At 70.4% G+C, this 47,056-nt stretch carries 54 protein-coding genes and 1 tRNA gene (1 of these 55 only partly in view); 19 read left to right on the top strand and 36 right to left on the bottom strand.

What is annotated here, in order from left to right; genetic code table 11:
- The 4 genes from VGT80_RS04710 to VGT80_RS04695 form a co-directional block, all read right to left on the bottom strand.
- Positions 1 to 239, bottom strand: a 239-nt coding sequence (locus VGT80_RS04710; RefSeq protein WP_327453345.1) for a hypothetical protein, incomplete at its 3' end; no start/stop codon positions are given.
- Between the two features lie 39 nt (positions 240 to 278).
- A complete protein-coding gene (locus tag VGT80_RS04705) occupies positions 279 to 1,355 on the bottom strand; it encodes an aldose 1-epimerase (RefSeq protein WP_327453343.1) in 1,077 nt (358 codons plus the stop codon).
- On the bottom strand, positions 1,352 to 2,656 hold the full coding sequence (locus VGT80_RS04700) for a family 1 glycosylhydrolase (protein ID WP_327453341.1): 1,305 nt from the start codon (positions 2,654 to 2,656) through the stop codon (positions 1,352 to 1,354). Before VGT80_RS04700 ends, VGT80_RS04705 begins: the two co-directional genes overlap by 4 nt.
- Positions 2,657 to 2,772: 116 nt before the next feature.
- Entirely contained in the window at positions 2,773 to 3,003 is a 231-nt protein-coding gene (locus VGT80_RS04695) for a hypothetical protein (RefSeq protein WP_327453339.1), read from the bottom strand.
- 151 nt (positions 3,004 to 3,154) lie between these two features.
- Between VGT80_RS04695 and VGT80_RS04690 the strand changes: the two genes are divergently transcribed.
- Positions 3,155 to 4,015 (top strand): SMP-30/gluconolactonase/LRE family protein, encoded by an 861-nt coding sequence (locus VGT80_RS04690; protein WP_327453337.1) that lies wholly within the window; start codon positions 3,155 to 3,157, stop codon positions 4,013 to 4,015.
- Positions 4,016 to 4,025: 10 nt separating this feature from the next.
- Here the strand turns inward: VGT80_RS04690 and VGT80_RS04685 are convergent, their stop codons facing one another.
- The 3 genes from VGT80_RS04685 to VGT80_RS04675 are packed head-to-tail and all read right to left on the bottom strand — an operon-like array spanning position 4,026 to position 6,702.
- Positions 4,026 to 4,442, bottom strand: coding sequence for a hypothetical protein (locus VGT80_RS04685; protein ID WP_327453335.1), 417 nt, complete (start codon positions 4,440 to 4,442; stop codon positions 4,026 to 4,028).
- Positions 4,439 to 5,233 carry a DUF1080 domain-containing protein gene (locus VGT80_RS04680; RefSeq protein WP_327453333.1) on the bottom strand — a complete coding sequence of 265 codons (795 nt, stop codon included), beginning with the start codon at positions 5,231 to 5,233 and terminating at the stop codon, positions 4,439 to 4,441. The genes VGT80_RS04685 and VGT80_RS04680 overlap by 4 nt, the downstream gene beginning before the upstream one ends.
- Positions 5,230 to 6,702, bottom strand: coding sequence for a Gfo/Idh/MocA family oxidoreductase (locus VGT80_RS04675; RefSeq protein WP_327453331.1), 1,473 nt, complete (start codon positions 6,700 to 6,702; stop codon positions 5,230 to 5,232). Before VGT80_RS04675 ends, VGT80_RS04680 begins: the two co-directional genes overlap by 4 nt.
- Before the next feature lie 172 nt (positions 6,703 to 6,874).
- Here VGT80_RS04675 and VGT80_RS04670 point away from each other — a divergent pair, with 172 nt between their 5' ends.
- Genes VGT80_RS04670 through VGT80_RS04650 form a run of 5 tightly spaced genes read left to right on the top strand, consistent with a single transcriptional unit; the run spans position 6,875 to position 11,132 of the window.
- The gene (locus tag VGT80_RS04670; RefSeq protein ID WP_327453329.1) at positions 6,875 to 8,599 is read left to right on the top strand and encodes an IlvD/Edd family dehydratase; all 1,725 of its coding nucleotides are present in this window, start codon (positions 6,875 to 6,877) and stop codon (positions 8,597 to 8,599) included.
- Complete coding sequence (locus VGT80_RS04665; RefSeq protein WP_327453327.1) at positions 8,599 to 9,351, top strand: SDR family oxidoreductase; 753 nt, start codon at positions 8,599 to 8,601, stop codon at positions 9,349 to 9,351. Before VGT80_RS04670 ends, VGT80_RS04665 begins: the two co-directional genes overlap by 1 nt.
- A complete protein-coding gene (locus VGT80_RS04660) occupies positions 9,352 to 10,257 on the top strand; it encodes a 2-dehydro-3-deoxygalactonokinase (protein WP_327453324.1) in 906 nt (301 codons plus the stop codon).
- Positions 10,254 to 10,877: a 2-dehydro-3-deoxy-6-phosphogalactonate aldolase gene (locus VGT80_RS04655; protein ID WP_327453320.1), complete on the top strand. Its 624-nt coding sequence runs from the start codon at positions 10,254 to 10,256 to the stop codon at positions 10,875 to 10,877. Before VGT80_RS04660 ends, VGT80_RS04655 begins: the two co-directional genes overlap by 4 nt.
- Positions 10,878 to 10,928: 51 nt before the next feature.
- A complete protein-coding gene (locus VGT80_RS04650) occupies positions 10,929 to 11,132 on the top strand; it encodes a hypothetical protein (RefSeq protein ID WP_327453318.1) in 204 nt (67 codons plus the stop codon).
- A 9-nt stretch (positions 11,133 to 11,141) separates the two neighbouring features.
- On the opposite strand, the gene VGT80_RS04645 is transcribed toward VGT80_RS04650, so the two are convergent.
- Entirely contained in the window at positions 11,142 to 13,400 is a 2,259-nt protein-coding gene (locus VGT80_RS04645; RefSeq protein ID WP_327453316.1) for a family 1 glycosylhydrolase, read from the bottom strand.
- 118 nt (positions 13,401 to 13,518) lie between these two features.
- On the opposite strand from VGT80_RS04645, the gene galE reads away from it, so the two are divergent.
- The 4 genes from galE to VGT80_RS04625 all read left to right on the top strand — a co-directional run bounded on the left by galE (position 13,519) and on the right by VGT80_RS04625 (position 17,909).
- Complete coding sequence (galE, locus tag VGT80_RS04640; RefSeq protein ID WP_327453314.1) at positions 13,519 to 14,589, top strand: UDP-glucose 4-epimerase GalE; 1,071 nt, start codon at positions 13,519 to 13,521, stop codon at positions 14,587 to 14,589.
- A gap of 162 nt (positions 14,590 to 14,751) precedes the next feature.
- Positions 14,752 to 17,160: a UDP-galactopyranose mutase gene (gene glf, locus VGT80_RS04635; RefSeq protein WP_327453312.1), complete on the top strand. Its 2,409-nt coding sequence runs from the start codon at positions 14,752 to 14,754 to the stop codon at positions 17,158 to 17,160.
- A gap of 51 nt (positions 17,161 to 17,211) precedes the next feature.
- A complete protein-coding gene (locus VGT80_RS04630; RefSeq protein ID WP_327453310.1) occupies positions 17,212 to 17,451 on the top strand; it encodes a hypothetical protein in 240 nt (79 codons plus the stop codon).
- 2 nt (positions 17,452 to 17,453) lie between these two features.
- Positions 17,454 to 17,909, top strand: a complete 456-nt coding sequence (locus tag VGT80_RS04625) for a helix-turn-helix domain-containing protein (RefSeq protein WP_327453308.1) — start codon at positions 17,454 to 17,456, stop codon at positions 17,907 to 17,909.
- On the opposite strand, the gene VGT80_RS04620 is transcribed toward VGT80_RS04625, so the two are convergent.
- Positions 17,869 to 19,503 carry an acyl-CoA synthetase gene (locus tag VGT80_RS04620; protein ID WP_327453306.1) on the bottom strand — a complete coding sequence of 545 codons (1,635 nt, stop codon included), beginning with the start codon at positions 19,501 to 19,503 and terminating at the stop codon, positions 17,869 to 17,871. The two genes, VGT80_RS04625 and VGT80_RS04620, sit on opposite strands and share 41 nt — an antisense overlap.
- Before the next feature lie 98 nt (positions 19,504 to 19,601).
- Positions 19,602 to 20,063, bottom strand: a complete 462-nt coding sequence (locus VGT80_RS04615; RefSeq protein ID WP_327453304.1) for an Lrp/AsnC family transcriptional regulator — start codon at positions 20,061 to 20,063, stop codon at positions 19,602 to 19,604.
- 115 nt (positions 20,064 to 20,178) lie between these two features.
- Here VGT80_RS04615 and VGT80_RS04610 point away from each other — a divergent pair, with 115 nt between their 5' ends.
- The 7 genes from VGT80_RS04610 (at position 20,179) to VGT80_RS04580 (ending at position 25,653) form a co-directional block, all read left to right on the top strand.
- Positions 20,179 to 20,394: a DUF6356 family protein gene (locus tag VGT80_RS04610; protein WP_327453302.1), complete on the top strand. Its 216-nt coding sequence runs from the start codon at positions 20,179 to 20,181 to the stop codon at positions 20,392 to 20,394.
- 76 nt (positions 20,395 to 20,470) lie between these two features.
- Positions 20,471 to 20,839: a hypothetical protein gene (locus tag VGT80_RS04605; protein ID WP_327453300.1), complete on the top strand. Its 369-nt coding sequence runs from the start codon at positions 20,471 to 20,473 to the stop codon at positions 20,837 to 20,839.
- 187 nt (positions 20,840 to 21,026) lie between these two features.
- Positions 21,027 to 21,248, top strand: coding sequence for an SWIB/MDM2 domain-containing protein (locus VGT80_RS04600; protein ID WP_327453299.1), 222 nt, complete (start codon positions 21,027 to 21,029; stop codon positions 21,246 to 21,248).
- 280 nt (positions 21,249 to 21,528) lie between these two features.
- Positions 21,529 to 22,722, top strand: a complete 1,194-nt coding sequence (locus VGT80_RS04595; RefSeq protein WP_327453298.1) for a hypothetical protein — start codon at positions 21,529 to 21,531, stop codon at positions 22,720 to 22,722.
- 98 nt (positions 22,723 to 22,820) lie between these two features.
- Positions 22,821 to 23,489, top strand: coding sequence for a glycerol-3-phosphate 1-O-acyltransferase PlsY (plsY, locus tag VGT80_RS04590; RefSeq protein ID WP_327453297.1), 669 nt, complete (start codon positions 22,821 to 22,823; stop codon positions 23,487 to 23,489).
- Positions 23,490 to 23,625: 136 nt separating this feature from the next.
- Positions 23,626 to 25,431 carry a sodium:solute symporter family protein gene (locus tag VGT80_RS04585; protein ID WP_327453295.1) on the top strand — a complete coding sequence of 602 codons (1,806 nt, stop codon included), beginning with the start codon at positions 23,626 to 23,628 and terminating at the stop codon, positions 25,429 to 25,431.
- 12 nt (positions 25,432 to 25,443) lie between these two features.
- Positions 25,444 to 25,653 carry a hypothetical protein gene (locus VGT80_RS04580; RefSeq protein ID WP_327453293.1) on the top strand — a complete coding sequence of 70 codons (210 nt, stop codon included), beginning with the start codon at positions 25,444 to 25,446 and terminating at the stop codon, positions 25,651 to 25,653.
- Between the two features lie 8 nt (positions 25,654 to 25,661).
- On the opposite strand, the gene VGT80_RS04575 is transcribed toward VGT80_RS04580, so the two are convergent.
- Complete coding sequence (locus tag VGT80_RS04575) at positions 25,662 to 26,834, bottom strand: glycoside hydrolase family 27 protein (protein ID WP_327453291.1); 1,173 nt, start codon at positions 26,832 to 26,834, stop codon at positions 25,662 to 25,664.
- 117 nt (positions 26,835 to 26,951) lie between these two features.
- Here VGT80_RS04575 and VGT80_RS04570 point away from each other — a divergent pair, with 117 nt between their 5' ends.
- On the top strand, positions 26,952 to 27,974 hold the full coding sequence (locus tag VGT80_RS04570) for an alpha/beta hydrolase (RefSeq protein ID WP_327453289.1): 1,023 nt from the start codon (positions 26,952 to 26,954) through the stop codon (positions 27,972 to 27,974).
- A gap of 4 nt (positions 27,975 to 27,978) precedes the next feature.
- Here VGT80_RS04570 and VGT80_RS04565 read toward each other — a convergent pair whose 3' ends face one another.
- From VGT80_RS04565 to VGT80_RS04450, 24 genes are all read right to left on the bottom strand, one after another.
- The gene (locus VGT80_RS04565; protein WP_327453288.1) at positions 27,979 to 29,253 is read right to left on the bottom strand and encodes a pilus assembly protein TadG-related protein; all 1,275 of its coding nucleotides are present in this window, start codon (positions 29,251 to 29,253) and stop codon (positions 27,979 to 27,981) included.
- A complete protein-coding gene (locus tag VGT80_RS04560; RefSeq protein WP_327453287.1) occupies positions 29,250 to 29,648 on the bottom strand; it encodes a TadE family protein in 399 nt (132 codons plus the stop codon). Before VGT80_RS04560 ends, VGT80_RS04565 begins: the two co-directional genes overlap by 4 nt.
- Entirely contained in the window at positions 29,645 to 30,079 is a 435-nt protein-coding gene (locus VGT80_RS04555; protein WP_327453286.1) for a TadE/TadG family type IV pilus assembly protein, read from the bottom strand. The genes VGT80_RS04560 and VGT80_RS04555 overlap by 4 nt, the downstream gene beginning before the upstream one ends.
- Positions 30,076 to 30,528: a prepilin peptidase gene (locus tag VGT80_RS04550; protein WP_327453285.1), complete on the bottom strand. Its 453-nt coding sequence runs from the start codon at positions 30,526 to 30,528 to the stop codon at positions 30,076 to 30,078. Before VGT80_RS04550 ends, VGT80_RS04555 begins: the two co-directional genes overlap by 4 nt.
- 3 nt (positions 30,529 to 30,531) lie before the next feature.
- Positions 30,532 to 31,452 carry a type II secretion system F family protein gene (locus VGT80_RS04545; RefSeq protein ID WP_327453284.1) on the bottom strand — a complete coding sequence of 307 codons (921 nt, stop codon included), beginning with the start codon at positions 31,450 to 31,452 and terminating at the stop codon, positions 30,532 to 30,534.
- 4 nt (positions 31,453 to 31,456) lie between these two features.
- A complete protein-coding gene (locus VGT80_RS04540) occupies positions 31,457 to 32,407 on the bottom strand; it encodes a type II secretion system F family protein (RefSeq protein ID WP_327453283.1) in 951 nt (316 codons plus the stop codon).
- Complete coding sequence (locus tag VGT80_RS04535; protein ID WP_327453282.1) at positions 32,404 to 33,762, bottom strand: CpaF family protein; 1,359 nt, start codon at positions 33,760 to 33,762, stop codon at positions 32,404 to 32,406. Before VGT80_RS04535 ends, VGT80_RS04540 begins: the two co-directional genes overlap by 4 nt.
- Positions 33,759 to 34,940, bottom strand: a complete 1,182-nt coding sequence (locus VGT80_RS04530; protein ID WP_327453281.1) for a hypothetical protein — start codon at positions 34,938 to 34,940, stop codon at positions 33,759 to 33,761. The genes VGT80_RS04535 and VGT80_RS04530 overlap by 4 nt, the downstream gene beginning before the upstream one ends.
- A gap of 19 nt (positions 34,941 to 34,959) precedes the next feature.
- Positions 34,960 to 35,241 carry a hypothetical protein gene (locus VGT80_RS04525; protein ID WP_327453280.1) on the bottom strand — a complete coding sequence of 94 codons (282 nt, stop codon included), beginning with the start codon at positions 35,239 to 35,241 and terminating at the stop codon, positions 34,960 to 34,962.
- Positions 35,238 to 36,638: a type II and III secretion system protein family protein gene (locus VGT80_RS04520; RefSeq protein WP_327453279.1), complete on the bottom strand. Its 1,401-nt coding sequence runs from the start codon at positions 36,636 to 36,638 to the stop codon at positions 35,238 to 35,240. The genes VGT80_RS04525 and VGT80_RS04520 overlap by 4 nt, the downstream gene beginning before the upstream one ends.
- Positions 36,639 to 36,680: 42 nt before the next feature.
- Positions 36,681 to 37,544 (bottom strand): Flp pilus assembly protein CpaB, encoded by an 864-nt coding sequence (cpaB, locus tag VGT80_RS04515; protein WP_327453278.1) that lies wholly within the window; start codon positions 37,542 to 37,544, stop codon positions 36,681 to 36,683.
- Positions 37,545 to 37,563: 19 nt separating this feature from the next.
- Positions 37,564 to 37,779: a Flp family type IVb pilin gene (locus tag VGT80_RS04510; RefSeq protein WP_327453277.1), complete on the bottom strand. Its 216-nt coding sequence runs from the start codon at positions 37,777 to 37,779 to the stop codon at positions 37,564 to 37,566.
- A gap of 314 nt (positions 37,780 to 38,093) precedes the next feature.
- Positions 38,094 to 38,169, bottom strand: a tRNA-Lys gene (locus VGT80_RS04505).
- Between the two features lie 115 nt (positions 38,170 to 38,284).
- Entirely contained in the window at positions 38,285 to 38,635 is a 351-nt protein-coding gene (locus VGT80_RS04500; RefSeq protein ID WP_327453276.1) for a hypothetical protein, read from the bottom strand.
- A gap of 48 nt (positions 38,636 to 38,683) precedes the next feature.
- The gene (locus VGT80_RS04495; RefSeq protein ID WP_327453275.1) at positions 38,684 to 38,989 is read right to left on the bottom strand and encodes a hypothetical protein; all 306 of its coding nucleotides are present in this window, start codon (positions 38,987 to 38,989) and stop codon (positions 38,684 to 38,686) included.
- 104 nt (positions 38,990 to 39,093) lie between these two features.
- Positions 39,094 to 39,342 carry a hypothetical protein gene (locus tag VGT80_RS04490; RefSeq protein ID WP_327453274.1) on the bottom strand — a complete coding sequence of 83 codons (249 nt, stop codon included), beginning with the start codon at positions 39,340 to 39,342 and terminating at the stop codon, positions 39,094 to 39,096.
- Positions 39,339 to 39,494, bottom strand: a complete 156-nt coding sequence (locus VGT80_RS04485) for a hypothetical protein (protein WP_327453273.1) — start codon at positions 39,492 to 39,494, stop codon at positions 39,339 to 39,341. Before VGT80_RS04485 ends, VGT80_RS04490 begins: the two co-directional genes overlap by 4 nt.
- A 105-nt stretch (positions 39,495 to 39,599) precedes the next feature.
- Positions 39,600 to 39,830 (bottom strand): hypothetical protein, encoded by a 231-nt coding sequence (locus VGT80_RS04480; protein ID WP_327453272.1) that lies wholly within the window; start codon positions 39,828 to 39,830, stop codon positions 39,600 to 39,602.
- Position 39,831: 1 nt separating this feature from the next.
- Positions 39,832 to 40,062 (bottom strand): hypothetical protein, encoded by a 231-nt coding sequence (locus VGT80_RS04475; RefSeq protein ID WP_327453271.1) that lies wholly within the window; start codon positions 40,060 to 40,062, stop codon positions 39,832 to 39,834.
- Positions 40,063 to 40,065: 3 nt separating this feature from the next.
- A complete protein-coding gene (locus VGT80_RS04470; protein WP_327453270.1) occupies positions 40,066 to 40,497 on the bottom strand; it encodes a D-Ala-D-Ala carboxypeptidase family metallohydrolase in 432 nt (143 codons plus the stop codon).
- Positions 40,498 to 40,552: 55 nt separating this feature from the next.
- Positions 40,553 to 40,882: a hypothetical protein gene (locus tag VGT80_RS04465; RefSeq protein ID WP_327453269.1), complete on the bottom strand. Its 330-nt coding sequence runs from the start codon at positions 40,880 to 40,882 to the stop codon at positions 40,553 to 40,555.
- Complete coding sequence (locus VGT80_RS04460; protein WP_327453268.1) at positions 40,879 to 41,856, bottom strand: tail fiber domain-containing protein; 978 nt, start codon at positions 41,854 to 41,856, stop codon at positions 40,879 to 40,881. The genes VGT80_RS04465 and VGT80_RS04460 overlap by 4 nt, the downstream gene beginning before the upstream one ends.
- A gap of 74 nt (positions 41,857 to 41,930) precedes the next feature.
- On the bottom strand, positions 41,931 to 44,591 hold the full coding sequence (locus tag VGT80_RS04455) for a hypothetical protein (RefSeq protein WP_327453267.1): 2,661 nt from the start codon (positions 44,589 to 44,591) through the stop codon (positions 41,931 to 41,933).
- Positions 44,588 to 44,938 carry an HNH endonuclease gene (locus VGT80_RS04450; protein ID WP_327453266.1) on the bottom strand — a complete coding sequence of 117 codons (351 nt, stop codon included), beginning with the start codon at positions 44,936 to 44,938 and terminating at the stop codon, positions 44,588 to 44,590. The genes VGT80_RS04455 and VGT80_RS04450 overlap by 4 nt, the downstream gene beginning before the upstream one ends.
- An 809-nt stretch (positions 44,939 to 45,747) precedes the next feature.
- On the opposite strand from VGT80_RS04450, the gene VGT80_RS04445 reads away from it, so the two are divergent.
- Positions 45,748 to 46,137: a hypothetical protein gene (locus tag VGT80_RS04445; protein WP_327453265.1), complete on the top strand. Its 390-nt coding sequence runs from the start codon at positions 45,748 to 45,750 to the stop codon at positions 46,135 to 46,137.
- Here the strand turns inward: VGT80_RS04445 and VGT80_RS04440 are convergent.
- On the bottom strand, positions 46,120 to 47,056 hold the 3' portion of the coding sequence (locus VGT80_RS04440; RefSeq protein ID WP_327453264.1) for a hypothetical protein. The gene runs 1,631 nt beyond the window's last position; only the last 937 of its 2,568 coding nucleotides appear in the window; its start codon lies off the right edge, out of view; its stop codon occupies positions 46,120 to 46,122. The genes VGT80_RS04445 and VGT80_RS04440 overlap by 18 nt on opposite strands.

The following is a 47,056-nucleotide window of genomic DNA, read 5'->3' as shown; positions in this document are numbered from 1 at the left end:
GCGAGGCGGCGGGCGTGCTTGCGGTCCATGTCGCGGTCGCGGGCCCCGCTGGACAGCGCGCGGGCCATGGATTCCAGCTCGTCGGCGGCGGCGCCGGGCGCGAAGGCGCGGGCCAGCAGGCCGGCCTCGGCGAGCGCGTTGGCGCGGGCTTCGGGGGTGAGGGCGTCGAGCATCGCTTCGTCGAAATCGACGATCTCGCCGGTCGGGTCCTCGGGCGTGGTCTTGCGAGCGCGATGCATGTGCGGCCTCGTCTGGAGCCCCAAAACCCCCCGCCGCCGTCAGGGGTTCCCTAGGCCAAAGGCGCGTACGGAGACGTCGTAGGCGACCGCCTCCCCCGGTTCGACCGTGGCCATGCCGGTGTCCAGGCCGCCCGGCCACTCGGGTCCGAAGGGATCGGCGAGGTTGAACTGGGGCTCGACCACGACGAAGGCCTGATCGGGCGGCGCATAGACCTGGATGGCCTTCACCGCGGGGCTGGGCGAGGCGATGCGCAGGCCGACGCCGGCGGCCGGGTCGAGGATCTCGGCTGCGGCCTCGTCGCCGTCGCGGACCAGGCCGGTGAAGCAGTCGTCGAGGTAGAGGTCGCCCAGCGGCGCGCCGGCGGTGAAGTCGTAGGGGGAGCCGGCGACCGGCGACAGGCGGCCGGTGGGCAGCACCGCGTCGTAGTCGCCCACCTCCACGCGGGTGGTGGCGGGGAGACGCAGGCGGGCCTGGCGGCGATCGCCGCTGGGCAGGGCGAAGTAGGGATGCCAGCCCAGCCCGATGGGCCAGGCGGCCTCGCCGGCATTGCGCGCCTCGACCCGCAGCCTGAGGGCGCCCGCCTGCAGCCGCCATTCGAAGGTCAGCTTCCACAGCCCCGGCCAGCGGCCGCCGAAGTCACCGGCGTCGATCAGGCCCACCACGCGGTCGGGGGAAGGCTGCTCGAAGGCCGCCGAGGCGTCGAGGATCAGGCCGTGCATGGCGTACTGCTCGGCGCCGGGCGCCTTGCCGCCCCAGTTGCGCGGCAGCCGCACCGTCTCGCCCGCGACGATGGTCTCGATCTCGCGCGCGCCGGGCAGGGCGCGGCCGCGGATGCGGTTGGCGAAGGGCGCCAGGATCGCCCCGCCGAAACTGAACGAGGCATTGCCGTTGAAGTCGTCCGGGCCGCCGTCCAGGGCGCAGGCGGCGGCCTCCACAGGCGGCGCGTGGATCGCCTCGACCACCTCGCCGGAGGGCAGCCGCAGGCGGGCCTGCAGCAGCATCATGCCCCGGCCGGGCAGCACCTGGGCCTGCAGGAAGGCCGGGCCGTCGGCCGGCGCGTCCAGCGCGGTGAGCGTGACGACGGGCGCGCCGCCGATGCGCGCGGCGGCGGTCATCGGCTGGACGAGGCCTGGCCCTTCTCGTCGTCGCTGAGCTCGACCGCCCGCAGGTGGCGGGCCCGCGCCCGCTGGCGCTGGGCGGCGGGCTCCTCGTGCTCGGAGGGTGGCACGATGGGAACGCTGAGGCAGATGCTCTGGGTGGGCAGCACCGCGTTCCAGTCGGCGATCAGCTGCTTGTAGCTGCGCCCCACCGGCCGGATCTCGCGATTGAGGTCGTAGAGGCCGACGGGGTGGACGTGGTTGTTCTTCTCGCGAAGGGCGATGTCCCAGTCCATCTGGTCGGTGAGCGAGTACCAGGTGAAGCCCACGGTCGGCACGCCGTCGTTGCGTACGCGCAGTACGTTGGCCCATTCCTTCCAGAGCCAGTTCACCGCCTCGTCGCCGTTGGGGCCCTCGGCGATGTTGGTCTCGGTGTGCATCACCGGCAGGCGGTAGCGGTGGTAGTACTGCCGGGTGATCTCGGAATAGCCGAAGATCTCGCCCGAGGCGCGGCTGACGCCGTCGGCGGAGACCCGGTGCTCGTTGGTCCAGTAGTAGTCGTTGCCCAGGATGCAGTGGTGGTGCAGCGAGTTGCCCAGGAAGAAATGGTACTCGTCCCGGGTCATGCCGTTGTCCATCAGGTACTCGTACATCTCCGAGTCGACCCGGTGGCCGTAGTTGAGGTCCAGCGACAGGAAGCGCTTGGAGTTCTCGATCTCCGCCGGCTTGATCGCGGCGGGGTTCTCGGCGTGGAAGTACTCGGAGGATTCCGACTGGATGAAGATCGCGTCGGCGCGGACCTTCAGGATCTCCTGCATGGCCAGCACATTGGCCTTCACGATGTGCTTGAGCGCGGTGACGAAGGTCAGGTCCGTCGTGCCCTCCTCGTTCCACCAGCCGAACTTGGCCGAGAACAGGGCGCAGATGAACATTTCGTTGACCGGGGTGTAGAGCTGCACCCACGGGAAGCGCCTGGCGAAGGCCGCGGCGTAGCGGGCGAACAGCTCCGGGAAGTCCGGGTTCTGGAAATTGCCCATCCAGTCGGGCACGCCGAAGTGGCAGAGGTCGACGATCGGGATGATGTCGCGGCGGCGGAGCTCGGCGAACGCAGCGTCGGCGAACTCCCAGTCGAACTTGTCCGGGCCGATCAGGGTGGTGTGCAGCGGGGGGCCATAGCGGAGGAACTGCAGGCCCATCTCCTGCACCAGCTCGAAATCCTTGCGCCAATAGCGGTAGTGGCCACAGGCCTCCATCTGGTCCACGCGCTCGCGGCCACCCTTGATGGTGGGGATGGAATTCTCGATCCCCGTGGCGAACATGAATGCCGAGATGGCGCGTCCTCCGAATTGCGCGCAGCGACGCGCCCCGAAGCCTTAAACTCCGCGGGCGAGGCGCCGGTTCACTGGTTGGGTCGGTTGTACGACAGCCAGGGCGATCAGTCGCCCGCCGGCTGTCCGTTGATCTTGCGGCAGCGCGACAGCATCGCCAGGTGGTCGGTTCCGTTCTGGACGTTGCGCACCCAGGCCTTGTCGCCGTGCACCGCAACCACCTCGAAGTGCGGGTGGAGGTTCGGCCCCGTGCGGACGAGATCGCCTACGTGGATATCCTCCTCGTAGTCGCGCTCGTGGCTGATCGAGAACACGTCTGAATAGCTCGACAGTGTCATCTCTTGGGATCCCCTCCCGATTCGTCGAATTCAATAGTAGCCCCGAGACCCTGAACGGTATCCAAACGCCCCGAGTCAGGTTGTCGCAGGCCTCGGCGCGGCCCAGCTTGGCGCGAGTCGCGCGGCGGGCCAGCCCGACCCGGAGGGAACGATGTCCGAAGTCCGCTGCGTCGTTGAATCGGCTGACAAGTTGGGCGAGGGGCCGTGCTGGTCGCCGCGCGACGGGCGGCTCTACTGGTTCGACATCAAGGGATTTCGGCTGTCCTGGCACGAGCCCGATGGGGGCCGCACGGGCCACTATGAGCTGCCGATGCGCGCAAGCGCCGCAGCGCCGGTGCGGGGCGGCGGCCTGCTCCTGGCCACCGAACGCGGACTGGCGGTCTTCGACCCGCGCTCCGGCGAGGTCGAGCTGCGCCAGCCGATCGACCTGGGCGCGGGCTTCCGCAGCAACGACGGGGTGATGCTGGGCGACGGCTGCTTCTGGTGGTCGAGCATGGACGACGACGGCGGCAAGCGGCCGGGCGCAGTCTTCCGCAGCTGTCCGGACGGGTCCACCGCGCCGGTGATCGAGGGCATTCACATCGCCAACAGCCTGGCCATGAGCCCCGATGGGCGGCGGCTCTATCTGGCCGACAGCGCCAAGCAGACGATCTGGGCGCACGACACCGCCGATCTGGCGCGGCGCGAGGTGTTCGCCACCGTGGCCAAGGGCGGGCCGGACGGCTCCTGCATCGACGCCGAAGGCTGTCTGTGGAACGCCGAATGGGGCGCCTGGCGCGTGGTCCGCTACACGCCGGACGGCCAGGTCGACCGGGTCGTCGAGACGCCGGTGAGCCAGCCCAGCGCCTGCATGTTCGGCGGGCCGGAGCTTGCGACCCTCTACATCACCAGCGCCTGGGAGGACCTGTCGGATGCGGCGCGGGCCAAGCAGCCGCTGGCCGGCGGGCTGTTCGCCATCGAGCCGGGGGTGACGGGTCTGGCGCTGCCGCTGTTCGAGCTGGAGCCCCGCTAGGCCGGCCGTCTCAGAAGAAGGCGCCCAGGAAGGCCGCCGCGGCGTCGGAGAGGCCGACGATCTTGTTGGTGGCCTGGCGGTAGAACTTGAAATTGAGCTCGGCGGCGGGGTCGTCGCCGGCCCAGTCGGTGCGGGGCTTGAGCTCGGCGCGGCCGAGGGGGCGACGGGCCAGGGCGGTGCGGCGGATGGCGACACTCACGCGCGGGGTCTGGCGGGCGAGGCCGGGCTTGCGCGGCACCGCCTGCGCCGAGGTGACGACGCCGCGGGCGATCAGGCCGGCGCCGCCCTCGTTCTCGCTGGCGAAGATGAACACCGTGTCGCCCTGGGCGATGTGCTTGCCGCCGTACATGGTCTTCTGGGCGGTGAAGGCGAAGGTCTCGGCGCCCGGATCGGCGACCTCGGCCTTGATGGCGTAGGCGGCCGTCACGGGGCGGCGAGTTCGCGCACCCAGATATTGCGGAAGCTGAGCGGCGGGCTCGGGTCGCCATGGGCCTGCAGCTTGATGGGGGCGTCCGCGTAGGGCCGGTAGACCGGCTTGCCGATGTAGAGGGTCTCGCCGGCCAGCACCGCGTCGTTCTGGACCAGCACGCCGTTGTGGAAGGCGGTCACGCGGGCCGGGGATTTGAGGGCGCCATCCGAGGCGAAGACCGGCGCGGTCCAGACCACGTCGTAGGTCTGCCATTCGCCCGGCGGCCGCATGGCGTTCACCAGGGGCGGATACTGCTTGTAGAGGCTGGCGGCCTGGCCGTTGACGTAGGTGGCGTTGTTGTAGCTGTCGAGGATCTGCAGCTCGTAGCCCGCGTCGCCGGGACCGGTGGAGGCCAGGAAGACGCCGGAGTTGCCGCGCGCCTGGCCCGAGCCGGTGACATTCCTCGGCACCCGCCATTCCAGATGGAGCTGGTAGTTCCTGAACCGCCGCTTCGTCTCGATGTTGCCGGCCGTCTTGCTGACCACGAGAACGCCGCCCGCCACCACCCACCTGGCCGGCGACTTGTCCCGGGTCGTGACCCACTGGTCGAGGCTCCTGCCGTCGAACAGCACGATGGCGTCCGAGGGTGGCGCATCGGGCTTGTCGGAGGCGCGCGGGCCCGGCGTCACGATGGGCGGGACCGGCGTCCACTGCTCGGTGTCCTCGGGCTTCGGCGTTGCCTGGGCGAACGCCGCGCCGGCGACGAGCGTCAGGGCGGCGGCCCCGGCTGCGACGGCGGCCGCCCTCACAGCTCCCATCCCGGCCGATAGGCGCGCGTCAGGTACTGGTTGGCGTCGGGCGCATTGGTGACCCGGCCCGCGGCGCCGTCCCAGTCGATCGGCTGGTCGGCCTTCAGGGCGACGATGCCCAGGATCATGGTCTCGTTGAGCCGCACGCCATATTCGAAGGGGCAGGAGATCTTCTCCTCGCCGCGGATGGCGCGGATCCAGTTCATCTCGTGGGAGGCCATGCCGCCGGCGATGCGCGGCAGGCTCTGCGGGACCTTGGCCGCCCGCTCGGCCACGCCCTCGCCGATCAGGGTGGTGTTCTCCCCATAGGTCTCGTGCATCAGCATGCCGTGCGAGCCCACGAACAGCACGCCGCCCTCGGGGTTCATCTTCAGCAAGGGCGGAAATCCCGGAACCGTGGGCGGCAGGAAGCCGCCGTCGTACCAGGTCAGGCGCAGGGGGCCGCCGCCGGTCGTGTGTTTGGGCGTCTTGGCGAACTCGTAGCGGGTCATGCTGGCCAGCGGGAAGCCGGTCAGCTCGGCGGGCCGCGCGGTGCTCCAGAGATCGGAATTGCCCGGCCAGCGGGAATGGCGCGCCTCGATCCGGGTCGGCAGGCCCGGCTCCAGCGCCCAGAACGGGAAGTCGATCAGATGGGCGCCCATGTCGCCCAGGGCGCCGCAGCCGAACGGCACCCAGCCGCGCCAGTTGAAGTGGGCGTACTCGGGCGCGTAGTCCCAGTCGACATTGGCCGGGCCGAGCCAGGTCGGCCAGTCGAGGGCCTTGGGGGTGGGCTGCGGCGGCGGCTTGGGCACGCCCTGCGGCCACACCGGCCGGTTGGTCCAGACGTGGACCTCGTGGACCTTGCCGATCACCCCGCCGCGGATCAGCTCGACGTTGCGCCGGCCATTGTCGCCGGAGTGGCCCTGGCAGCCCATCTGGGTGACCAGCTTCGGATTGGCCTGCGCCAGGGAGAGCAGCTTGCGCCCTTCCTCGACCGTGTAGGTGAGCGGTTTCTGCACATAGACGTGGATGCCGCGCTCCATGGCCATGCGCGCGGCGACCGCGTGGTGGTGGTCCGGCGTGGCGATGAGGACGGCGTCGATGTCCTTCCGCTGATCGAACATCTTGCGGTAATCGCCGAACCGCTGGGCCTTGTCGTAGGCCTCCTTCAAGGGCGCCCGGGTGGGGATCATCTCGAAGTGGCTGTCGAGCAGCGAGCGGTGGACGTGGTCGTAGTCGACGTCGGCGGTGGCGACGATGTTCTGGCCCACGAGCTTGGCCATGTTGGCCGCGCCCTGGCCGCCCGCCCCGATCACCGCCAGATTGACCTTGTCGCTGGGGGCCAGGGACCGCGCGGCCCCCAGCGCCGGACCGCCGAGCGCCGCCAGCCCCGCGCCCGCCGCGCCCAGGACGCCGCGCCGTGTGAGCGGGCCAGGACCCGCCCAGCGCCCGTCCGCTTCACTGTCGACTGTCGCTTGCCGCTTTTCCATGTCCCACCCAGCGTATTGCTCGCCCTGATGCTTGCGTAACACGGATCGCCCGTCGGCCGGCAACGGGTCGTCGGCGGATAGTCCCGCCGCTCAGGCGCCTCGCCTGAACCGAGGCCCTGGCTTAAGGGTTCTGGCTGCAGGGCGGCATCGTCGAGCATCGAGGGACCAGCGGATGGCGGACAAACCGCGGCGCAGCCAGAAGAGCTATGGCAAGATCGACCGCGACGGCTTCATCCATCGCAGCTGGATCAAGGCCACGGGCCTGCCCGAGCACGTGTTCGACGGCCGCCCGATCATCGGCATCGCCAACACCTGGAGCGAGCTGGTCACCTGCCAGGTGCACCTGCGCGAGCTGGCCGGCTTCGTGAAGCGCGGGGTCTGGGAGGCCGGCGGGGTGCCGATCGAGTTCCCGGCCATGAGCCTGCCCGAGACCCAGATGCGGCCGACCGCCATGCTGTTCCGCAACCTCCTGGCCATGGAGGTCGAGGAGTCGATCCGCGCCAATCCCATCGACGGGGTGGTGCTGCTGGGCGGCTGCGACAAGACCACGCCGGGATTGCTGATGGGAGCGGCGAGCGTCGACCTGCCGGCGATCTTCGTGTCCTCCGGGCCGATGCTGAACGGCAAGTTCCGGGGGCAGGACATCGGCTCGGGCACCGACGTCTGGCGGTTCTCGGAAGAGGTGCGGGCCGGCGACATGAGCCTGGCCGACTTCATGGCCGCCGAGAGCGGGATGAGCCGCTCGGCCGGGACCTGCAACACCATGGGCACGGCCTCGACCATGTCGGCGATCGTCGAGGCGCTGGGCATGAGCCTGCCGCACAACTCGGCCCTGCCGGCGGTGGACGCGCGGCGGCGCGTGCTGGCCCACGTGACCGGCAACCGCATCGTGCAGATGGTCAAGGACGACGTGAAGCCGTCTGACATCCTGACCCGTGCGGCCTTCGAGAATGCGATCCTGATGCACGCGGCGATCGGCGGCTCGACCAATGCGGTGGTGCACCTGCTGGCCCTGGCCGGCCGGGTCGGCGTGGCCCTCGACCTGCACGACTTCGACGAGATCGCCCGCGAGGTCCCGCTGCTGGTCAATCTGATGCCGTCGGGCAAGTACCTGATGGAAGACCTCTGTTATGCGGGCGGGATTCCGGCGGTGATGGCCGAGATGGGCGAGCTGTTCCGGCGCGAGGCGGTGACGGTGTCGGGCAAGACGCAAGGCGAGCTTTGCGCCGACGCCAAGGTCTGGAACCGCGAGGTGATCGGCACCGTGGCGGCGCCGGTGGGACCCTCGTCGGGGGTCTGGGTGCTGAAAGGCAACCTCTGTCCGGACGGGGCGATCCTGAAGCCCAGCGCCGCGACGCCGGAACTCCTGACCCATCGCGGCAAGGCGGTGGTGTTCGAGGACATCGAGGACTACCACGCCCGCATCGACGATCCGGACCTGCCGGCCGACGCCACCTCGATCCTGGTGCTCAAGGGCTGCGGGCCGAAGGGCTATCCGGGGATGCCCGAGGTCGGGAACATGGCGCTGCCGAGGAAGCTGCTGGAGGCGGGCGTGCGCGACATGGTGCGCATCTCCGACGCGCGGATGAGCGGCACGGCCTATGGCACGGTGATCCTCCACGTGGCGCCGGAGAGCGAGGCCGGCGGCCCGCTGGCCCTGGTGCAGACCGGCGACGAGATCGAATTCGACGGCCCGAACCGGAAGCTGGAGCTGCTGGTCGACGCGGCCGAGCTGGGGCGCCGGCGCACGGCCTGGGAGGCCGCCCGCCAGCCCTCGAAATACGACCGCGGCTGGTACCGGCTCTACATCGACACCGTCATGCAGGCCGACAAGGGCGTCGACCTCGACTTCCTGGTCGGCAAGTCCACCGCAGACGTGACCCGGGAGTCCCACTGATGGCGTTCGCGACCTATCCCAGCCTGAAAGACAGGGTGGTGTTCATCACCGGCGGCGCCTCGGGGATCGGGGCGAGCTTCGTGACCGAATTCCACGCCCAGGGCGCGAAGACAGCCTTCGTCGACCTGAAGCCGGAGGACGGCGAGGCCCTGATGGCCAAGCTGGGCGGCAAGGCCTGGTTCAAGACCTGTGACGTGACCGACGCGGCGGCGCTGCAGGCGGCGATCGGCGAGGCCGGTCAGGCGTTGGGGCCGGTCACGGTGCTGATCAACAATGTCGCCAACGACACCCGCCACAAGGCGACCGAGCTGACCCCGGAGGACTGGCGCAAGAACCTGGCGGTGAACCTCGACCCGGTGTTCATCGCCGCCACCGCCGTCTATCCGATGATGAAGGCCGCGGGCGGCGGGGCGATCGTCAACATCTCCTCGATCAACGCCCTCCTGGGACCGGCGGAGCTGGCCGGCTATGTGGCGGCCAAGGGGGCGATCAATTCGCTGTCCAAGACGCTGGCCCGCGAGTGGGGCGTGGACAGGATCCGGGTCAATGCGCTGTCGCCCGGCTGGGTGATCACGCCCAGGCAGCTTGAACTGTGGCTGACGCCGCAGGCCGAGGCCGACTGGATGAAGCTGACCGCCCTGAAGGACCGGATCATGCCGGCGGACATCGCCCGCACCGCCCTGTTCCTGGCCTCCGACGACAGCAAGATGATCACCGGCCAGAACATCGTCGTCGATGGCGGACGCACCTGAATGGGGCCGGGCCTGCTCGCCTGCGACTGGGGGACGACGAACCTGCGCGCCTGGACGCTGGACGGGGCCGGCCAGGTTGTGGCGCACAAGGAGTTCGACCTCGGGGTCTCGAAGCTGCAGCCCGGCCAGGCGGCGAAGCGGTTCCGCGACGAGGTGCGCCCGGCGCTGGGCGCCGAGCGGACGCCGGCCATGCTGTGCGGCATGGTGGGCTCGACCCTGGGCTGGACCGTCGCGCCCTATGCCGATTGCCCGGCGGGCCTGCCGGAGCTGGCGGCGCGGCTGACCGAGGTCGAGCCCGGCGTGCGGATCGTGCCGGGCCTGCGCTGCGAGGGGATCGCCGGGGCGCCGGACGTGATGCGCGGCGAGGAGACGCAGTTGATGGGTTGGGTCGCGCAGCGGCCCGAGCGCGCCCGGGGCCGCCAGGTGGTCTGCCATCCCGGGACCCACGCCAAGTGGGTGCTGATCGAGGACGGGCGGATCGTGCGCTTCGTCACCGCCATGACCGGCGAGCTCTATGCGGTGCTGTCGCGCCATAGCGTGCTGAAGGGCGAGGGACCGGCCGACGATATGGACGCCTTCGACGAGGGCCTGGCGGCGGCGGGCGGCGGCGAGGCGCTGGCGGCGCGGCTGTTCACGGCCCGCGCCCGGGTGGTGGGCGGGGACAAGCCGGCGCAAAGCACGCCGAGCTACCTCTCGGGCCTGCTGATCGGGGCGGAGGTCGCCGCGACGCCGCGGCTGCTGGGCGTGGCCGGCGGCGAGCCGGTGGCCCTGCTGGGCGATGCGGCGCTGTGCGGGTTCTACAAGCGGGCGCTGGACCGGCTGGGCGTGGCGAACCAGATCTTCGACGGCGAGGCCGCGGCGCTCGCCGGCCTCTTCGCCCTCAATCGCATGGGAGCCGACGCATGACCCTCGACGAAGCCCTGGCGCAATGCCCGGTGGTCGCCATCGTGCGCGGCGTCAGGCCCGAGGAGATCCTCGACCACGCCCAGGCGCTGTTCGAGGCGGGCGTGCGCGGCGTCGAGGTCCCGCTGAACTCGCCCGAGCCGATCGAAAGCCTCCGCCGGCTGAGCGAAGCCTTCGGCGACCGGCTGGTGACCGGGGCGGGTACGGTCCTGCACGCCGACCGCGTCGATGAGGTCGCCAAGGCCGGCGGCCGGATTATCGTGGCGCCCAACACCTCACGCGAGGTGATCGCCCGCGCGGTGGCGCTGAAGCTCGATCCCGCGCCGGGCTTCGCGACGGCGACCGAGGCCTTCGTGGCCATCGAGGCCGGCGCCCGGCACCTGAAGCTGTTCCCGGCGGTGACCTATGGGCCGGCGCACCTGAAGCAGTTGAAGGCGGTGCTGCCGCCGGAGATCGTGGTCTGGGCGGTGGGCGGCGTCGGCGCGCCGGACTTCGCCGACTGGTGGGCGGCCGGCGCGCGGGCCTTCGGCCTGGGCGGCGAGCTGTACAAGGCCGGCCAGTCGGTGGCGGAGACGGCGGACAAGGCGCGGCGCGTGGTCGAGGCGATCCGCAATCTTCACTGAACCAATGGCCGGCTGCGCAGTTACCGCAACCGTAGCTTTGGGAAGTCAGCGATGAGACAGCTTTCGCGTTTCGCCATCACCGTTCGAGGCGACGACTTCGTCCTCCACATCGAGGACGAGGCCGGCGAGAAGATGGAATTCTGCGCGACGCCGGATCAGCTCGACGCGGTGATCGACGCCCTCGACGAGGTGCTCTCGGGAAGCGAGGACGACTTCTTCGGCGGCCAGGGCCCAGGCGCGCAGCGCGCGCATTGATCCGGGGCGTCAGCTGACCTGGACGCCGTCGCGCACCGCGCGGGTCTCCAGGGCGCCTTCCACCAGGGCGTCGGCCTCGGCCACGAACTCCACTTCGGCCAGGTGCGTCGTGAAGCGGGCGATCGCCTGATCCAGCGCCGGCATGACCTGGCCCCGCTCCGAGCCCAGCGCCGCATAGGCCGGCCGCGCCGCGGGCCAGCGGAAGCTGGGCGAGGGGACGGGGCGCACCAGATCGGGATCGAAGCCGGAGGCTGCGGCCACGCGACGGCCGAACTCGGCCCAGGAGACGGCGCCGTCATTGGCGAGGTGGCGCAGGCCCGTCTCGCCGTCGAGCATCAGGTCGAGGACGGCTTCCACCAGGTCGGGGACGTAGGTGGGCGAGACCACCAGGTCGGCAGCGGCCGGGAACTGCAGGCCGTTGGACAGGGCGCGCACCAGCCGGACGGCGAAGTTGTGCGGATCGTAGGGAGAGAAGAAGGCGGCGGTGCGGACCATCAGGGCCCGGCCGCCGAGCGCCAGCACCTCGCGCTCGGCCTGCGCCTTGCTGGCGCCGTAGGCGTTGAGCGGAACCGTCGCGTCGCTCTCGATGTAGGGCGTGCGCTTGGCGCCGTCGAAGACCAGGTCGCTGGAGAAGCCGACGAAGGGCAGGTCGCGGGCGGCGCAGGCGGCGGCCAGGCGCACCGCGCCCTCGGTATTGGCCGCCCGGCATTTTTCCGGCTCGGCCTCGGCCTCGTCGACCCGCACCCAGCCGGCGGCGTTGATCACCCCCCAGGCGCCGGTCTCATCCAGCACGCGCTCGATGGCGCGGGCGTCGTCCAGCGGCAGTTCGCGCCGCGAGGTCAGGCGATAGTCGACGCCGCGCCATTCGCAGGCGCGCGCCAGGGCCTGGCCCAGCGCGCCGGTGGCGCCGGCGATCAACAGCGGGCGCGCCGCGGCGGTGTCGGTGGTCCAGGCGCGGCGGGGCTCCGGCGTCTCGACAGTGCGGAACACCGGCTGGAAGGACAGGCGGATATCGCGCCGCCACCAGCCGGGGCCTTGCGTCGCCGGATGCGGCGGTGCGGCCTCGCCGCGGCCGATGCGGGCGAGCTCGCGGGCGATGGCGGTGGGTCGCGGCGTTGGGCTGCGCACGTCGAAGGCGCCCGGCTCATAGTGGCCGACGTGGCGGGTGAGCAGGCTGTTCCAGTCGTAGGCGCCCAGCAAGGCCCAGGCGGTCAGCGCCTGGACCTCGACGCCGCGGGTCCGCAGGCGGCCGGCGGTCTCCCAGCCCTCGCGGATCCAGCGCACCTGTTCCTCGCGGGTGCAGCCGTTGTGGCTCTCGGTCACCGCCAGCGGCAGGCCGTAGCGGTCCCAGGCCTCCTCCAGCACGCCCTCCAGGCCGCCGGGCGCCGGCAGGGTCACGCGGATGGCCTCCACGTCGGCAAAGGCCATGAGGTCGTTGCCGCCGATCCGCTCGGGCGGATAGTTGCCGATGTTGTGGTCCAGGAAGCGGTCGCTGGTCAGATAGTGGTTCACGCCGACCACGTCGGGCGGGCACGGCGCGTCGGCCAGCCGTCGCAGGCGGTCGCCGAGGCCGAAGCTCTCCAGCCGCGCCCATAGCGGGTGGCCGCGCACCACGCGGCCGCAGAGCAGGTCCCAGGTCATCCAGCGTCGGGCGTTGTCGAACTCGGCCTGGAAGGCGACCGGGCGGGTGGCGTAGGTGCGGCCGAGGTCCTCGGTCTGGATCAGCCGGGCGTCGGGACGCACGGCGCGGATCTCGGCCATGGCCGCGGCGGTGGCCTCGATCTGGTTGAGCAGGGCCGCCCAGAACAGCGGCTCGTCGGTCAGGTGCGGGTACCAGTGGCCATAGAGGGCCGAGAAGCGGGCGGTGGTCAGCGGCTCGTTGACCGGCGTCCAGTCGGCGATCCAGGGATAGCGCTCGGCGCAGGCGCGGGCGTGGGCGGCGAGGCCGGGCGCGAAGCCGTCGTCCACCAGGCTGGTGTAGCGCGGGCCCGAGCCGTGGTGCACGAGGCCGGCGATCGGGCGCATGCCCAGCTCGCGGATGCGGCCCAGGCGCTCGTCGGTCCAGCGCCAGTCCGGCTGATCGAGGCGGTTGGGCGCGATGCGTTCCCAGAGCAGCGGATAGCGCAGCGCCTTGAGGCCCAGCTCGGCGAAGCGGTCGAGGTCCTCGATGCGCCGCTCGTGGCCCGAGCGGACCGTCTGGTCGTGGAAGACGCCGCCGACGCGGTTCACGGTTTGCTCGTGACCGCCCCACAGCTCCAACTGACGCATCTATCCCCTGGCTTTCCCGTCACATCCCAAAGACTTAAGCCGCCCTGCGGGCGAGTTGTTCCAGGCGCCGATCCTTTGTAGCTGGAACCGGCGGCCGCGGCGGTGAATTATCGGAGCCATGGAACGGGGCACACGACCCGCCGTGCTGGTCACGGGCGGCGCAGGGTATATCGGCGCACATACGGCCAAGGCTCTGTACGAGCAGGGCTATTTTCCGGTGGTCTTCGACGACCTGTCGCTCGGCTACCGCGAGGCGGTGCGCTGGGGCGCCTTCGTGCACGGCGACATCCGCGACGCCGGGGCCGTGGCCGAGGCGATCGAGGCCCATGGCGTCAAGACGGTGATCCATTTCGCCGGCCTGATCGAGGTCGGCCGCTCGGTGGTCCGCCCGGACCTGTTCTGGGACGTCAATGTGGCCGGGACCGTCAGCCTGCTGGCCGGCCTGCGCGGCCGCGGCGTCGACCGGCTGGTGTTCTCCTCGAGCGCGGCGGTCTATGGCCAGGGCGGGGCCCAAGGCAAAAGAGGTCCCCTGGAGACCATTCCGGAGGACGCGCCCAAGGCGCCGGCCAGCCCCTACGGCGACACCAAGCTGGCCTGCGAATGGATGATCCGGGCGGAGTGCCAGGCCTATGGGCTGAGCGCGGTGGCGCTACGCTACTTCAACGCCGCGGGCGCCGATCCGTCGGGCCAGATCGGCGAGGCGCACGATCCGGAGACCCACCTGATCCCGCTGGCCATCGCCGCGGGGCTCGGCCGGGGCAAGCCGCTGACGGTGTTCGGCGACGACTTCGACACCCCGGACGGCGCCTGCCTGCGCGACTATATCCACGTCAGCGACCTGGCGGCGGCCCATGTGGCGGCGGTGAAGGTCGAGCTGGGCGCGGGCGCCTTCGAGCCGGTCAATGTGGGGACCGGGCAGGGCCGCTCGGTGTTCGAGGTGGTCGACGCGGTGGGCCGCGCGCTCGGCAAGCCGGTGCCCTTTTCGGTGGGCGCGCGCCGGGCCGGCGACCCGCCGAGCCTCGTGGCCGACCCGAGCCGGGCGCAGGCGCTGCTGGGCTGGAGCGCCCGGTGCTCGGGCCTCGACCAGATCGTCGCCGACGCTGTCCGGTGGGAAACCAGCCCAGCCTATGGTAGTGGTATCCGCGCGAGCGTGGCCGACCGCTCCTCCTCGACGACACCTGCACAATAGTCGGCTGGCCGACAGACTGGGATCGGGCGGATCAACATACCGTCTGATCTTTTGATTACTCAATAAAAACAGCATTGGACGCGCGTCCGGAAGGAACCTTCCGGGGCTCTGCGGATTATTCCGACGGGCTTCGTGTGTCGATTTTCAAAAAGGAATGCGCCCTTGGACTCTGAGCAGATCCCGAGCGACGCTGGTGCTGCGTCATTCGCCAATTCGTTCGGGCCGCGTTCGCGGGGTCGACAGACCCTGATCTGCTTCTCGCATCTGCGCTGGAATTTCGTCTTCCAGCGCCCGCAGCACCTGATGACCCGCTTCGCCAAGACGCGCCGCGTCATCGTCTGGGAAGAGCCCACCTTCGGACCGCCGGAGCGCACGCCGCGCCTGGACAGCAACGTCTGCGCCGAGAGCGGCGTGGTGGTGCTGACCCCCGTCCTGCCGCAAGGCTCGGCCGGCGAGGACCACGCGGGGATGCTGCGCAGCCTGCTGGACACCGTCGTCGCCAGCATCGAGGGCGACATCATCCGCTGGTACTACACGCCCATGATGCTGCCGTTCTCGCGGCACATCGAGGCGGTCTGCACCGTCTATGACTGCATGGACGAGCTGGCCAACTTCAAGTTCGCCCCGCCCGAGCTGACGCTCCTGGAACGCGAACTGATGGGCGCCGCCGACGTGGTGTTCACCGGCGGCTACAGCCTGTGGGAAGCCAAGCGCGACCGGCACCCGAACATCCATCCCTTCCCCTCGAGCGTCGACCGGGCGCACTTCGCCAAGGCGCGGACCCTGCGCGGCGAGCCGGACGACCAAGCCCGCCTGCCCTGGCCGCGGCTCGGCTTCTACGGCGTGGTCGATGAGCGCATGGACCTCGGCCTCCTGGATGCGCTGGCCAAGGCGCGGCCGGACTGGTCGATCGTCATCCTGGGCCCGGTGGTGAAGATCAGCCCCGAGGACCTGCCCAGGCGGCCGAACCTGCACTACCTGGGCGGCAAGGATTACGAGGCGCTGCCGAAGTATCTGGCCGGCTGGGACGTGGCCCTGATGCCCTTCGCCATCAATGAGTCGACCCGCTTCATCAGCCCCACCAAGACGCCGGAATACCTGGCCGGCGGCCGCCCGGTGGTCTCGACGCCGATCGTCGACGTGGCCCGCCACTATGGCGAGCTGGAGGCGGTGAAGATCGCCGCCACGGCCGAGGCGTTCATCGCGGCCTGCGACCAGGCCCTGGCGCTTTCGCGGATCAAGGGCGACTGGCTGCGCGCGGTGGACACCGCGCTCTCGGCGCTCTCGTGGGACGAGACCTTCGAGCGGATGAACCTGGAGATCACCCGCGCCGCGGCCCGGCACGCCAAGCCGGCGAGCGCCACCACCACCTCGATGATGCCGTCGCCGGCGATCCGGCCGTCGTCGCGGAAGAAGCCCTTCGACTATCTGATCGTCGGCGCGGGCTACGCCGGCTCGGTGCTGGCGGAACGGCTCACCAGCCAGCTCGGCAAGCGGGTGATGGTGGTCGACAAGCGGCCGCACATCGGCGGCAACGCCTATGACGAGAAGGATGCGGCCGGCGTGCTGATGCACCGCTATGGACCGCACATCTTCCACACCAATTCCGACGAGGTGGCGAACTACCTCTCGCAGTTCACCAAGTGGCGGCCCTATGAGCACCGCGTGCTGGCCAGCGTCCGCGGCGGGCTGCACGTGCCGATCCCGATCAACCGCACGACGCTGAACACCCTCTATGGGCTGGACCTGACCAGCGACGAGGCGGCCCAGGCCTATCTCGCCCGCCGCGCCGAGCCGGTGGAGAAGATCCGCACGTCGGAGGATGTGGTGATTTCGGCCGTGGGCCGCGAGCTCTACGAGACCTTCTTCCGCGGCTATACCCGCAAGCAGTGGGGCATGGATCCCTCCGAGCTCGACAAGTCGGTGACCGCCCGGGTGCCGACGCGCACCAATGTCGACGACCGCTATTTCACCGACAAGTTCCAGAACATGCCGGCCGGCGGCTACACCGCCATGTTCGAGAACATGCTCGACCAGCCGGGCATCACCCTGGAGCTGGGCGTGGAATTCGAGGAGGTGCGCGAGGAGGCCGACTACGACCGGCTGATCTTCACCGGCCCGATCGACGAATATTTCGACCACCGCTACGGCAAGCTGCCCTACCGCAGCCTGGCCTTCCGGCACGAGACCCTGGACCAGGAGTGGTTCCAGCCGGTGGGCACGGTGAACTATCCGGACGAGGCCACGCCCTACACCCGGATCAGCGAATACAAGCACATGACCGGCCAGCAGAACCGCAGGACCACGATCACCTACGAATTCCCGCGCGCCGACGGCGATCCCTACTATCCGGTGCCGCGGCCGGAGAACCAGGCGCTGTACAAGAAGTACGAGGCTCTGGCGCTGGAGGCGTCCGACGTGCAGTTCGTCGGCCGGCTGGCCACCTACCGCTACTACAACATGGACCAGGTGGTGGGTCAGGCGCTGGCGACCTTCCGCCGGATCGCCGAGCGCGAGGGCCGTGCGGTCATCGCGGCCCAGTCGGCGGCGCGCGCCGTCGCGGCCAACTGATCGACGGGGCGCAGGCTTGCAATCGCCGCGGCAATGCTCAAGGTTGCCCGCGTGGGACTAGACCTTAGTCAGACGGACGCCGAACGGGCGCGGGACGCGGCGCGCAGCCTGGTCGAGGTGCTCGCGGCCTATGAGGAAGAACTCATGGTGCTGGAGCGCGCGAGCCCCAGCGTCGGCCCCCTGCGCCGCGCCGTGGGCATGGCCATCGCCGAGGCCTGCTACCTGATCTCCGACCGCATGGCCCAGCCGGAGCCCGGCTGGCGTCCGCCGCCGCGCGGCTGGGACGACTGAGCGTGAGCCCGCGTTCCGACACCGTGGCCGATCCCGTCGACGTGGCCGTCGGCGCGCGCATCCGGCTGTTCCGCAAGATGCGCGGAATGTCCCAGCAAGCGCTGGCCGACGAGGCCAGGGTGACCTTCCAGCAGATCCAGAAGTACGAGCGCGGCGCCAACCGGGTCAGCGCCTCCATGCTGGCGCGCATCGCCGGCGCCCTGCGCACGCCGGTGGCCGAGCTGTTCGGCGAGGGCGGCGAGGGGATCAGCGCCATCGACGAGGTCGCCGCCCTGCTGGCCCAGCCCGGCGCGATCGAACTGCTCAGGGCCTTCTCCGACCTGCCGCGCGGACCGCCGCGCGCGGCCCTGGTGGACTTCGTCCGCTCGCTCGGCCTGCCGCTGGCGCCGCAACCCCAAGCCGACCTGGGCGATCAGCTCACGCCGGAACGTTCAGGGCCTTCAGCGCCCGGTCCTTGACGGCCTTGTAGTCGACCTTGCCGTTGGGGGCCCGGCCGATGCTCTCCACCACCACGAGCTCGCGCGGCGCCTTGTAGCCCGCCAGGCTGGCGCGCACGTGCTCGGCCATGGCCGCCAGGGTCAGCTCCGCCGCACCGGCCGGCTCGACCACCGCGCAGATCCGCTCGCCGAAGCGGGCGTCGGGAATGCCGACCACGACGGCGTCGCGCACCTCGGGATGGGTCTTCAAGGCCTCCTCGACCTCCTCCGGGAAGACCTTCTCGCCGCCGGTGTTGATGCAGACCGAGCCGCGGCCGAGCAGCTTCAGGGTGCCGTCGGCGTTCACCTCGGCCCAGTCGCCGGGCACGCTCCAGCGCTGGCCTTCGAGGGTCTTGAAGGTCTTGTCGCTCTTCTCGGCGTCCTTGTAGTAGCCGGTGGGCAGGAAGCCCGAGACCGCCACCAAGCCGCGCTCGCCGGAGCCGGGGGCGATGCGCCGGCCGTCCTCGGCGAACACCGCGCAATTGGGTCCGAGCGCGAAGGCGGCGGTCTGCACCTCGGCGCCGGGCGCGGAGGCGGAGATGCCCATGCCGACCGCCTCGGACGAGCCGAAGCTGTCCATGATGATGGCGTTCTTGCAGTGGCTCAGCAGGCCGCGCTTGTTCTCCTGGCTCCACATGGAGCCCGACGAGCTCATCGCCTTGACCGCCGACAGGTCCCAGCGGCCCGGATGGGCCTCCAGGGCCTCCAGCATGGGGGTGGAGAAGGCCAGGCCGACGATGACGATGCCGGTGGCCTGCAGCCGCTCGGCCTCGTTCCACAGCTCGATGGGATTGAACTTGCGCGAGGGCAAGGTGGCGACCGCCCCGCCCTGGTTGAAGGTGATGAAGGAGGAGAACTGGCCGGTGCCGTGCATCTGCGGGCAGGCGATCAGGCTCATCGGGCGCAGGTGGTCGGGCGCGCCGATGCGGGCGATCAGCGCCTCGACGGACTCCGCCGGCGGGACGCCCAGCGCGGCGTTGCCGCCGGCCCCGATGACATTGAACAGGTCGTCCTGGCGCCACATGACGCCCTTGGGCATGCCGGTGGTGCCGCCGGTGTAGAGCAGCAGCAGGTCGTCGCCCGAGCGGCCCCAGGGCGCCTTGACCGGCCGCTGGGCCGGGACGCGGGCGACGATGGCGTCATAGTCGTCCGCCCAGGCGGGGACGGGATGGCCCGGCTCGGCCACGGCGATCCAGGCCTTCACCTTCGGCAGCCGGGCGCGCAGGCCGGCCACGATATCGGCGAAGCCGGCGTGGAAGACCACGGCCTCCGCATCGGCGTTGTCGAACAGGTAGGTCAGTTCCTCGGGGCCGTAGCGGTAGTTGGTGTTGACCGGGGCGTAGCCGGCCTTGAAGGCCGCGAAGTAGGTCTCGAGGTATTCGGGCCCGTTGTAGAGGTAGGCCGCGATCTTCGCCTGATGACCGAGCCCGGCTGAGATCAGGTGGGCGGCCAGCGCGTCGGCGCGGGCGTCGAACTCGCCCCAGCTGAGCACCCGCTCGCCCTGGATATTGGCCGGGCGGTCCGGTTGGCTGGCCGCGATGGCTTCCCAGACATCCGCGAAGGTCCAAGACCTCATCGCCGTGCTCCCCAAGGTTATTGTTGTTCAGGTGGATTTGGCGTCGCCGCCGCCGCGGAAGTCAACCGCCCGGGAGCGGGAGGGGCAGACGGTCAAGGTCAGACCGGCAGGGCGGTGGTGTATTTGATCTGCTCCATGGCGAAGGACGAGGACACGTCGGTGAGCGGGGCGGCGGCGATCAGCCGTTTGTAGAAGCCGTCGTAGGCGGCGATGTCGCGCACCACGACCTTCAGCAGGTAGTCGGTCTCGCCGGACAGCCGGTAGAACTCCAGCACCTCCGGCAGGGCGGCGGCGGCGCGGGCGAAGGCGTCGAGCCAGTCCTGGTCGTGGCGGCTGGTGCGGATGGCGACGAAGACCACCAGGCCGAGGTCCAGCTTGTCGCGATCCAGCAGGGCCACGCGCTTCTCGATCACTCCAGCGTCGGTCAGCCGCTTCACCCGCTTCCAGCACGGCGTCTGGGAGAGGCCGATGCGCTCGGCGATCTCGGCCAAAGGAATCGTGGCGTCGGCCTGCAGCTCGCGGAGGATGCGGCGGTCGATCGCGTCTAGATCAGAATTCATGTGATATGGCTTTCATAGAGAATATTCTTCTCCATATTAACCAGTACAGTAACCAATTCGACAATGAAACCTCTGTCCGGCCGGTGGCATGGTTCCTCCAGTCCGGAGGAAGGCCATGATCCAGCGCTTCGTCGCCCATCCCCACGCGGTCGGCGAGACCTATGGCGAGCATGCGGCGGCCGCGGCCGGGTTCGGCGGCCTGCTGATCGCCGCGGGGCTGGCCTGCCTGGTGCACGCCATCCTGCCGTGGATGTTCGAGACCACGGCGAGCGGCCTGGTGGTGCGGCTGCACAATCGGATGGCCGCGCGCCGGGCGATGCTCGCCGCCTGAAGGGGAACGCGACCCCCCGCCTCGGGGTTGGTCGGCGAACGCCGCGCTGCGGCCAAGCAGACCCCTTCGAGGCCCCATGAGCACCTACGACACCCCCGAATCCGCCCGCTACGACACCGCAAGCCGCGTCGAGGTCGTCCAGCGGCGCAGCGCGCGCGACGTGGGCGCGCAGATTTTCCTGTGGCTGGCCTGGGCCCTGGCGTTCGGCTTCTGGGCCATGACCATGAGCAGCTTCTTCGGCATCATGCGGACCATCGGCTCCGGCGGCGGGATCCTTCTGATCGCCCTCGTCGGGGGCGTGGCGCTGCTGGCGGCCGCGATCTGGGGCGCGGCGCGCCGGTCGAGCCGCGACGGACGGCGCGATCCCGCCACCGAGGCCTCCACCGCGGCGCTCTACAATGGCGCGCAACGGCCTTCCGAGCGGGAGTCCTACCGGCCTGCCTAGAGGGGCGCCGGCGCCCGTTTTTCGGGAGTTTACCGTCTCCGTACTGGAAAAGTGGCGCTGAGCGCGCTCCGCACCTAGGATACCTGCAAGCGACTCAGTCACGCGCTCTCGCGTGGCGGGCCGCCCGAATTCTAGCTGGGGGAGCCCAATGGCTGAAGTTAAGAAGAATAACGCGCTGCAAAAGCCCATGACCCCGTCGTCTGAGTTGGCGGCCGTGGTCGGTTCGGGACAACTGTCCCGCGGCGAGGTGGTCTCCAAGATCTGGGACTACATCAAGAAGAACAATCTGCAGAACCCGCAGAACAAGCGTGAGATCGTCGCCGACGCCAAGCTGAAGCCGATCTTCCACGGCAAGGACCGCGTCAGCATGTTCGAGATGAACAAGCACCTCGCGCAACACCTGAAATAGCGCCAGGTCCGCCGGGGCTTCATGTCCCGGCGGCGTCCTGACGATCGAAGGGCCTCGCCGGCGTGATTCGCCGCGCGAGGCTTCTTTGTGCCGCATTGCGGGGCTCAGCGACGAAGTTTCGCGACGGTGGAAGGCCGGTTAACCCTTTGGCCGCACATTGCAATCTCCCGACCTGTGCGGGTGGTGTGCAAGAGGTTCGTGCGTGCGGTCGAGCGGCGCCATAGCTGCACGTCCGAAAGTTGCTCCGGCCGCAGACGGCGGCGCGGCGGCGATTGCGCGCATGATCGACGCCGGCGTCGAGGCCTCGCTCGAGCGGTTCAACGACCGCACCCTGCTGGCGGCCGGCAAGGTCAATCTCATCTCCCTGCAGGCGGTGGAGCAGCGGTTCGGGACGCGCTGGTCCATGCGCCAGGACCAGGTGCACGGCTTCGCCGAGCGCATCCTGCAGCGGGGCGTGGGCCCACGCGGCCTGTTCCTGCGGGTCTCCGCGACCGATTTCCTGATCGTGCAGCCGGATCTGAGCCGGCTGGCCGGCCAGGCGGCCTGCGTGCGCTATCTGCGCGAGATGCTGATGCACTTCCTGGGCGACGCCCAGCTGGCCGACACCGGTGTGCTGCAGGTCACCCGCATCGCCAGCGGCGCCATCGACGCCCAGGTGGTGGATGTCCGCGCCGCCGAGCAGGGGGCCGCCGCGCCGCCTACGGAGACTGAGAACGCCCCGAGCAAGGGCTCGTCCGCGGCCGCCACCGCCGAGCCGCAGCCCCGGCCCAGCGTCGACCGCTGGTCGCCCTTTGTCTCCGCCGATGGCCGCCAGCTGCGGGTCAGCGCGACGCTGGAGCCGGTCTATGAGCTGAAGGGCTTCAACCGCATCGGCTTTCGGATGATCCGCCGAGTGATCGACACCCGCAGCAAGGAGCATCTCACGCCCGCCGCCGTGGCCGAGCTGTCCGCGGCCGACCGGCTGCGCATCGACCTGGCCACCATCGCCCGCGGCATCGACCGGGTGCTGGCCGACGGCGGCGGGGAACGCCAGCTGAGCCTGATCGTGCCGCTGTCCTACACCAGCCTCGCGAGCGTCCGCGGCCGCAGCGAACTGGTGGCGCCGCTGCGCGAGGCGGAGCGGCACGTGACCTGCGGCGTCATCTGCGAAATCTGCGACATCGAGGGCGTGCCGGCCGGCGGGCTGCACGCGGCCGTGGCGCTGATCAAGCCCTTCACCCTCCTGGTCGTGGGCCGGCTGGCGGGCCTGGCCACGGCGACGCTCGGCCGGCTGAAGGGCACGGGCGTACGGGCGCTCTCCATCGAATGCCCGCCGGGCCTGGGCGATCACGAGTTCACCGTCTGGGCGGCCAAGACCATCCGCCAGGCCAAGCGGGTGGCGGCCTCGGTGATGGTCTATGGCGTCGAATCCGGCCGACGCGCCGGCGAGCTCGGCCTGCTGGGTGCGACGCATGTGAGCCTGCGGACGGCGTAGGGCGCCGTCGCCGATCGGGACCCATGGCGGTCAAAGACCTGGACCCAGGCCGAGAAGACCAGATGATGGCGGCCTGAAACGAGAGCGTCGAGGTGCCCATGGTCTTCTGGATCGCCAGCGTGGCCGGACTGGCGGTCGCCTATCTCCTCGGCTCCGCGCCCACGGGCTATCTGGCCGGGAAGCTGCTCAAGGGCATCGATATCCGCCAGCATGGCTCCAGGTCCATCGGGGCGACGAACGTGTTGCGGACCGTGGGGAAATGGCCGGCCCTGGCGGTGCTGCTGGTCGATGTGCTGAAAGGCGTGGCGGCCATCGTCTTCGCCCGCTGGTTCTGGCCCTGGCTCTATGGATGGCCGTCCGTCACGCCGCCGGCAGGGCTCGATCTGCAGACCTGGGCGCCTTGGGCTGTCGGCCTGGCCGGATTCGCCGTGGTGTTGGGCCATAGCCGTTCGATCTGGCTGAAGTTTGCAGGCGGCAAATCGGCCGCCACGGGGTTGGGCGTGCTGCTGGCGATGTCCTGGCCGGTCGGTCTGGGCGCCGCGGCGGTCTTCGGCGCCGCGCTGGCGATTTCCCGGATCGTGTCCCTGAGTTCGATGCTGGCGGCGCTGGCCGCGATCGCCCTCGTCTGCGGCCTCGGCCAGCCGACGCCCTACCGGCTGCTGGTGATCGGCGGCGGTCTCTACGTGATCGTGCGCCACCGCGCCAACATCCAGCGGCTGCTGGCCAGGACGGAGCCGCGCCTGGGGCAGAGCCGCCCAGCAGAGTAGCCGGGCATCGAAAACGGACTCGCAGGTCCATGGCGGGCGCTCCAGGACTCTGATCTTCACGGCTTGACTGTCGGGCCGCGACACCCGCCACTTCCCGGTCAAGCGCCACCATCGGCGCAGGGGAGGGGATGCGCGGATGAGCCTGGGCGGCGTCGATTGGGGAGTCCTGGCCCTCTACCTCGTGTTCGTGCTGGGCATCGGCGTGGTCGCCTCGCGACGCGCCAAGAGCGGCGTCGACTTCTTCCTGGCGGGCCGGGCGATCCCGGCCTGGGTCTGCGGCCTGGCCTTCATCTCGGCGAACCTGGGCGCCCAGGAGGTGATCGGCATGGGCGCCTCGGGCGCCAAGTACGGCATCTCGACGGCGCACTTCTATTGGATCGGCGCCATCCCGGCGATGGTGTTCATCGGCGTCTTCATGATGCCCTTCTATTACGGCTCGAAGGCGCGGTCGGGGCCGGAATACCTGCGGCTGCGGTTCGACGAGAAGACCCGCGCGCTGAACGCCGTCAGCTTCGCGGTGATGACCATCATCTCCTCGGGCGTCTCGATGTATGCGCTGGCCAAGCTGATCCAGGCGCTGCACGTGTTCGACGCGCCGTTCGCCCACCTGGGCCTGCCGCAGACCTGGATCTTCCACGGCGCCATCCTGACCTCGGCCCTGGTGGTGCTGATCTATATCTACGCCGGCGGCCTGCGCGGCGCGATCTACAACGAGGTGCTGCAGTTCTTCCTGATCGTGGCGGGCTTTGCGCCGCTGGTCTGGCTGGGCCTCAAGCAAGTCGGCGGCTGGCACGGCCTGCAGGCGAGCCTCGGCCCCAGCTATACCCACGCCTGGGCGGGCATGGCGCACGCCACCACCAACCGGCTGGGGGTCGACTGGTTCGGCCTTTCGATGGGCTTGGGCTTCGTGTTGTCGTTTGGGTATTGGTGCACCGACTTCCTGGTGGTGCAGCGGGCCATGGCGGCCAACTCCATGTCGGCGGCCCGGCGCACGCCGCTGATCGCGGCCGGGGTGAAGATGTTCATCCCCTTCCTGGTGATCCTGCCCGGCCTGATCGCCATCGCGCTCACCTCGGCGCCCGACAAGAACGGCGCGACCGTCGCCGGCCCGCCCGCCGCGGTCGGGGCCGTCGTCCAGCACGCGCCCGGCGTGATCCCGATCAAGATCGACGCGGAGAGCGGCAAGCCGATGCTCGACGCGCGCGGCCGGCCGCAGCTCGACTACGACCTGGCGACGCCGAACCTTTTGCTGCGCTACTTCCCGACCGGCATGCTGGGGGTGGGCCTGACCGCGCTCCTGGCCAGCTTCATGTCGGGCATGGCCGGAAACGTCACCGCGTTCAACACGGTCTTCACCTACGACATCTATCAGGCCTACATCCGCCCCGGCGCCGAGGACCGCCACTACCTCTCGGTCGGGCGCCTGGCGACGGCGTTCGGCATCGCCGCCTCGGTGGCGACGGCCTATATGGCCAGCCAGTTCAACAACATCATGGACCTGATGCAGCTGGTGCTGGCGTTCGTGAACGCGCCGGTGTTCGCCACCTTCCTGCTGGGCATGTTCTGGAAGCGGACCACGGGCCACGGCGCCTTCGCGGGGCTGGCCACCGGCATCACCGTGGCGGCCCTGCACCACGGCCTGACCCTGCCGGCGGACAATCTGGTGGGGATCAAGGGCGGCTGGATCGCGGTGACCCACAGCTATCCCAGCGAGATGGCGCAGAACTTCTGGACCGCCATCTGGGCCTGGAGCGCGTGCTTCACCGTGACCATAGCGGTCAGCCTGATGACCCGGCCGAAGCCCGAGGCGGAACTCGCGGGTCTGGTCTATTCGCTGACGCCGAAGATCACCGACGAACGCGGCGCGTGGTACATGCGCCCGGTGGTGCTGGGCGTCATCATGATGATCGGCGTGATCATCCTGAACGTCGTGTTCCGCTAGGAGGCCCCGGCCATGAGCTTCGACGTCCGCCTGCCCATCGGCCTGCTGTTCCTGGCCATCGGGGCGCTGGTGGCGGTGTTCGGCCTCGTGGGCGCGCCGCCGGCGCCGTCGGGCGAGAACATCGACCTCATCTGGGGCGTCGTGATGGCCGGGTTCGGCGCGGTGATGCTGGCGCTGGCCGGGCTGGCCCGGAAAGGCGACCTGCCGCCGCCGCCGGAGTAACCGCCGCCTCAGCCCAGTCTGAGCAGCACCACGCCATGGGCCGGGGCGAGCACGCGGTAGCTCTTGAGCTTGCCGAGGTCCTTCGCGGCCCAGACGTCGCGCGTCCGCACGGGCGCCTTGAAGCCGAGCTTTGCGAAGTCCACCGCCACATAGGCCGGAAGGTCCGAGGTGTTGAACAGGCCCACGGCCTTGGCCCCGCCGGCCAGCGGCTTGGCCCAGACCTCCAGAGGGCCTTCGACCTGCACCCGGTCGCCCTGGCGGCCCGCCGGGTCCTGATCGATGGCGACCACCTCGCGGTTGGTGAGGATCGCCAGCGTCTCGGGCGTCATCCTGGTGAGGTCGTTGCCGGCCAGGAGCGGCGCGGCCAGGAGCGCCCACAGGCTCATGTGGGTGCGGTACTCGATGGCGTTCATGCCGCCGTTGCCGACCTCCAGCATGTCGGGGTCGTTCCAATTGCCGGGCTTGGCGTATTTCGAGAGCCCGGCCTGGCTGAGCCCGATCTGCAGCATGCGGGGATATTTGTCGGTGATGTCGCCGGTGGTGCGCCAGAGGTTGCCGCCCACCGAGCCGCCCCAGCGCCAGACCTGGTCGAAGCCGTATTGGCAGAGGCTGTAGACGATCGGCCGGCCGGCGGCGCGCAGCGCGTCGCGCATCTTTTCGTAGGCCGCCAGCTCGATGGCCTGAGCCTTCTCGACGGAGCCGGCCGCCTGCATGGACGGGCCGAGGCTGCAGAGGTCGTATTTCAGATAGTCGACGCCCCAGGCGGCGTAGGTGCGGGCGTCCTGCGCCTCATGGCCGAAGCTGCCCTCGTAGCCGGCGCAGGTCTTGGGCCCGGGCGAGGAATAGATGCCGAGCTTGAGGCCCTTGGCATGGACGTAGTCGGCGAGCGCCTTCATGTCCGGGAACTTGGCGTTGGGGTGGATGACGCCCGCCGCGTCGCGCTGGCCCTCCCAGGTGTCGTCGATGTTGATGTAGCGGTAGCCGGCCTCGCGCATGCCATTGGCCGCCATGGCGTCGGCCTGGGCCCGCACGGTGGCGTCGTCGATCTTGTCGGCGAAGTGGTTCCAGCTGTTCCAGCCCATGGGCGGCGTGGCGGCGAGGCCGGCCGGCGCGGCCGAGGCGGCGGGCGCCAGCAGGGCCGCGGAGGCCAGGGCGGCAAGCCCCCTTCGGATGCCGGTCATGTGCAGTCCCCTCCCCAGAGTTTGCACGAGCCTAGGGCCGGCGCTGCGATGGCGCAAAGTTAAGGTGACGGCGCGCCGCGCGGGCGGGTAGCCTCAGCCGAGGCGGGAGCGTGCGACATGCAGCGGTTTGGGATCCCGGCGGCCTTGGCCGCCCTGGCTCTGGCGGGCGGCGCGACCGCGCAGCCGGCGCCGAAGCCGGAGATCGGCGCCTGGTGGCGAGCCTATGAGGTCGCACGCTTCGTGAAGACCCCCGACGGGCGCAAGCTGCGGGTGTTCTGCCAGGGCTCGGGCGGGCCGGTGGCGATCCTGGAATCAGGCCTCGGCGACGGCGCCTGGAGCTGGCGCCAGGTGCAGCCGCAGATCGCCCGGCAGACGCGGGTCTGCAGCTATGATCGCGCCGGGCTGGGCCTCTCCGACGAAGCGCATGGCCCGAGGGACGTGGACGCCATGGCCGCCGACCTCGCCGCGGTGGTGGAGGGCGTCGGGCGCGGCAAGCCGGTGGTGCTGGTCGCCCACTCGCTGGGCGGGCCGATCGTCAGGCAATTCGCCTATCGCCATCCCGACAGCGTCGCGGGCTTCGTGCTGGTGGACCCTTCAGCGGACCATCAGAACGAGCGCTTCCGGGCCATCATCCCGGACTTCGACAAGATGAACCGGATCAACTACGCCCCCATGGAGCGTTGCCGGATGCTGCTCGAAAAGGGCCCGATCGCCGAAGGCGCCCCGGAGTATCGCCTGTGCATCAGCAAGCCGCCCGCCGACATGCCGGCCGATCTCGTCCACTTCCACTATCAATACAACCAGAGCCCGATCCACTACCGCGAGGTCGCCGCCGAGCTCGACGGCGCGACGGGCGAGGCCAACGCCCGCGAAGCCGACGCGGCCCGCCGGCCGTTGGGCGACAAGCCGCTGCTGGTGCTGACCGCCGGGGTGACGCCGAAGATCCCGGGCGCGACGCCCGAGCAGCTCAACCGCTTCGGCCAGGCCTGGTACGAGATGCACAACGAGATCGCCGCCCTGTCGACGCGCGGCCGCCAGCGGATCGTGCCCGGCGCCAGCCACTATATCCAGGGCGACAATCCCGAGGCGGTGGTCGAAGCGGTCTCGGAGGTGCTGAGCGAAGTGCGCGGCGGCCACTAGGGGCCTATTCCACCAGCCCCGGCGCCTGGCCGCCGATCGGCTTGACGCCGACGCCCGCGCAGTTGGCGGCAAGGTTGACCCCGCCATTGATGATCATCGAGGCCGCGATGAGCTGCGTGCAGCCGCCGTTGGTCACCTGGGTGGTGCCGTTCAGCGTCATGGCCGCCGTGGGGGCGTAGACCGCGCCCTTGAAGGTCTGGGTCGAGCCGCCGTTCAGGATGATCGCATTGGTGTCCTTGGGGTCCTGGAAGACCGCCAGGCCCGAGTAGGTCCCGCTGTTCGGCGCCTCGAAGTTGATGTTGGAATTGCCATTGATGATCAGGCTTGCGCCGTTGGTCAGGATGAAGACGGCCTTGGTGCTGGTCACGGTGTCGCCGCCGTTGATGAGGAATGTCCCGCCGTTGAACACATAGACGCCCGGGCCGAAGGTGGCGGTCGCATTGCCGTTCAAGGTCAGGCCGCTGCCGCAGAACACAAAAGGCGTGGAGCCGCTCGCCGCGAAGCTGCGCGAGGTCCCGCTGTTGATCACGGGCTCGTTGGTGCGGGTGCAGCTGGCGCCCGTCGGCACGGGCGTGCCCTGGTAGGGATCGGGGGTCGCCGCGACGCCTGTGTGCACGCCGTCGACGGTGTTGAAGGTCACGGTCCCGTTCTTGAGGATGCCGCCCGTCACGTTCACGGACCAGGCGTTGATCGTCACGCCGCCGTTCGCCAGCATGGCGTTGGGGTCGCTCGAGTTGTCGTAGATCGAGCAGTTGACGAGGTTCACCGTCGGGACCCCGTTGTAGAGTTGGGCCTGGGCCATCTTGGGGTCCAGGGTCATCAAGCAGCCGCCGGCCTGACCCGCGACGCCGACGGCGCGCGCGGCGATGTTCTGGGGGTGGGCCACGAACAGGGTCGAGAAGAAGCCCATCGGCGGCCGGGTGATGATCACCTCGACCGCCTTGTCGTTGCTGGTGTGCGTCCCTGAGGTCGGGGGGGTGTTGACCACCACGGTGACGCCGCCGACGCCGTCGGCCAGGCCATATTGAGCGGCGACCGCCTGGGCCTCGGCGGCGATGTTCTTGGCGCCGCTGGTGGCGGCGACGGCGGCGCTCAGCGCGGCGCTGTCGGCGGCGTTCTGGGCCGAGCGACGGGCGGTGTAGGCGACCCCGAGGTCGAGGCCGAGGCCGAGGAATCCGAGCAGCACCATCAACAGCAGCGCCGTGGTCACCAGCGTCGCGCCGCGCTCGTCCCCGCCCAGCCGCCGGAGCCGGCGCCCCAGGGTGCGCGCCGGCCTCACGAGCGGCAGACCTCGGCCGAGATCGTGGGCGCAGGGCCCGCGTAGGGCGAGACGATGAAGTTGTACGTGTAATCGGCCCGCACGTCGGTCCCGCAGGCCGGATTGGTGACCGTGAAGGCGCTGGCGGGCACGCTGAGGCCGGTGGTCTGCGAGGCGGCGTAGGCCTGGATCTGGGCGGCGTTGCCGCAGAGGTCCGGCCGCACGATGGCGCAGCGGGCGGCCTCCTGCACGGCATAGTTCAGCGCCGCCTTGGTCCAGGCCATGCCGCCAAGCTGCATCAGGCCGAACACCATCAGCAGGAGAACCGGCAGCACGAAGGCGTACTCCACGAGCACGGCGCCGTCGTCGCGGCGCGCCAGACGGCGCAGGGCTCGCAGGATGGCCGCGGGGATCATGAAATCCGCACCATGGCCTGGGCGGTCAGCGCGTTTGGCCACAGCAGGCCGGGCCAGGGCGCGAGCGGGGTGAACGAGGCCTGGGCGGTGACCGTCACATAGGAGCCGAGCGGATTGTCGCCCGTGCACTTGTCGCCCTGGCCGATCGGCTTGCCGACGAGACAGCCGACAAACTCCGTCGGCGCGGGGGTGGCCTGGGCGCCGAGCGGCGTCGCCTGGGCGACCGCGGTCTGGATCCCGGCTGAGTCGAAGCCGTGGATCGCGGCGTAGGCGGCGCCGGCCTGGGCGGAGGCCTGGACCTGCAGGCTGGTGTTGATCAGGCGCGCGCCATCGAACAGACCGGCCATCATCACCAGGAACATCGGCAGGACGAAGGCGAACTCGACCATCGCCGCGCCGTCCTCGCTTCGGAGCAGCCGGCGCAGGCTCATGCGGCGCTCCATTGCAGCAGCGCCCAGACGAAACCGGCGGCGGCGATGCTCACGCCATAGGGCATGCGCGCGCCGCGGCGCGGCAGGTCCGGACCGGCAGCCGCGCGGGCGGCCAGCACCACGCCGGCCTGCACGCCGCCGGCGACGGCCAGCGCCGTCAGGAAGGCCGGCAGACTCTGCACGGGCATCCACAGGGCCGCGGCCATCAGCAGCTTGGCGTCGCCGCCGCCGAGCAGGCCCCCGAGGTAGAGTCCCAGCGCCGCCCCGCCGATGAGCAGCAGCGAGGCGCCGCGCGAGAGTCCCTCGGACAGATCATGCGGAAACGCCAGGATCAGGGCGCCCACGGCGAGCGCCACGCAGAGCGGATTGGGGATGCGGTAGCGGGCGATGTCGCTGGCCGCGGCGAGCGCGAGCAGCAGGCAGAAGGCGGCGAGGGCGAGCGGCGACATGGCTCACCCGTGCAGCAAGGTGCGGAAGATGCGGATCACCACCGGGGTGAACAGCACGCCCGACATGGCCGGGAAGATGCAGAACACCAGCGGGAAGGCGATCTTCACTGGCAGCTCGGCCGCCCGGCGCTCGGCGTCCAGGTGGCGGGTCTTGCGCAGCTCCTCGGAGAAGGCCCGGAGCGCGCCACCGAGGCTGGCGCCCACCGCCTCGGACTGGATGATCATGCTGGTGAGCGCGCCCACCTCGTCGGAGGGGGTGCGGGCGGCGAGCCGTGCCAGGGCCTCGGCGCGGCTGGCGCCGGCCTGCATCTCCATCAGCATCAGGCCGAACTGCTCGCTGACGATCGGGTGGAGGTCGTCGAACTCGCGGGCGACCCTCTGCAGGGCCGCGCTGAGGGCGGCGCCGGCCTCGACGCTGACGATCATCAGGTCGATGGCGTCCGGCAGGGCCACCCGCATGGCGCGGCGCCGCTCGGCGATCCGCCGCTCCAGGAGCAGGTTCGGCAGGAACAGCCCGAGGTTCGCGCCGGTCACGACGATGACGATCGCCATCAATCCGGTCTGGTGGGTGACGAGCGCCAAGCCGAAGCCCGCCGCGGCGAGGCCTGCGGCCGCGGCGACGCGCAGGCCGAAAAAGATCTCCACGGCCCGGTCGGAATAGAAGCCGGCGCGGACCAGCCGGGTGCGCAGCGCCGTGCGCTTGTCCTGCTCGACGGCCCCGCGGCCGGCCCGCGCGCCCCAGCGGCTGAGCAGTTGCGTCACCGCGGGCTGCAGATCGCGCGGCCGGGCGCGCTCGGTCGGCGCCTGAAGGCGGGCGCCGAGGCGCGTGTCGAAGCGGTTGTCCACCAGGGCGATCAGCCCCAGCCCGGCGGCGAGCGAGGCCAGGGCGAGGAAACCGGCGATGAAGGCGAACCAGGACAGCATGGCCTCAGACCCGGAAATTGATCATGCGCCAGATGATGAAGCCGCCCAGGCACAGCAGCAGGGGCGGCGCGCTCATCATCGGCCAGAACAGCGGATCGGAGGCCACGTCGTGGTAGTAGGCCGGCCGCAGCGCCAGGATCGCCCCGCCCGCCAGCAGCGGCAGGGCGGAGACCACCCAGAAGGACAGTTTGCCCTCGGCGGAGAGCGCCTCGATCTTCTTGCGCAGCTGCGCCTGCTGGCGAAGCCGATCGGCGAGGCCCAACAGCACCTCGGAGACATTGCCGCCGGTCTCGCGGGTGATCTCCAGGGAGGCCGCGAACATGCGCAGCTCGGGGGCGGGGAAGCGCTTCACGAGGTTGCGCAGGGCGGTATCGCGGTCGAGGCCGAAGTTCATCTCGGCGATGACGATCTTCAGCTCCGGCCCGAACGGATCGGTCATCTGCTGGGCGGCGACGGACATGGCGGTGGCCACGGGGTGGCCGGCCTGAAGGCTGCGGGCGATCAGGTCGACCGCCTGCGGCATCTGATGGACGAAGCGCTTGCGGCGCCGCTCGGCGAGCGAGGCCAGGATCATCAGCGGGCCGCCGAAGCCCAGGGCGCAGGCGAGCAGCACGGCTGCCCCCGAAGGAACGCCAGCCAGGTCGAACAGCAGCAGGGAGATGGCCCCCAGCGCCACCTGGCTCAGCACCACCTGCGAGGGTGTGAAGGGGACATTGGCCGAGGCGAGGCGCCGCGCGATCCACGGCAGGTGGTGATCGATCCAGAGGAACAACGGCTCGTCGTCCGCCTCCGCCGGCTCGGCGCCCGGGGTGGCGGGCGTGGCGCGCGCGAGGCGCCGGGCGACGCTGCGGCTCGGGCCGCCGAAACTCTTGGCCAGCAGCCAGCCGCCGTATCCCGCGGTGGCCAGCGCCGCCGCCAGGATCAGCCACGCCAGGTGCAGAGCCGCGCCGCTCATCCGACCAGGCCCTCCGGAATGGCGGCGCCATGGGCCCGGAACGCGTCGAGGAAGGTGGGCCGAAGTCCCGTCCAGGTGAACCGGCCGCGCACCCGCTGGCGCTCGTCGGTCTCGATGGGCTCGAAGCGGAAGATCTCCTGCAGGGTGATGACGTCGCCCTCCATGCCCTGCACTTCCTGGATGCTCACCAGCCGCCGCGCCCCGTCGGAGAAGCGGCGGAGCTGGACGACCACATTGATGGCGCTGGCGATCTGGGCGCGCATGGTGCGCGGCGCGAGATCGAGGCCGGACATGCTGATCATCTGTTCGAGGCGCGAGAGGGCGTCGCGCGGGGTGTTGGCGTGGATGGTGGTCATGGAGCCGTCGTGGCCGGTGTTCATGGCCTGCAGCATGTCGAAGGCTTCGCCCGCGCGGACCTCGCCCACCACGATGCGATCGGGGCGCATGCGCAGGGCGTTGCGGACCAGCTCGCGCTGGGTGACCTCGCCGCGGCCCTCGATGTTGGACGGACGAGTCTCGAGCCGCACCACGTGGCGCTGCTGCAGCTGCAGCTCGGCGGCGTCCTCGATGGTGATGATCCGCTCCGTGCCCCCGATGCTCTGGGACATGGCGTTGAGCAGGGTCGTCTTGCCGGTGCCCGTGCCGCCGGAGATCAGGATGTTGAAGCGGCTGGCGACGAGGCCGCGCAGCAGGGTGGCGCAGGGCTCGTCCATGGCGCCGCTCGCCACCAGCCGGTCGAGGTCGAAGGGCGTGCGCGAAAACCGGCGGATCGACAGGATCGCCCCATCGACGGCGATGGGCGGCACCACGGCGTTGACGCGGCTGCCGTCGGGCAGGCGGGCGTCGACCATGGGCTGGCTCTCGTCGATGCGGCGGCCGATCTTGTCGACGATGCGCTCGATCACGCGCAGCAGGTGCTGTTCGTCGGCGAAGCGGACGGAGGTCAGCTCGATCCGGCCGAAGCGTTCCACATAGACCTCGCGGGCGGTGTTCACGAGGATGTCGGAGACATCGGGATCCTGCAGCAGCGGCTCCAGCGGCCCAAAGCCCAGGAGCTCGTGCATCAGGTCGTCGACCAGCCGGACCGACTCGTCCTCGTTCAGCGGATGGTTGTCCTCCTTGAGCAGGGTGGCGATCAGGTCGCTCACCTCCTCGCGCACCTGTTCGGGCGAGCGCTGGTTGAGCTGGGCCAGATTCATCCGCTCGATCAGCCGGCGGTGCATCTCGGTCTTCAGCGCGAAGTAGCCGTCGTCGGGCTGGCCGAGCCAGGGCTCAGCCTCGAAGCTGCGCGGCTCCGCGGGCACCGCCCGCAGGCGCGCCTTCGACAGGGTCGGGGCGTCGAAGGTCAGCCTCATGCCGCCAGCTCCGTGAACGCCGCATCGGCCTTCAGCGCTTCCAGCCGGCCTTCCAGCTTGGCCGCGCAGGCGCGCAGGTCCTTGGAGAGCGGCGCGTTGGGGAAGGCCCTCGAGACCAGCTCGCCGCGGTCACCCGCCTTGATGGCCGCGGGATCGAAGCGCAGCGCGGCGTCCACCGGCATCTCCAGGCTGCGGCCGATGCGGCTGGGCTTCTCGAAGGCTTCCAGCAGGCCCTGCAGGCGATTGATCACCAGGAAGGTCGGCGGCTGCACGCCGGCGCTCTTCAGCGCGTCCAGCATGCGCCGCGCGCCGACCGCGCCCGGGACCGTGGGCGGCGTGACGAGCACGACCAGGTCGGAGCGGGCCAGCACCGGCAGGGTCCAGTCGGTCCAGGCCGCCGGCAGGTCGATGATGGTGCGCTGGAAGAGTTGGGCGGCGTAGTCCACCAGTTCGACGGCGAAGTCGGTGTTGAGGGCGTCGAGCGGCAGGACGGAGGGTGGCGGGGCCAGCAGCTTCAGACCGCTGGCGTGCTCGGTCATTACGCCTTCGAGGAACTTCGGATCGACACGTTCGCTGGCCCGCAGGAGGTCGAGGATGGAGCTGCGCGCCTGCAGGTCGAGGGCCAGGTCGCTGTCGCCGAACTGCAGGTCGAAATCCAGCACCGCGGCGCTTCGCCCGGGCCGCCGGCGCTTGTCGTCGCCCTGCGCCAGGAGGGCGGCGAGGTTGAGGGCCAGGGTGGTGGCGCCGGCCCCGCCGCCGCCCTTGATCACGGAGATGACGGCGCCGGGCTCCTGCTGGGCCCCGCTCTCGGCCTGCAGGACCTCGGCGAGGCTGGCGCGGAGGGTCTCGGCGGTCAGCGATCCGGTCAGCACGTCCGAGGCGCCGGCGCGAAACAGCGCCCGGACATCCTCGCCGCTGGCCGACCGCGCGACGACGATCAGCCGGCCGTCCCGCGCGGAGCCCGCCAGCCGCTTCACGAAGGTGAGCGCCCCGTTGGAGCGCGCGTCGACCTCCAGGATCACCGCGGAGGCGCGGGCCGCCTTGGCCCACAGGCCGCCGCCGCCATCCGGGCGGGCGATCTCCAGGCTCAGGTTGCGCAGGCCCTGTAGCGCCCCGCCCACGGCCGCGACGACTTCCCCGTCGACGGCGGCGACAAGCACGTGGCGTCCGGTCTTCATGACTTGGCTCCGGGCTGGATCATTTGGGGGCATCCTGCGGCGCGCTGGCATAGGCGCCGCCCTGGGTCGAGGTGCTCGCCGGTTCGAGCGGCCTGGGCTGGCCCTTTTCGTAGCGGCGGATGGCGGCGACGCCGCGCGCGGCCGAGCCTTCCGGCGGTGCGTCGCCGGGCGTGGCGGGGACGATCTGGGCGTCCATGCTGGCCACCGCCTGGCCGAAGGTTGGCGACAGTGGCGCGTCCAGCCGCTCCGCGCAGCCGGCGAGCAGACTGGCGCCAAGGGCGAGGGTGAGGGGACGGATCATTGTTTCGGCCCTTCTCCCGGCGCGGCGCCGCTGCGCGTCGGGCCATTCGGCTTGTCCACCGTGGGCCCCAGATAGAGCTCCGCCTCGCCGGGCGCGTGGCGGGTGTCGGTGGGAAGCAGCAGGTTGGTCCGCTGGGTCGGCTTGGCGAGATGGGCGGTGACGATGATCACCACCTCGGTCTCGTTGTTGGCGTAGGCGGTGGATCGGAACAGCGCCCCGAACAGCGGCAGGCGCGTGGCGCCGGGAAGTCCCCGCAGGCTGTCGGAGAAGTCGCGCTTGATCAGGCCCGCGATCGCGAAGCTCTCGCCGTTGCGCAGCTCGACGGTGGTCTTGGCCCGGCGCGTGGTGAGGCCGGGAATGGTGAAGCCCTGGAGATTGACGCTGTTCTCCTTGTCCAGCGCACTGACCTCGGGGGCCACCAGGAGGTTGATGGTGTCGCCGTAGACGGTCGGCGTGAAAGCGACGCTGACGCCGTACTGCTTGTAGATCACGGTGATCTGCGACTGGCCGCCGCCGTTCAGCTGCGGCACCGGCACCGGGAACTCGCCGCCGGCGAAGAACACGGCGGTTTCTCCCGAGAGCGCCGTCAAGGTCGGCTCGGCCAGCACCGAGGCGTAACCCTTGGACTCCAGGGCGTTGAACAGGGTCTGCAGGTTGCCCCGGCCGCCCACCCGGAAACTGCCGATCAGGTTGGCGATGGCGCCGGTGTTCTTGGCGAAGTCCGGCAGGGTGATCGCGCCGGCGTCGGTGAAGCTGCCCTGAAGGTCGGTGATCCCCAGCTGCTGCAGGGCCGAGCGCTGCACCTCGGCGACATGCACCGAGATCATCACCTGCTCCGCCCCGCGGACGCTGGCGAGATTGACGACTTTCTGCGGCGCGAACTGCTCGGCGAGCGCCTGGGCGCGGGCGGCGGCGGCCGAGGAGCTGGCGATGCCTGAGAGCACCAGGCCGTCCCCCTCGGAGGAAATCTCCAGGGCCTCGCCTGGCATGATGTCGTGCAGCGCGCGGCGCAGGGCCTCGAGGTCGAAGCCGACCTTCAGGTCCAGGGTGGCGATGGGCCGGCTGCCGGCGGCGCCGAGCACCGTCAGGCTGCTGGCGCCGGCCGCCTTGCCGAGCACATAGACCGTGCGGTCGGTCAGGGGGATGACGTCGGCGACCTTGGGGTCACCCACCATCACCTTGCCGATAGGCTGGCTGAATTTCAGGATCCGCGAGCCGCCGATGGGCAGGGCGAGCTGGCCGCCGTAGCCGGACGCGTCGGCCACGATCGGGCGCACGGCGCCCTGCGGCGCCTGCGGCGCGGCGCGGGCTTCCGTGCCGAACACAAGCAGCACGGCGCCCGCGAAGGCGAGCGCGCGCATGGTCCAATCGCTGATCCCGGCCGTAAGATCGGCCATCCCCTGTCCCTCTCTCCAAAACTCGGTAGGCTCGGTCCTCCGCTATTCCGCCGCCACGCTGACGCGGGTCACCTCCGACCCGCGATAGACCTGCACCGAGGGGCCGTCGGGCGCGGATGCGCCGCGGTGGCCGCGGTGCGGGCGATGCGGACCCGACCGGACAGGGGCGCCGTCCGCCCCATCACGCAGATCCGCCACGCGGATGCTGGACGCTTCACCGGGGGCCCCCGCCACCGGGTCTTCGGCGCTGCGCAAGGCGAGCGACAGGGCGCCCACCTGCGAGGCGAGCGCGATCTTCTGGGCCTGGATCGCCGTCACCTCGAGGGTGGCGGCCTTGGCGACCACGGGCTTGTTCTTGTCCTGGTCGGCAAGCTGATCGACCGCCAGCACGCGCACGCCGCGCAGCAGCACGTCGCTGCGCATCTGGGTCTTGTCGGCGCCGTCCGGGCGGGTGACCAGCACGTCCACCGAGTCCCCCGGCAAGACGAAGCCCGCCACGCCCAGCACGTCATCGACGCGCAGGGTGCTGGCGCGGTAGCCGGGGCGGATCAGTCCCGCCAGCGTCGCCCGGCCCCCAGGCCCGGACACCCGCTCGGCGAGGATCGGTTCGTTGGCCGCGATGGGCGCGAGCGCGAGCCTGCGGCCCGCGCCCGTCACCTGGCCGATGGATCTGAAGGCGCCGGCCGGCGCAGCCCCTGCGGGCCACGGCTGCACCTTCAGGGCGTCGGGCGTGATCGCCTCTCCGAAGCCGATGGGCCTGGCGGCGACCACCAGTTCGGTCCGGGGGATTGGCGCGGCCGCGGGGCCGGCCTCGGCGCGGGAGGCGCCGAGGACCTTCAGACCCCAGAGGGCGGCGCTTCCGAGCAGGATCGAAAGCGCCACGAGAACCAGGCCGACGCTGCGCATGCCGCAACCCCCGAACCGGCTAGTGGATGGCCGACAGCTTGTTGGTGATGGTGCTGAAGGCGGTGCTGAGCTGGGTCTGCATGGCGGTCAGGGCCGTGACGGCCAACACGGCCACGAGGCCGACCACAAGGGCATATTCAATCATGGCGGCGCCGCTCTCGTCGCGGCGCAGGCCGGCGACGCGGTCCCGCACGTCCATCAGGCGGGTCTTGGTCGAAACATACGCTTTGAGCATGGGGAGTCCTCTGGGTTCGTTGATCGACACCAGCCGTCCCGGCGCCGATCGGCCCAAGAAACCCCAGCTTAACCAAGTGAGTTCCGTCGCAGCGGAGCTTGGAATCCCGCTTTTTCATGCAGTTACCGGCTAAGCTATTGGAATTGTTCAGCTTAAATTTTGACACATCGGGAACACAAAAAAGCTCCCCTGCGGCGAAGCTCCAGATTTCGCTTAAGCTTTGGTCGCCGCCTGCCCCGAGCGCGCGGGCCCGGCCGGCAGCCCGGCCTGTCCCGGATGTTCCGGAACCACGGTCGCCAGGATGCGAACGGAAGTGGTGGGTGCAGTAGGATTCGAACCTACGACCCGCTGATTAAGAGTCAGCTGCTCTACCAACTGAGCTATGCACCCGCGCCGGCGGAAAGCCTTGCGAGGGCGGGGGCTTAGTCCAACGGCCGTGGCGGCGCAATGGGAACTTTCCGCGAACAATCCGACTTCGGCGAAGTCGGACGTCCGACTTCGGGGGTCAGGTGGCCAGGGCCGGCTCGCGGTCGGGGACCACGCCGCCGAGTGTCAGGATCACCGCCTCGAGGGTGGCTTCGCGCTTCTCGAACAGGCGCACCAGCTGCTGCAGGCTGCTGATGCGATTGCGCAGGGTGTGGTTGTCGGCGCGCAGCTCGGTGATGCGCACGCCCTGGCGGTCGACCTCTTCGCCGAGTTCGTCGCACAGCTTCTGGAACGCGCCGGCTAGGTTCACCTGGACCTCGGCGTTCTCCGCCTTCTTGGACCGCCGGACCAGCAGGGTGGTGAAGAAGGCGCCCACGCCGCCGATCAGCGCGCTAATAGCGCCGGTCGTCACGATCGGTTCCGTCGTCATCACGCCCCCGCATGTGGCGACGGGGGCCTGGGCCCCCGCCGGTCGGTACTAGTTCTGGCCGCCTTGGGCCGTGTCGGCCGGCGGCTGCGCCGGGCTGGTGGCCGCGTCGAGCGCGGACTTCAGGGCCGCCACCTCGTCGGCGTGATCCTGCTGCGCTTGCGACAGGGCGTCGGCCACCGCCTTCTCCTGCGCCGCCAGGGCGTCGGTCTGGGCCTGGGCCAGGGCGTCCGCCACGGCCTTGGCCTGGGCATCCTGGGCGCCGGCCAGAGCGGCGGTCACCGCTTCGTCGACCTTGGCCTGCACGCGCGGCCCGAGCTGGCCGCAGAAGTCCTCGACGTCTTGGGAAACCGGCATTGTCTTCTCCTTGCTACGATGACGACGGCGCCGTCGAACCTCGACGAGCGCGCAATGGGTGAGGCTGACCGCCACGGCGAGGGCCTGGACGTCAGCGGCGAAGGTCACGGCGTGCGCCCCGGCGTGCTGCTCTGGGCGCAGGCGCGCAGCGCGGCGCGCTCGCGGCCATAGTCGACCATGGCCTGGGCGAGCGGCGAGCCGGGCGGCAGGGCGGCGAGCGCCGTGGCCAGCGCCTGCTGCTCGGCGAGGCTGTAGGGCCTGACCGGCGGGCACACGGCCTTCAGCGCCGGGGCTCGCGTCGCGCAGGCGCTGAGCACGGCGCAGGTGGCGGCCAGGACGAGGAGGCGGTTCATGCCTCGCCGTCCCGGATGCGGTCGACCAGCGCCTTCTTGGACGGCGGCTGGCGGCCCTTCTCACGTTTGGCCGGCTTGTCGCCGCCGAGGATCTTCTGGCCGAGCGGGCTGTCGTGCGGCACGCCGGGCGGCAGGGCGGGGTGGTGGGTCATTTGTCACCCATCCCGGCAAACAGGATGATCAGCCAAAACAGGCCCGCGATGAAGGCGAGAGCGCCTACGGCGACGATCGCCAGCCACACCAGGATGTGGACCATGTCAGAACTCCCCTGCGTTAAGTTGGTCGACGACCGCCGGGGCGGTCGCCGGCGCGGCGACCTCGGCCTGGGCGATGGCGGTTTCGGTCGTGGCCGTGGCGGCGTCGGTCGCCGCCGCCTCGAGCTGGGCCCCGGCCTGCTTCTGCTTCGCGCCATAGGCCCCGATCAGCGCCAGCGCGATGGCCGGCGCCAGAGCCTGCAGCACGTGAAGGATCAGGACGAAGGCCGCCACGTCAGCCGATCGGGCGGCTGGCGCGCACGCGGCCGATGCACACCATGGCGAAGCCGATCAGGGTGCCCGCGGCATAGAAGGCCTTCACCAGCGTGTCCTGGTCGACGCCCAGGTACTTCTGTGCGATCGGCGTGATCACCGGCAGCAGGACCATGAGCACGGCGCCCTGCAGGGTCATGCTCTGGGTCGGGGCCTTGGGCGCGGGCGGCGGGGCGGTGTTGGCGTCGGACATGGATTATCCTTCCTCTGGCAGGCCCAGGGCGTAGCCGCCGCCGGCCTTCTTGGTCAGCACCTGGCGGCGCAGGGTCGGGGCGAAGCTGATGTGCACCCAGGTGCCTTCCTCGATGACCTGGTCGAACGAGATCGCCGAGGCGGCGAGCGCGCGGCAGATCTCGAGCGGCGCGCCGAACGCCGGGCAGATGAAGTCGCAGGCGTGGCCGGTCAGGTGGGCGCTGTTGGGGACCCCGCCCACGGCGTGGTTGACGCCGATCGAGCGGTAGCCGGAATTGATGTGGATGGCCTCGCCGCCGAGCAGGGTGCGCACGGCTTCCATGCGCAGGGCGGTGTCGGCCAGCACCGTCGCGACCTCGGGCGTGGGCGTGTTGTCCAGCTCGCGGTGCGAGGTGGCGGTCAGCTCCTCGAGGGAGAAGTGGGGCGACAGCAACATGGGCGCCAGCATCGCGTGTGACCGAGCCGGTCGGATGAAGGGCGCGCCCGTAGGATCAGGACGGGTGGTTGGCGGGCCAGCCGCGGGCGTGGCCTTCCTCGTGGCGCTTCAGGGCCGGATAGATGACTGGGTCGCTGGCGCGCGTCGGCAGGACGATGACGTGCTTGGCGAACACGTAGCAGGCCAGCACCTGATCCTCGGGCGACGTGTCGCCGAAGCTGCGGCAGACCGCGCCCACCTCGGCGGCGTCCACCTCGTCATAGGTCAGGTCTGCGGGCAGCGGGCCGGTGTCGTAGCGGGCGGGCGGAGCCTGGACGCCGGCGGCCTGGCGACAGCCGAACAGCGCCAGCGCCGCCAGGGCCAGCGCCAGCGCGCCCTGTCTCACGGCCGGTCGCACAGCCGCCGCAGCTCGCGGCGCATCAGCGCCGCCTCGAGCACCATGGCCTCGTCGTAGCGCACGCCGTAGGCGTCGCCGGCCGGGGCGTCGGCGCAGGCCTCCCAGCGGTCGTGGGTCACCACGCCATAGGCCACGGCGTCGAGGCCGCGCGCCGCGAAGGCCTTCACGATCTGCTGGGCGATCACGCCCACGTGCAGCTTGGCCTCGGCGCCCTGGGCCTGCGCCTCGGCGATCAGGCGGAACTGCATGAATTCCACGTCGGCCCAGGCGTCCAGCAGCGCATTGGAGATCGGGCCGATGTCCTGTTTGGCCCGCGCATCCGAGGTGTTGATCGCCCCGGTCACCGCATAGACCGTCGACCAGCGGTGGCCGGCGCGGCCCAGGGTGGTGAGGCCGTCGTCCACGGTCGCCAGGTAGGCGGCGCCCGGCCCGACCTCGGGCTGCGACACATATTGCAGCTGGCCGGCGGTGACCGAGCCGTCCGCCTCGAACCACGGGATCGAGCTCGCGCGGCCCTTGGCGTTGGGCAGCGGGTTCAGGTGCTCGCCCGGCTGGGCGCGCAGGCAGCGGCTGGTGCGGGTGAACAGGTCCTGCGCCTGGCGTGCCACGGCGTCGAGCGCCTGTTCGGAGGCCGAGGGCGAGAAGCCCAGGGCCTCGCCGAACGCCGACGGCTGGCCAGACAGGCTGACGCGGCGCAGGGCCAGGGTGCAGTTGGCCGGCCACGCCCCGCCGCCGGGGATGTTGTGCGCCAGCAGGGTGACGTTGAGGCCGGCCGTCAGGGCCGGGCCGCCGCTGACACTGTAGTCGACGCCGCCCCCGGAGATGACCGTGCTCAAGCCGCCGATGTTCAGGGTGACGGAGATCTCGCTGGGGTCGTTGCAGGTCCACACGGTGGCGAAGGGGCCGAGGTTGGCGCCTGCCAGGTTGTAGGCGGTCTCGGTCGTCTCGGCGGGAAGGGTCATGGCCCATCATCGCGGGCGCGACCGTGTGGACGGATGAACCGGGCCTCGCGCCACCAGACCGCGGCCGAGCAGACCTACTGCGCGGACGTGGGGTTGAGGATGAAGTCGCTGCCCTGCTGGTTCTTCACTCGGTCCTCGTAGCGGCGCAGGTAGCCGGGCGACACCGCCTCCTGCATCCGCCAGAGCACGAAATAATCCAGCGCAAGGCGCGTGTACCAAAGATTGATCAGCGGGATGTTGTGGCTGCCGATGCGCACCAACTCGCCGGGGATCTGGCTCTTGCCGGTAGTGGGGCTGATCGCGCCGCCGTGCGTAGCCTGGCGGATCACTTGCAGGATCTGCTCCATGTCGCCGATCGCCGGGCCGCCGACGCTCGACAGGGTGAACTCGAGGCCGTTGCGGTTCTGCTCGCCGAACAGGTAGTCGCCATAGATGCCGAGGCCGCCGCCCTGGGCCATGGCCGCCCCCCAGATCTTCGCCGTCTCGGCCGCGTCCGCGCCCACGAAGGAGCGCGGGGCCTCGCCGCGGGAGATCAGCTTGGCGTTCATCGAGAACCAGCCGGCCAGGGCGGAGGCGACGATGAAGTGCGCCATCAGGGCGGCCGGCGCGTAGCCGGCATAGCCCTGCGTCGCCGGCGCCAGGTGGCGGCCCAGGATGGTCTGCAGGAAGCCCCGGAACTGGCCGAAGCTGCGCGCGAACTCCCCCCAGATCGTGCCGGCGCGCAGGCCGCCGGAGCCGATCAGCCCGATGCGCTCGCGCATCCTGGGTTCCGAGGTGGTGTTGTCGATCGTGTCGTGGATCATGGTGCGGAAGCGCATGGCGAGCTCGCGCCGCGCCGCCTCGTCCGGCACACGCCCCTCGAGGTGATCGAGGGTGAAATAGGTCCGGCCGTCGCTGGCCGGCGTCAGGCCGTGGCGCACCGTCTCCCAATCCGCCTCCGAGATCCCGAAGCGCTCGAAGGTCTCCCGCGTCCCTTGCTGCAGGCCGGTCCAGTCGTGCTCGGCCTCCTGGCCCAGGAAGCGGCTGAACACTTCCGCCGAGCCCCGCCGCACGCCCTCGTTGACGAACTCGAACAGGTTGATGCGGTACATGATCCGCGCCGCCCAGGCGTTCCACCCGGCCAGGCCGTCGGCCGCGTTGAACTGCCCCGACAGGTGGCCTGCGAAGCTCCGGGCGCCCACGTCCAGCAGGTCGGCCGCGCGCTTGCCTTCCTCGCCCTGCATGTGCGCCAGGCCCTTGAACGCGGCCTCATAGCCCGACAGGAAGCCGGCGCCGGCGCGCGCGAAGGTGTGGCCGGTCATCGGCAGGTCGGTGGCCTTCGACAGCACGATCGAGCCCAGCTTGGTGATCGCCTCCCAGCTGCGCAGCGAGCGCACCACCATGGCCATGCGCAGGCTTTCGGGGACTTCCAGCCGACCGTTGATCGCCTCGAAGCTGGCCTTCACCTTCCAGCCGTGCAGGGCGTTGGCCGCATCGACATCGCCCCGCCCCTTGGCGGTCGTTTCCAGCCTTGCGATCTCGTTCTCGAAGGCGGCCTCGGGGTTCGGGCCCCAGCGCGCCATCAGGGCGGTGTTCCGGGATCCGCGCTCGAGCTGCATCATCACCGAGCGGTAGAGGCTGCCGGTGCCGAAGCGGTTGTTGTAGTCGACCCAGGCGTCGGGGTCCTTGAAGTGCAGCACCCGCTCGCGCGACACGGCCGCGGCCTTGGACGGCGGGGCCCGGAATTCCGACGTGTCGTCCGCCCCGCTCAGCTGCTCGCGCCGGCCGGTGACGATGTCCGACCACACCCGGTAGAGCATCCGTTCCTCGAGCGAGCCGGGATCGTCGATCACCCCGCGCTCGGCCAGGCCGTGGGCGTCCGCCAGGTGGGGATCCTCGCCCTCGAAATCACGGTCGGTCAGGCCCTCGAAGGTCTTGGGGTCGAGCTTGGGCCGGATGAAGTCGCGCCATTCGCGGAACGCACGCTTGGCCGCCCCCAGGCGCGCCGCCTTCCAGTCGAGGGCCGCCAGCTTCTCGGCCGGCGCGCGGCGGCCGATCTCGGCGAGCTCGCGCCAGAAGCCGCCCGCCACCTTCAGCCGGTCGTGGCTCTGGCGGGCGATATAGCCCTCGAGCTTGCTGATCCATGCGCCCTGGGCGTTCTGGCCCTGCCGCACCTCATCCAGCGCCTTGGCGAACACCTGGGCCGCGTGGAAGGCCCCTTCGTCGCCGGTCGGCTCGATGGAGCCGTTGCCGTTTAAACGGGCCATCTCGCGGGCGATCTTGCGGTCGACCTCCTTTTCCGAGTTGCCCCAGAAGTCGGAGATCCGGTTCACCAGGCCCGGCATGGCCTCGAGGCCGCGCTGCACCTGGCCCCAGGCGGTGATCGCCTCGGCGCGGCCGAGCGCGTCGGTGGAATTGGAGACGCCGCGCCCCTGGCGCTCGGAGCCGACGTTGAGCGCCCGCAGCTTCTCGCCTTCGTCGAGGCTGTCGGGCATGGCCGCCAGCTGCGCCTGCCGGCCGGTCCTGGCGATCTCCACCGCGACGCGCATGCGCCGCGCCGTCAGCGCCGCCATCAGCTGGTCGTGGGTGAGCTCGCCGGCCGCCTCGGCGACCGCCTCGCGCTGGCTGAGCGTCGGCTTCTCGAGGCCCTTGCGCAGGGCCCGCTGCTCGAGCGTGCGCAGGAAGTCGTCGATCGCCTCATCGTCGAAGACGCCCCCTGTCGCCATGCGCACGGCGATGCGGCATTTCATGGTCAAAGGGACGCGCTCCAGCGCCGGTTGTTCTTGATCATCGAAATGGTCGCCGGCGACACACGGAAAGCCGCGGCGACCCCTTTTCCGGTTTGCCCATCTTCCAGCGCCTGGCGTATGCGCGTTACGTCAGAAACTGTCAGTTTCGCGGCCCAACTGTCTTCGCCCGTCGGTTGGGCATTTCCCGGCCGACCCTTTGTAGATCGACCGCGAGAAACCATGTCCTCGATGTTTTGACGGCGCGTACCGGGCTCTAAGTGCGCCGGGTTGCAGCAGGCCCGATTGTCGCACGCATGGCGCAGATCGACCGACCTTCCGATCAAGGCGACCCCAGTTTCCAGGAAATAGGCCATGCGATGAGCGAGGTTGATCCGCCCGCCAGGAACCTGAAAACCGACTTGACCGTAGCCGCCCCTGTTAAGGCGACCGCGCCAAGGCCAACATCCGTTTGGGCCCGCCGTCTGATCGACGCTCCGCCAAAACCTAGTTCGCGACGCCGCCTTGAAGTTGAAGTACTTCCCCATTTGATCGATGGTGGCCTTGGGGGGAGCCGGTCGGATGAAACGCTTACTTTTCGCCCTTGGCTGGGCGCTGATCGGAACCGAGGCGATGGCGCAGGTGCCAATGTGCCCTCAACCGACGGCGCAGGCGACCTACGACGAGGCCCAACAGGCAGTGTCCCGATGCACGATCGCACAGGCCAATCGACTTGAAATCTCGGGAGAGCCCGCTGGCGACGTCGCCACTGCAGCAGTTGCAGCCTGCGCAGCCGAACAAACGCGCGCCCTCGATCTTCTGGCCAGCTGCAACCCGCGCCTGTCCCCGACGTTCAGCGATCGCCTTCCGGTCGTGCTTCACGCACTCGCGGTTCGCGCGGTTGTAGAAGCGCGCGCTAAGCGGAAAGCGCCGCGGCCAACAGGCGTCTCACGGCCTCAGGGCGCCTGATCCCGCCTTCTGCCGCGCGCCAGTCGTCGAGCTTCTGCAAGAGGCCACGATCAAGCCTGACGTTCACCGCCTCGGTATCCACAGGCGGCCGGCCACGGCCCTTTTTAGCGCTATCTATTGTCACAACGCATTTTGTAGCGCTATCTAAGGCGGGACGGAAGAGCGTTGCTGCGCTCCGCCGCCCCTAACTCGGACCCACGATCCCAAGGAGATCGACATGGCCCAAGCTGGCCTGGCCTCTAGCACAATCTGCCCGGCCGCGCGCCTCGCGCGCGAGGCGGCCTTGACCATCCTCAGGTTCGAGGGCGCGGAGGTCGTCGGCGATGAGACCCGGGCGCTGGAAGATCGGCTCGACGCGCTCGGTGACGCGGCGAGCTACGTCCGGGCCGCCAGCCCTCTCGGGGCTTACTTCCAGTTGCTGCTCGCCGTCGGCGAAGTGAACCCCGACGCGCCATGGGTCGGGCGAGGCGGCAGCAAGTCCGCCCGCCGTGTCGAACGGCTGCTGCGCTCGGCGGGTGACTTCCTGCAGCACACCAACGAGCCGGCCGCCGCCGGGGCCTTGGCCGCCTACTACGCGACCCCGCGCAGCCTACAACTCTTCGGCTAGGCAGACGGCCGCCGCGCGGATCGCCTCGGCCAGGGTGTTCGGGGTCTCGGCCTCCGGGGTCTCGGCGATCTCGACGCCGTTGCGGGCCGCGAGCTTGTCGGTGTCCTCGAGGATCGCCTTCAGCGCCGGGTCGGCGGCGATCAGCTGGTCGCCGGTCAGCTTGGCGGGCTGAACTCCGCCGCTTTCGCCTTCAGGGCCGCCGCCATCTTCTGGTGGTACGCCCGATCCGCTCCGGTCTCCGTCGCCGCCAGGTTCGCGAAGGTCGATGACAGGAGGCCGAGCCTCGCCGCCTGCGCCTCCATCGGCTGGCTCAGCGGCGCGTCCTGGGGCGCGGAGGTCGAGGTCGAGGGGGTCGTTGCGGGCGAACTGCTCGGCGAGCCTCGAGACGATCTGGCGGGCGGTTTCGACATTGGCGACGTCTCCGAACAGGTTGGGGCCGGGCGTGTAGGCCTCGGCGTCGCGCGCATAGTCCGCCAGCGCGCCGGCGAGCTTATCCGCCCCCAGCGGCTTGGTGAAGCGTTCATCGCGGAAGAACAGGCGCAGGAAGGCCTCGGTCGCCGGGCCGATCGCCTCGCCGCCGAACAGCTCTTTCTGGCCCAGCCGCTCGAGGATCAGCTCGCCCACCGGGATCTTTTCGTCGCGGGCGTGGCGCACGAAGTCGACGGCCGAGCGCAGGGCCTCGGTGACGTCCAGCGCCGCCGGGGTCTCGCCGCGGGCGATGCTGGCGCGGAAGGCCGCCCAGGCCGGGGCCGCCTGGCGCAGGGCGCCGCCGATCGCCTTGATGTTGGGATCGGCCGCCTCGAACATGGCTTCCACCAGGCGCGGGTCGTCGTAGGCCTTGGCCATCAGCGCCGCGTCGATGCGGTCTTCGCCGGCCTTGGACAGCGCCCCATCCGGCGCCACCAGCTGGTTGACCTGG

Origin of the sequence: Phenylobacterium sp., from assembly GCF_035944335.1 — a bacterium.
GTDB lineage: Bacteria > Pseudomonadota > Alphaproteobacteria > Caulobacterales > Caulobacteraceae > Phenylobacterium.
This window is presented reverse-complemented; position numbering and strand designations above follow the sequence as displayed.

Coding starts and splice junctions, on each gene's coding strand:
- VGT80_RS04450 (WP_327453266.1), bottom strand. CDS start 44,938: ATGGCCTATTTCCTGGAAACTGGGGTCGCCTTGATCGGAAGGTCGGTC.
- VGT80_RS04530 (WP_327453281.1), bottom strand. CDS start 34,940: ATGAAGACCGGACGCCACGTGCTTGTCGCCGCCGTCGACGGGGAAGTC.
- VGT80_RS04575 (WP_327453291.1), bottom strand. CDS start 26,834: ATGACCGGCATCCGAAGGGGGCTTGCCGCCCTGGCCTCCGCGGCCCTG.
- VGT80_RS04705 (WP_327453343.1), bottom strand. CDS start 1,355: ATGACCGCCGCCGCGCGCATCGGCGGCGCGCCCGTCGTCACGCTCACC.
- VGT80_RS04490 (WP_327453274.1), bottom strand. CDS start 39,342: ATGAACCGCCTCCTCGTCCTGGCCGCCACCTGCGCCGTGCTCAGCGCC.
- VGT80_RS04645 (WP_327453316.1), bottom strand. CDS start 13,400: ATGCGTCAGTTGGAGCTGTGGGGCGGTCACGAGCAAACCGTGAACCGC.
- VGT80_RS04475 (WP_327453271.1), bottom strand. CDS start 40,062: ATGTCCGACGCCAACACCGCCCCGCCGCCCGCGCCCAAGGCCCCGACC.
- VGT80_RS04700 (WP_327453341.1), bottom strand. CDS start 2,656: ATGTTCGCCACGGGGATCGAGAATTCCATCCCCACCATCAAGGGTGGC.
- galE (WP_327453314.1), top strand. CDS start 13,519: ATGGAACGGGGCACACGACCCGCCGTGCTGGTCACGGGCGGCGCAGGG.
- VGT80_RS04595 (WP_327453298.1), top strand. CDS start 21,529: ATGATCGACGCCGGCGTCGAGGCCTCGCTCGAGCGGTTCAACGACCGC.
- VGT80_RS04445 (WP_327453265.1), top strand. CDS start 45,748: ATGGCCCAAGCTGGCCTGGCCTCTAGCACAATCTGCCCGGCCGCGCGC.
- VGT80_RS04650 (WP_327453318.1), top strand. CDS start 10,929: ATGAGACAGCTTTCGCGTTTCGCCATCACCGTTCGAGGCGACGACTTC.
- VGT80_RS04555 (WP_327453286.1), bottom strand. CDS start 30,079: ATGAGCCTGCGCCGGCTGCTCCGAAGCGAGGACGGCGCGGCGATGGTC.
- VGT80_RS04525 (WP_327453280.1), bottom strand. CDS start 35,241: ATGATCCGTCCCCTCACCCTCGCCCTTGGCGCCAGTCTGCTCGCCGGC.
- VGT80_RS04560 (WP_327453287.1), bottom strand. CDS start 29,648: ATGATCCCCGCGGCCATCCTGCGAGCCCTGCGCCGTCTGGCGCGCCGC.
- VGT80_RS04570 (WP_327453289.1), top strand. CDS start 26,952: ATGCAGCGGTTTGGGATCCCGGCGGCCTTGGCCGCCCTGGCTCTGGCG.
- VGT80_RS04510 (WP_327453277.1), bottom strand. CDS start 37,779: ATGCTCAAAGCGTATGTTTCGACCAAGACCCGCCTGATGGACGTGCGG.
- VGT80_RS04500 (WP_327453276.1), bottom strand. CDS start 38,635: ATGACGACGGAACCGATCGTGACGACCGGCGCTATTAGCGCGCTGATC.
- VGT80_RS04460 (WP_327453268.1), bottom strand. CDS start 41,856: ATGACCCTTCCCGCCGAGACGACCGAGACCGCCTACAACCTGGCAGGC.
- VGT80_RS04495 (WP_327453275.1), bottom strand. CDS start 38,989: ATGCCGGTTTCCCAAGACGTCGAGGACTTCTGCGGCCAGCTCGGGCCG.
- VGT80_RS04545 (WP_327453284.1), bottom strand. CDS start 31,452: ATGCTGTCCTGGTTCGCCTTCATCGCCGGTTTCCTCGCCCTGGCCTCG.
- cpaB (WP_327453278.1), bottom strand. CDS start 37,544: ATGCGCAGCGTCGGCCTGGTTCTCGTGGCGCTTTCGATCCTGCTCGGA.
- VGT80_RS04690 (WP_327453337.1), top strand. CDS start 3,155: ATGTCCGAAGTCCGCTGCGTCGTTGAATCGGCTGACAAGTTGGGCGAG.
- VGT80_RS04470 (WP_327453270.1), bottom strand. CDS start 40,497: ATGTTGCTGTCGCCCCACTTCTCCCTCGAGGAGCTGACCGCCACCTCG.
- VGT80_RS04485 (WP_327453273.1), bottom strand. CDS start 39,494: ATGACCCACCACCCCGCCCTGCCGCCCGGCGTGCCGCACGACAGCCCG.
- VGT80_RS04540 (WP_327453283.1), bottom strand. CDS start 32,407: ATGAGCGGCGCGGCTCTGCACCTGGCGTGGCTGATCCTGGCGGCGGCG.
- VGT80_RS04600 (WP_327453299.1), top strand. CDS start 21,027: ATGACCCCGTCGTCTGAGTTGGCGGCCGTGGTCGGTTCGGGACAACTG.
- VGT80_RS04580 (WP_327453293.1), top strand. CDS start 25,444: ATGAGCTTCGACGTCCGCCTGCCCATCGGCCTGCTGTTCCTGGCCATC.
- VGT80_RS04535 (WP_327453282.1), bottom strand. CDS start 33,762: ATGAGGCTGACCTTCGACGCCCCGACCCTGTCGAAGGCGCGCCTGCGG.
- VGT80_RS04660 (WP_327453324.1), top strand. CDS start 9,352: ATGGGGCCGGGCCTGCTCGCCTGCGACTGGGGGACGACGAACCTGCGC.
- VGT80_RS04695 (WP_327453339.1), bottom strand. CDS start 3,003: ATGACACTGTCGAGCTATTCAGACGTGTTCTCGATCAGCCACGAGCGC.
- VGT80_RS04655 (WP_327453320.1), top strand. CDS start 10,254: ATGACCCTCGACGAAGCCCTGGCGCAATGCCCGGTGGTCGCCATCGTG.
- VGT80_RS04550 (WP_327453285.1), bottom strand. CDS start 30,528: ATGTCGCCGCTCGCCCTCGCCGCCTTCTGCCTGCTGCTCGCGCTCGCC.
- VGT80_RS04605 (WP_327453300.1), top strand. CDS start 20,471: ATGAGCACCTACGACACCCCCGAATCCGCCCGCTACGACACCGCAAGC.
- VGT80_RS04675 (WP_327453331.1), bottom strand. CDS start 6,702: ATGGAAAAGCGGCAAGCGACAGTCGACAGTGAAGCGGACGGGCGCTGG.
- VGT80_RS04620 (WP_327453306.1), bottom strand. CDS start 19,503: ATGAGGTCTTGGACCTTCGCGGATGTCTGGGAAGCCATCGCGGCCAGC.
- VGT80_RS04665 (WP_327453327.1), top strand. CDS start 8,599: ATGGCGTTCGCGACCTATCCCAGCCTGAAAGACAGGGTGGTGTTCATC.
- VGT80_RS04615 (WP_327453304.1), bottom strand. CDS start 20,063: ATGAATTCTGATCTAGACGCGATCGACCGCCGCATCCTCCGCGAGCTG.
- VGT80_RS04610 (WP_327453302.1), top strand. CDS start 20,179: ATGATCCAGCGCTTCGTCGCCCATCCCCACGCGGTCGGCGAGACCTAT.
- VGT80_RS04585 (WP_327453295.1), top strand. CDS start 23,626: ATGAGCCTGGGCGGCGTCGATTGGGGAGTCCTGGCCCTCTACCTCGTG.
- VGT80_RS04520 (WP_327453279.1), bottom strand. CDS start 36,638: ATGGCCGATCTTACGGCCGGGATCAGCGATTGGACCATGCGCGCGCTC.
- plsY (WP_327453297.1), top strand. CDS start 22,821: ATGGTCTTCTGGATCGCCAGCGTGGCCGGACTGGCGGTCGCCTATCTC.
- VGT80_RS04670 (WP_327453329.1), top strand. CDS start 6,875: ATGGCGGACAAACCGCGGCGCAGCCAGAAGAGCTATGGCAAGATCGAC.